This is a genomic window from Pantoea sp. RG18 (assembly GCF_025910075.1).
Lineage (GTDB): Bacteria > Pseudomonadota > Gammaproteobacteria > Enterobacterales > Enterobacteriaceae > Pantoea > Pantoea agglomerans.
Genome location: NZ_JAPCIL010000009.1, coordinates 1 through 57,671 on the forward strand (window position 1 = coordinate 1; position 57,671 = coordinate 57,671).

At 56.1% G+C, this 57,671-nt stretch carries 46 protein-coding genes, 1 riboswitch and 1 other annotated feature (1 of these 48 running past the window's edge); of the genes, 18 read left to right on the forward strand and 28 right to left on the reverse strand.

Annotated features, from left to right (window positions below; genetic code table 11):
* Positions 1 to 426: 426 nt before the first annotated feature.
* Complete coding sequence (locus OK409_RS11190; RefSeq protein ID WP_010253833.1) at positions 427 to 1,605, reverse strand: MFS transporter; 1,179 nt, start codon at positions 1,603 to 1,605, stop codon at positions 427 to 429.
* Positions 1,606 to 1,859: 254 nt separating this feature from the next.
* Between OK409_RS11190 and sgrR the strand changes: the two genes are divergently transcribed.
* The 4 genes from sgrR (at position 1,860) to thiQ (ending at position 6,963) form a co-directional block, all read left to right on the forward strand.
* Entirely contained in the window at positions 1,860 to 3,521 is a 1,662-nt protein-coding gene (gene sgrR / locus OK409_RS11195; protein WP_033770955.1) for an HTH-type transcriptional regulator SgrR, read from the forward strand.
* Between the two features lie 35 nt (positions 3,522 to 3,556).
* Positions 3,557 to 3,659: riboswitch (TPP riboswitch) on the forward strand.
* A gap of 46 nt (positions 3,660 to 3,705) precedes the next feature.
* Entirely contained in the window at positions 3,706 to 4,692 is a 987-nt protein-coding gene (gene thiB / locus OK409_RS11200; protein ID WP_033767901.1) for a thiamine ABC transporter substrate binding subunit, read from the forward strand.
* Positions 4,668 to 6,278, forward strand: a complete 1,611-nt coding sequence (thiP, locus tag OK409_RS11205) for a thiamine/thiamine pyrophosphate ABC transporter permease ThiP (RefSeq protein ID WP_163763219.1) — start codon at positions 4,668 to 4,670, stop codon at positions 6,276 to 6,278. Before thiB ends, thiP begins: the two co-directional genes overlap by 25 nt.
* On the forward strand, positions 6,262 to 6,963 hold the full coding sequence (thiQ, locus tag OK409_RS11210; protein WP_167433543.1) for a thiamine ABC transporter ATP-binding protein ThiQ: 702 nt from the start codon (positions 6,262 to 6,264) through the stop codon (positions 6,961 to 6,963). The genes thiP and thiQ overlap by 17 nt, the downstream gene beginning before the upstream one ends.
* 5 nt (positions 6,964 to 6,968) lie before the next feature.
* Here the strand turns inward: thiQ and OK409_RS11215 are convergent, their stop codons facing one another.
* Positions 6,969 to 7,733 carry a DedA family protein gene (locus tag OK409_RS11215; RefSeq protein WP_010253821.1) on the reverse strand — a complete coding sequence of 255 codons (765 nt, stop codon included), beginning with the start codon at positions 7,731 to 7,733 and terminating at the stop codon, positions 6,969 to 6,971.
* A gap of 168 nt (positions 7,734 to 7,901) precedes the next feature.
* Here OK409_RS11215 and polB point away from each other — a divergent pair, with 168 nt between their 5' ends.
* From polB to rluA, 3 genes are all read left to right on the forward strand, one after another.
* Positions 7,902 to 10,262 carry a DNA polymerase II gene (gene polB / locus OK409_RS11220; protein WP_111534787.1) on the forward strand — a complete coding sequence of 787 codons (2,361 nt, stop codon included), beginning with the start codon at positions 7,902 to 7,904 and terminating at the stop codon, positions 10,260 to 10,262.
* A 152-nt stretch (positions 10,263 to 10,414) separates the two neighbouring features.
* A complete protein-coding gene (rapA, locus tag OK409_RS11225; RefSeq protein WP_010253817.1) occupies positions 10,415 to 13,321 on the forward strand; it encodes an RNA polymerase-associated protein RapA in 2,907 nt (968 codons plus the stop codon).
* Between the two features lie 39 nt (positions 13,322 to 13,360).
* Entirely contained in the window at positions 13,361 to 14,014 is a 654-nt protein-coding gene (rluA, locus tag OK409_RS11230) for a bifunctional tRNA pseudouridine(32) synthase/23S rRNA pseudouridine(746) synthase RluA (protein ID WP_010253813.1), read from the forward strand.
* 63 nt (positions 14,015 to 14,077) lie between these two features.
* Here the strand turns inward: rluA and djlA are convergent, their stop codons facing one another.
* On the reverse strand, positions 14,078 to 14,887 hold the full coding sequence (djlA, locus tag OK409_RS11235) for a co-chaperone DjlA (protein WP_010253811.1): 810 nt from the start codon (positions 14,885 to 14,887) through the stop codon (positions 14,078 to 14,080).
* 182 nt (positions 14,888 to 15,069) lie between these two features.
* Here djlA and lptD point away from each other — a divergent pair, with 182 nt between their 5' ends.
* From lptD to apaH, 6 genes are read left to right on the forward strand one after another with little or no spacing between them, the layout of a single operon-like run.
* The gene (gene lptD / locus OK409_RS11240) at positions 15,070 to 17,445 is read left to right on the forward strand and encodes an LPS assembly protein LptD (protein ID WP_264367062.1); all 2,376 of its coding nucleotides are present in this window, start codon (positions 15,070 to 15,072) and stop codon (positions 17,443 to 17,445) included.
* A 54-nt stretch (positions 17,446 to 17,499) separates the two neighbouring features.
* Complete coding sequence (gene surA / locus OK409_RS11245; RefSeq protein ID WP_010253800.1) at positions 17,500 to 18,795, forward strand: peptidylprolyl isomerase SurA; 1,296 nt, start codon at positions 17,500 to 17,502, stop codon at positions 18,793 to 18,795.
* Complete coding sequence (gene pdxA, locus OK409_RS11250) at positions 18,785 to 19,777, forward strand: 4-hydroxythreonine-4-phosphate dehydrogenase PdxA (RefSeq protein WP_264367063.1); 993 nt, start codon at positions 18,785 to 18,787, stop codon at positions 19,775 to 19,777. Before surA ends, pdxA begins: the two co-directional genes overlap by 11 nt.
* Positions 19,770 to 20,591, forward strand: coding sequence for a 16S rRNA (adenine(1518)-N(6)/adenine(1519)-N(6))-dimethyltransferase RsmA (gene rsmA / locus OK409_RS11255; protein WP_182500741.1), 822 nt, complete (start codon positions 19,770 to 19,772; stop codon positions 20,589 to 20,591). The genes pdxA and rsmA overlap by 8 nt, the downstream gene beginning before the upstream one ends.
* Before the next feature lie 3 nt (positions 20,592 to 20,594).
* Positions 20,595 to 20,972, forward strand: coding sequence for a Co2+/Mg2+ efflux protein ApaG (gene apaG, locus OK409_RS11260; protein ID WP_003854807.1), 378 nt, complete (start codon positions 20,595 to 20,597; stop codon positions 20,970 to 20,972).
* Positions 20,973 to 21,025: 53 nt separating this feature from the next.
* Positions 21,026 to 21,883 (forward strand): bis(5'-nucleosyl)-tetraphosphatase (symmetrical) ApaH, encoded by an 858-nt coding sequence (gene apaH / locus OK409_RS11265; protein ID WP_264367064.1) that lies wholly within the window; start codon positions 21,026 to 21,028, stop codon positions 21,881 to 21,883.
* Between the two features lie 33 nt (positions 21,884 to 21,916).
* On the opposite strand, the gene OK409_RS11270 is transcribed toward apaH, so the two are convergent.
* The 12 genes from OK409_RS11270 to ribF all read right to left on the reverse strand — a co-directional run bounded on the left by OK409_RS11270 (position 21,917) and on the right by ribF (position 37,896).
* Entirely contained in the window at positions 21,917 to 23,800 is a 1,884-nt protein-coding gene (locus OK409_RS11270; RefSeq protein ID WP_264367065.1) for a PhoX family protein, read from the reverse strand.
* Positions 23,801 to 23,890: 90 nt separating this feature from the next.
* The gene (gene folA / locus OK409_RS11275) at positions 23,891 to 24,373 is read right to left on the reverse strand and encodes a type 3 dihydrofolate reductase (protein ID WP_010253752.1); all 483 of its coding nucleotides are present in this window, start codon (positions 24,371 to 24,373) and stop codon (positions 23,891 to 23,893) included.
* Between the two features lie 234 nt (positions 24,374 to 24,607).
* Complete coding sequence (locus tag OK409_RS11280; protein WP_010253747.1) at positions 24,608 to 25,747, reverse strand: porin; 1,140 nt, start codon at positions 25,745 to 25,747, stop codon at positions 24,608 to 24,610.
* Between the two features lie 561 nt (positions 25,748 to 26,308).
* Entirely contained in the window at positions 26,309 to 29,536 is a 3,228-nt protein-coding gene (gene carB, locus OK409_RS11285) for a carbamoyl-phosphate synthase large subunit (RefSeq protein ID WP_264367066.1), read from the reverse strand.
* A 14-nt stretch (positions 29,537 to 29,550) separates the two neighbouring features.
* The gene (carA, locus tag OK409_RS11290; RefSeq protein WP_010253731.1) at positions 29,551 to 30,699 is read right to left on the reverse strand and encodes a glutamine-hydrolyzing carbamoyl-phosphate synthase small subunit; all 1,149 of its coding nucleotides are present in this window, start codon (positions 30,697 to 30,699) and stop codon (positions 29,551 to 29,553) included.
* A gap of 62 nt (positions 30,700 to 30,761) precedes the next feature.
* Positions 30,762 to 31,106 (reverse strand): hypothetical protein, encoded by a 345-nt coding sequence (locus tag OK409_RS11295; RefSeq protein ID WP_156311583.1) that lies wholly within the window; start codon positions 31,104 to 31,106, stop codon positions 30,762 to 30,764.
* A gap of 61 nt (positions 31,107 to 31,167) precedes the next feature.
* Positions 31,168 to 31,983: a 4-hydroxy-tetrahydrodipicolinate reductase gene (gene dapB, locus OK409_RS11300; RefSeq protein WP_010253726.1), complete on the reverse strand. Its 816-nt coding sequence runs from the start codon at positions 31,981 to 31,983 to the stop codon at positions 31,168 to 31,170.
* A gap of 223 nt (positions 31,984 to 32,206) precedes the next feature.
* Positions 32,207 to 33,160, reverse strand: a complete 954-nt coding sequence (gene ispH, locus OK409_RS11305) for a 4-hydroxy-3-methylbut-2-enyl diphosphate reductase (protein ID WP_010253724.1) — start codon at positions 33,158 to 33,160, stop codon at positions 32,207 to 32,209.
* Positions 33,141 to 33,611, reverse strand: a complete 471-nt coding sequence (gene fkpB, locus OK409_RS11310) for an FKBP-type peptidyl-prolyl cis-trans isomerase (RefSeq protein WP_010253720.1) — start codon at positions 33,609 to 33,611, stop codon at positions 33,141 to 33,143. Before fkpB ends, ispH begins: the two co-directional genes overlap by 20 nt.
* A gap of 3 nt (positions 33,612 to 33,614) precedes the next feature.
* Complete coding sequence (gene lspA / locus OK409_RS11315) at positions 33,615 to 34,121, reverse strand: signal peptidase II (protein ID WP_010253719.1); 507 nt, start codon at positions 34,119 to 34,121, stop codon at positions 33,615 to 33,617.
* On the reverse strand, positions 34,121 to 36,937 hold the full coding sequence (gene ileS, locus OK409_RS11320) for an isoleucine--tRNA ligase (RefSeq protein WP_033770948.1): 2,817 nt from the start codon (positions 36,935 to 36,937) through the stop codon (positions 34,121 to 34,123). The genes lspA and ileS overlap by 1 nt, the downstream gene beginning before the upstream one ends.
* Before the next feature lie 29 nt (positions 36,938 to 36,966).
* Entirely contained in the window at positions 36,967 to 37,896 is a 930-nt protein-coding gene (gene ribF / locus OK409_RS11325; protein WP_010253714.1) for a bifunctional riboflavin kinase/FAD synthetase, read from the reverse strand.
* A gap of 306 nt (positions 37,897 to 38,202) precedes the next feature.
* On the opposite strand from ribF, the gene rpsT reads away from it, so the two are divergent.
* A complete protein-coding gene (gene rpsT / locus OK409_RS11330) occupies positions 38,203 to 38,466 on the forward strand; it encodes a 30S ribosomal protein S20 (protein ID WP_008925553.1) in 264 nt (87 codons plus the stop codon).
* Positions 38,467 to 38,504: 38 nt separating this feature from the next.
* Here the strand turns inward: rpsT and nhaR are convergent, their stop codons facing one another.
* The 4 genes from nhaR to dnaK form a co-directional block, all read right to left on the reverse strand.
* Positions 38,505 to 39,413 (reverse strand): transcriptional activator NhaR, encoded by a 909-nt coding sequence (gene nhaR / locus OK409_RS11335; RefSeq protein WP_033756520.1) that lies wholly within the window; start codon positions 39,411 to 39,413, stop codon positions 38,505 to 38,507.
* Between the two features lie 30 nt (positions 39,414 to 39,443).
* Entirely contained in the window at positions 39,444 to 40,622 is a 1,179-nt protein-coding gene (nhaA, locus tag OK409_RS11340) for a Na+/H+ antiporter NhaA (RefSeq protein WP_010253702.1), read from the reverse strand.
* 807 nt (positions 40,623 to 41,429) lie between these two features.
* Positions 41,430 to 42,575 (reverse strand): molecular chaperone DnaJ, encoded by a 1,146-nt coding sequence (gene dnaJ / locus OK409_RS11345; protein WP_010253699.1) that lies wholly within the window; start codon positions 42,573 to 42,575, stop codon positions 41,430 to 41,432.
* A gap of 104 nt (positions 42,576 to 42,679) precedes the next feature.
* The gene (gene dnaK / locus OK409_RS11350; protein ID WP_010253698.1) at positions 42,680 to 44,590 is read right to left on the reverse strand and encodes a molecular chaperone DnaK; all 1,911 of its coding nucleotides are present in this window, start codon (positions 44,588 to 44,590) and stop codon (positions 42,680 to 42,682) included.
* A gap of 302 nt (positions 44,591 to 44,892) precedes the next feature.
* Here dnaK and satP point away from each other — a divergent pair, with 302 nt between their 5' ends.
* Entirely contained in the window at positions 44,893 to 45,462 is a 570-nt protein-coding gene (gene satP / locus OK409_RS11355) for an acetate uptake transporter (protein ID WP_264367067.1), read from the forward strand.
* A 51-nt stretch (positions 45,463 to 45,513) separates the two neighbouring features.
* Here satP and OK409_RS11360 read toward each other — a convergent pair whose 3' ends face one another.
* From OK409_RS11360 to tal, 3 genes are all read right to left on the reverse strand, one after another.
* Complete coding sequence (locus tag OK409_RS11360) at positions 45,514 to 46,821, reverse strand: MFS transporter (RefSeq protein ID WP_010671691.1); 1,308 nt, start codon at positions 46,819 to 46,821, stop codon at positions 45,514 to 45,516.
* Positions 46,822 to 46,927: 106 nt separating this feature from the next.
* Entirely contained in the window at positions 46,928 to 47,515 is a 588-nt protein-coding gene (gene mog / locus OK409_RS11365; RefSeq protein ID WP_010253692.1) for a molybdopterin adenylyltransferase, read from the reverse strand.
* 126 nt (positions 47,516 to 47,641) lie between these two features.
* Positions 47,642 to 48,595, reverse strand: coding sequence for a transaldolase (gene tal / locus OK409_RS11370; protein ID WP_010253690.1), 954 nt, complete (start codon positions 48,593 to 48,595; stop codon positions 47,642 to 47,644).
* A 209-nt stretch (positions 48,596 to 48,804) separates the two neighbouring features.
* Between tal and yaaA the strand changes: the two genes are divergently transcribed.
* Positions 48,805 to 49,578, forward strand: coding sequence for a peroxide stress protein YaaA (gene yaaA / locus OK409_RS11375; RefSeq protein WP_264367068.1), 774 nt, complete (start codon positions 48,805 to 48,807; stop codon positions 49,576 to 49,578).
* Positions 49,579 to 49,639: 61 nt separating this feature from the next.
* Here the strand turns inward: yaaA and thrC are convergent, their stop codons facing one another.
* From thrC to OK409_RS11400, 5 genes are all read right to left on the reverse strand, one after another.
* Positions 49,640 to 50,923, reverse strand: a complete 1,284-nt coding sequence (gene thrC / locus OK409_RS11380; protein ID WP_064690530.1) for a threonine synthase — start codon at positions 50,921 to 50,923, stop codon at positions 49,640 to 49,642.
* Between the two features lie 3 nt (positions 50,924 to 50,926).
* A complete protein-coding gene (thrB, locus tag OK409_RS11385; protein ID WP_010671694.1) occupies positions 50,927 to 51,856 on the reverse strand; it encodes a homoserine kinase in 930 nt (309 codons plus the stop codon).
* A 2-nt stretch (positions 51,857 to 51,858) separates the two neighbouring features.
* Positions 51,859 to 54,321 (reverse strand): bifunctional aspartate kinase/homoserine dehydrogenase I, encoded by a 2,463-nt coding sequence (thrA, locus tag OK409_RS11390; RefSeq protein ID WP_061703622.1) that lies wholly within the window; start codon positions 54,319 to 54,321, stop codon positions 51,859 to 51,861.
* A 26-nt stretch (positions 54,322 to 54,347) separates the two neighbouring features.
* Positions 54,348 to 54,466: a sequence feature (Thr leader region), on the reverse strand.
* A complete protein-coding gene (thrL, locus tag OK409_RS11395; protein WP_071591720.1) occupies positions 54,405 to 54,473 on the reverse strand; it encodes a thr operon leader peptide in 69 nt (22 codons plus the stop codon). Its footprint overlaps the feature before it by 62 nt.
* A gap of 188 nt (positions 54,474 to 54,661) precedes the next feature.
* Positions 54,662 to 55,366, reverse strand: coding sequence for a tRNA/rRNA methyltransferase (locus tag OK409_RS11400; protein ID WP_010253680.1), 705 nt, complete (start codon positions 55,364 to 55,366; stop codon positions 54,662 to 54,664).
* Between the two features lie 609 nt (positions 55,367 to 55,975).
* Between OK409_RS11400 and arcA the strand changes: the two genes are divergently transcribed.
* The gene (gene arcA / locus OK409_RS11405; protein ID WP_010253677.1) at positions 55,976 to 56,692 is read left to right on the forward strand and encodes a two-component system response regulator ArcA; all 717 of its coding nucleotides are present in this window, start codon (positions 55,976 to 55,978) and stop codon (positions 56,690 to 56,692) included.
* A gap of 71 nt (positions 56,693 to 56,763) precedes the next feature.
* Here arcA and creA read toward each other — a convergent pair whose 3' ends face one another.
* Positions 56,764 to 57,237, reverse strand: a complete 474-nt coding sequence (gene creA, locus OK409_RS11410; RefSeq protein WP_010253671.1) for a protein CreA — start codon at positions 57,235 to 57,237, stop codon at positions 56,764 to 56,766.
* Between the two features lie 194 nt (positions 57,238 to 57,431).
* On the opposite strand from creA, the gene robA reads away from it, so the two are divergent.
* Positions 57,432 to 57,671, forward strand: the start of a protein-coding gene (robA, locus tag OK409_RS11415; RefSeq protein WP_033756504.1) for an MDR efflux pump AcrAB transcriptional activator RobA. Its footprint extends 642 nt past the window's final position; only the first 240 of its 882 coding nucleotides appear in the window; the start codon lies at positions 57,432 to 57,434; the stop codon falls past the right edge of the window.

Sequence of the window (57,671 nt, forward strand, 5' to 3'; positions counted from 1 at the left end):
ACGAACCGTTCGGGGATCGGCCCTCCCTGGCCGGCCCCGAACTGTCCACGCTTCCCGGCGTGGACTTCTGGCCCGCCGTCACGCCTCAGCGCTGCGGATAGCCCTTTCAGCAGCAGAGGCGCTCAGGCCTCGACTCTCGTGCCCTTTTTAACAGCACGCACCAGAAGCTTAAGAGCAGACTGGTGGCGATCAGGAGCAGGCAATCCGCAGCGCTGAACAGAATGAGTCTGCCAGGAGATCCCGCAGGACGCGGGCGAAAGGCGGGGCGGCACAGGATGTGCCATCCCCGACGGTCCGTCAGGCAGGCGAATGAAGTGAAGGAACCGCGCAGCGGCGCGAGGACCGCCAGCCCCTGAGCGGCACCAGACTGCGTTATCACCTGTCGCTTAACTGACTGGCATTACGACATCGGGTCGCCCTTCTTCTTTATACGTCGCGCACCCGTGCCGACATCACCAGCGCCACAATAGCCAGCCCGAATGCCAGCCAGTAAACCGCCTCATGTCCCAGCCGCTCACTGAGCGTGCCCTGAATAACGCCAGCCAGAATCATGCCGGTCGAGATCGAGTTGGTGAACATGGTGGTCGCTGCACCAGGCCGCCCTGGCATCAGATCCTGAAACCACAGCATCCCTATGCCAGCAATAATCCCGACAAACACCGCGTTAAATAGCTGCAACACCATCAGCGACGTGCGGGAATTGAACAGCACCAGCCCCAGATAAAACAGTACGCCAGCCGCCACCGCGATCAGCATTAACCGGCGCTTGCCGATACGCCGTGCGTAATGTCCAGCCAGCAGCATCACCGGGATCTCCAGCCCCGCAGCCGTTCCCATCAGCAGACCGGCCAGCTTCTCAGGCAGCCCCAGCGTGGTGCTGATATAGAGCGGCATATCGATGATATACATAGTGTTGCAGGTCCACATCGCGACTGAGGCCAGGAACAGTAAACGCACATCCCGATCGCGCCAGCCACTTAGCGGCAGCCCGCCGCTTTGCATAAGGGGCTGCGAACGTGGCACCGACGGCACGGTGAACCAGACCAGCAGGATACAGATCAGAAACAGCGCGGCGGCCACCATAAATAGCGTCACAAAGCCGTAGTTCAGCGCCAGCGCGAAGGAGAGCGGCGGCCCAATCACCCACGCCAGCGACAGCTGTGCACGCATCACTGAACTGAACATCACCGCTTCACGCGCCGACTGATCGGCATATTCCCGCGCCAGCGCAAACAGCTGAGGCATTGAGACGCTGGCCAGCGCCGACAGCAGCACGCCCAGCGTCAGCAAGGTCAGATAGTGGCGGGTAAAGGCAAACAGCAGCGCATTGACCAGCGCCATCAGGCAGCAGAAGAGAATGATATGACGACGATCGCCGACGCTGTCAGAGCGCTTTGCCACCAGCATGCTCACCACGATACCGGCCACCGCATTGATGGTGAAAAACAGTCCGACCCAGAAGGGCCGCGCCTGCACCTCGCGCGTCAGAAACAGGCTGAGCGTCGGCGCCTGCAGTGCGCCCGCGATGCCCAGCATGAACGAGGCGACCATAAAAGCGAGGTAAACCGGATTGATGCGGCGCTGCCGCGTTAACAGCGATTTCATACCGAAATCCCTTACAGAACAAACAGAGGGGAGAAAAGAAGGGTAGACGATACCGCGCAACATGAAAAAAGCCAGCAGAGATCATCTGCTGACGGTGTAAATGCACCCTACTCAGAAAAGCACTCCGCTGAACAGCGAAGTCAGGGTCGAACGCCATTCAGTGCTGAATGCCTCCCGCTCTTCCCATAACGTAAAGTTTGCTCTTAAAATAGGGCAAGAAAAACAGAGCGCTTTTCATCGGGAGTTCCTCTTTTATGTCCTCATCACGTCTGAAGCAGCAGTTCATTCGCCTGTGGCAGAGCTGTCAGGGGCAAACGCAGGAGATTACCCTTAGCGAACTGGCTGACCTGCTGCACTGCTCGCGCCGCCATATGCGCAATCTGCTCAACCGGATGCAGGCCGCGGGCTGGCTAATCTGGCAGGCGGAAGCCGGACGCGGCAAGCGTTCACAGCTTACCTTCTGCTATACCGGACTGGCTTTGCAGCAGCAACGTGCCGAGGATTTGCTGGAGCAGGATCGCATCGATCAACTGGTCCAGCTGGTGGGCGATAAAAATCAGGTACGGCAGATGATCGCCGCGCATCTGGGCCGCAGTTTCCGTCAGGGCAAGCATATCCTGCGGGTGCTCTACTATCGTCCGCTGCTCAATCTGCTGCCCGGTTCGCCGCTGCGGCGCTCCGAAACCCACATTGCGCGACAGATTTTCAACGGCCTGACGCGGATAAATGAGGAAAACGGGGAAATCGAGCCCGATATTGCGCACCACTGGCAGCAGACTTCCCCGCTTCACTGGCGCTTCTTTCTGCGTCCGGCGATTCGCTTTCATCACGGCAGAGAACTGGAGATGGAGGATGTGCTGGCCACGCTTGAGCGTCAGCGCCCTCATCCGCTCTTTTCCCATATCGAGCAGATCGACTCGCCCGCGCCCTGGACGCTGGATATCCGCTTAAGCCAGCCCGACGAGGGATTACCCTGGCTGCTGGGCAGCGTCAGTGCGATGATCCTGCCGCGCGAATGGCCGACGCTGCACGATTTTGCCCGCCAGCCCGTTGGCACCGGTCCTTACCGGGTGATCCGCAATCAGGAGAGTCAGCTGAAGATCGAAGCGTTTGATGACTATTTTGGTTTTCGCGCCCTGATTGATGATGTCTCTATCTGGGTACTGCCCGACATCAGCGATGAGCTGGTTTATGCCGGTGTCCGCCTGCAGGGCGACGGAGCCGATGAGATTCAGGAGGAGAGCCGTCTTGAAGAGGGCTGCTACTATCTGCTGTTCGACCAGCGTTCAGAGCAGGGACGCAACGAGGCGGTCCGGCGATGGGTCAGCTACCTGTTTAATCCTATCGCCCTGCTCAATCACGCCGGTGTCGGCTACCAGCGCTACTGGTTTCCGGCGTATGGCCTGCTGCCGCGCTGGCATCACCGGCGCGACCTGACGCCAGTGGAAAAACCGCCCGGCTTAACCCACCTGACGCTGACCTGGTACAGCCAGCACGTGGAGCATGAAGGCATCGCTAACGCGCTGCGTCCGCTATTGGCAGAACATGGCGTCACGCTGGAGACCCGCGAGATCAGCTACGAAAGCTGGTATCAGGGCGAAGCGGAAAGTGATATCTGGCTTGGCAGCGTGAACTTTACCCTGCCGCTGAATTATTCTCTGTTTGCGCAGCTTTATGAGATCCCGTTGCTGCATCACTGTCTGCCGATCGACTGGCACAGCGATGCGGCCCGCTGGCGCGAGAAAACGCTGCCGCTGGCCGAATGGAGTAAACAGTTAGTCGAAGAAGCGGGTCTTCATCCGCTGTTTCACCACTGGCTGTTGCTTGAAGGTCAGCGCAGCATGCGCGGCGTTCGGATGAATACGCTGGGCTGGTTTGATTTTAAATCCGCCTGGTTCGCGCCACCCGCGCTGTGAGGCTTTCGCCCCGGCGCTGAAATGACTAGAATGTGACGTTCTCAACGGGGTGCCGCCTGCCAACAGCAAGCAGCTGAGAGATACCCGTCGAACCTGATTCGGTTAATACCGACGTAGGGATTTGGGAGGCCTTTGTGCTCAGATCCTTTGCGACTCATCCCCTATTCTCCTGAAGGAGCGCAAAGTGTTAAACAAAGTTCTGCCGGTGCTGCTGTTACTCTCCGCCCCCGTTCTGGCGGCTAAGCCGGTTCTCACGGTCTACACCTACGACTCCTTCTCCGCTGACTGGGGCCCTGGACCGGCGGTTAAAAAAGCCTTCGAGGCGCAGTGCAACTGCGAGCTGAAATTCGTCACGCTGGAAGATGGCGTGTCGCTGCTGAACCGCGTGCGCATGGAAGGAAAAAACAGCAAAGCCGATCTGGTACTGGGGCTGGATAACAATCTGGTACAGGCGGCGCAGAAAACCGGTCTGTTTGCCGAAAGTCAGGTCGATGCCTCGACATTAAAACTGCCCGGCGGCTGGCACAACACCACCTTCGTGCCGTTTGATTATGGCTACTTCGCGTTTGTCTATGACAAAACCCGGCTGAAGAATCCGCCAAAAAGCCTGAAAGAGCTGGTCGACAGCCCGGAAAAGTGGCGGGTGATCTACGAAGATCCCCGTACCAGCACCCCCGGCTTAGGCCTGCTGTTGTGGATGCAGAAAGTTTATGGCGATCAGGCACCGCAGGCGTGGCTAAAGCTGGCGCAGAAAACCGTGACGGTGACCAAAGGCTGGAGTGAAGCCTATGGCCTGTTCCTCAAGGGCGAAGGCGATCTGGTGCTGAGCTACACCACCTCACCGGCTTACCACATCATCGAAGAGAAAAAAGAGAACTATGCCGCCGCGCCGTTTGCAGAGGGCCACTATCTGCAGGTTGAAGTTGCCGCGCAGTTAGCCAGCAGCAAGCAGCCGGCGCTGGCACAGCAGTTTATGAAGTTTATGGTGTCACCCGACTTCCAGCGCACGATTCCCACCGGTAACTGGATGTACCCGGTAATCGACACGCCACTGCCTGCCGGTTTTAGCGCACTCACTGTGCCCGCCACCGCTCTGCAGTTCTCGCCGGAAGAGGTTGCCAGCCAGCGTTCAGGCTGGATCAGCCAGTGGCAACGCGCCGTCAGCCGCTGATGCCGCGCTGGCTTATCCCCGGTTCGCTCGCCACGCTGCTGTTAATCAGCGTCGCGCTGCTGGCCTTCGGTGCACTCTGGAGCGCCGCGCCAGAGAATGACTGGCGCAGCGTGCTGCAGGATGATTACCTGCATCACGTTATCGCCTTCTCTTTTGGTCAGGCGCTGCTCTCCGCGCTGTTGTCGCTGCTGCCAGCGGTGCCGCTGGCGCGCGCGCTCTATCGACGCCGTTTCCCTGGCCGTCAGCTGCTGCTGCGTCTGTGCGCCATGACCCTGGTGCTGCCGGTGCTGGTGGCGGTATTTGGTCTGCTCACCGTCTATGGTCGTGTCGGCTGGCTGGCGCAGCTGTGCCAGCTGGCAGGGATTGATTACCACTTCTCTCCCTACGGTCTGTCGGGCATTTTGCTGGCGCACGTCTTCTTTAACCTGCCGCTGGCGACCCGCCTGATGCTGCAGGCGCTGGAGAGCATTCCGGCGGAACAGCGTCAGCTGGCGGCACAGCTCGACCTGCGCGGCTGGCACCATTTTCGTCTGCTGGAGTGGCCATGGCTGCGGCGTCAGCTGCTGCCGACCGGCGCGCTGATCTTCATGCTCTGTTTCGCCAGCTTTGCTACCGTGCTCTCACTGGGCGGCGGCCCGCAGGCGACGACCATCGAGCTGGCGATTTTCCAGGCGCTGAGTTATGACTACGATCCGGGACGCGCTGCACTTCTGGCGCTGATCCAGCTTGGCTGCTGCATGACGCTGGTGCTGCTCAGCCAGCGCTTCAGTAAGGCCATTCCCGCCGGAACCAGCCAGCTGAACGGCTGGCGCGATCCGCAGGATTCGCGCGGGGCGCAGCTGGTTGATGCGCTGCTGATCCTGCTGGCGCTGATCCTGCTGCTGCCCCCGCTGGCGGCGGTCATCATCGATGGTCTGCACGGCGGACTGCGCGGCGCGCTGGCGCAGCCTGCACTCTGGCAGGCGACGTTTACCTCACTGCGCATCGCCACCGGCGCCGGTCTGCTCTGTGTGGTGCTGACCATGATGCTGCTGTGGAGCAGTCGCGAGCTGCGCCTGCGTCAGCGCCCGGCGGCGGCAACCCTTATCGACACCAGCGGCATGCTGATTCTGGCGATGCCAGGTATCGTGCTCGCCACCGGCTTTTTCCTGTTGTTTAACGCCACCATTGGTCTGCCGGCGTCGGCGGACGGGCTGGTGATCTTCACCAATGCGCTGATCGCCATTCCCTATGCGCTGAAAGTGCTGGAGAACCCGATGCGTGACGTCGCGGAGCGTTACGGCAGACTCTGTGATTCGCTGGATATCCACGGCTGGAACCGGCTGCGGCTGATTGAACTGCGGGCGCTGAAACGTCCGCTGGCTCAGGCGCTGGCCTTTGCCTGCGTACTGTCGATCGGTGATTTTGGCGTGGTGGCGCTGTTTGGCACTGCCGATTTCCGTACCCTGCCGTTCTACCTTTATCAACAGATCGGTGCCTATCGCGGTGCTGACGGTGCAGTGACCGCGCTGCTGCTGCTGCTGCTCTGTTTGTTGCTGTTCACCCTGATGGAAAAATTACCAGGCCGCCATGCTGACACTGAATAACCTCACGTACCTTTATCAGCATCTGCCGATGCGCTTTAGTCTCAAAGCCACCCGCGGCGAGCGCATCGCGATCCTCGGCCCCAGCGGGGCCGGTAAAAGCACCCTGCTGAGCCTGATTGCCGGTTTCCTGCCGGTGAAACAGGGCACCCTGATGATTGACGGCCAGGAGCACACCCACAGCGTGCCGGCCAGACGGCCGGTTTCGATGCTGTTTCAGGAGAACAACCTGTTTCCGCACCTCAGCGTGCAGCAGAACATGGCGCTGGGATTGCACCCCGGACTGAAGCTGAGCGCCGGGCAGCGCCAGCAGCTTGCAGCGCTGGCCGATCAGGTGGGATTAGGCGATCTGCTGACGCGCCTGCCGGGCGAGCTGTCAGGCGGACAGCGACAGCGCGTGGCGCTGGCACGCTGTCTGCTGCGTGACCGTCCGGTGCTGCTGCTGGATGAGCCTTTTTCTGCGCTGGATCCCGCGCTGCGCGGAGAGATGCTGCAACTGGTGCGTTCGGTGTGTGAAGCGCGCAGCATCACGCTGCTGATGGTGTCGCACAGTCTGGAAGATGCCCAGCAGATTGCGCCGCGCAGCGTGGTGATTGTGGATGGCCGGGTTTACTGGGATGGCGAGACCCGACAGTTACTGTCGGGCGACACGCGGGAGGCCGACGTGCTTGGCATCCCGCGTCGTTAAGCGATTCAGGCGAAGAAAACCTGCCACAGCAGATGACGGAAAATGGGCATCATCGGATGGAACTGAATACCGACGAAAGCCGCGACGGCAATCACCAGCCCCAGCGGCCCTGCCCAGCGCAGGCGCTCAGGCGGCAGCCAGGCCGATGCCCAGTCGCGACTCTTGCCGCTGCGCCACCAGCGCCAGCATAACCAGACACCCAGCCAGATCAGCAGTGCTGCGCCGAGTAACAGCCATTTAAAGCTGCCGCCCTGCGCGGCTTTGGGCACATCGATCGCCACACCCGCCAGAATACCGGGCAGCAGATAGAGCGGCGGCCAGAGAATGCAGCCGATAATGTTCGGCGGCAGGAATTTACGCACCGGCAGCTCCAGCATACCGGCCGCCAGCGGGATCAGCGGACGCGTGGGGCCAACAAAGCGTCCGACCAGAATCGTAAACATGCTGTGCTGATGCAGGGCGTGCTCAGTTTTATCCAGCAGGCCTTTATACTTTTGCAGATACTTCCAGCGATGCAGCGGCCCCTGAAATTTCCAGCCGATGCCGTAGGAAACCCAGTCACCAATCAGGCAGCCCGCAAAGCCCGCCGCCCAGGCCGGATAAAGGCCAAGTTCGCCACTGCCGACCAGCGCGCCCAGACTGGCCATCATCACCGTACCTGGCAGCAACAGCCCGACCAGCGCCAGCGACTCCAGAAACGTCACCAGCGCAACGGCAAACAGCGCCCACTCCAGGGACTGCGTAATCAGTTGTTGAATCCAGGCTTCCATAATCATCCTAAGTAAAAGCAGAAGGCTGGATTGTCCTGAGCCAGCCACACAGCGTCAAGGCAAGAATTGTAGGACAATGTTGACAAAAGCGGGTGGCGGGAACTGTATAAATATCCATGTTATACTGAAGCGGTTTTCTCATCCTGAAATGCTGAGTCCGGAGAACATCTGAATATGCCCCGCGCAGGTTTTCTGCTCACCCGCCACTGGCGCGACAGCCCGCATGGCACCGAAATTATCCTCTGGCTCGCGACCGATGCGGGCGCGCAGCGCGTGGTGCTGCCGGTGCAGGAGTCCGTCGCGTTTATTCCTGAGGAATTTCAGGCGCAGGTCAGCGAATTACTGAAAGATGAACGTCAGTTTCGGATTCAGTCGCTGGCGCTGAAAGATTTTCGGCGTCGCCCGGTTTTCGGCCTCTACTGCCAGCAGAACCGCCAGCTACAGCGCATTGAAAAACGGCTGCGCGAAGAGGGTATTCCGGTCTATGAAGCCGATATCCGTCCGCCGGAGCGCTACCTGATGGAGCGTTTTATTACCGCGCCGGTCTGGTTTGACGGCGAGCAGCGCGGTGACAGCGTGGTCAATGCACGGCTCAAACCCCATCCCGACTATCGCCCGCCGCTGAAATGGGTCTCGCTGGACATTGAAACCACACAGCATGGCGAGCTTTACTGCATCGGGCTGGAGGGATGCGGTCAGCGCCAGGTCTTTATGCTCGGCCCGGCCAACGGTGATGCCAGCACGCTGGATTTCGAGCTGATCTATCTCGACAGCCGGCCGCAGTTACTTGAAGCCCTGAACCAGTGGTTTGCAGAGCATGATCCGGATGTCTTAATTGGCTGGAACGTCGTGCAGTTTGACCTGCGGGTATTACAAAAGCATGCCGATCGTTACGGCATTCCGCTGCGTCTGGGACGCCAGCAGGCCGCGCTGGAGTGGCGTGAACATGGCTTCAAACCCGGCGTATTTTTCGCTCAGGCCAGTGGCCGGTTGATTATTGATGGTATTGACGCGCTGAAATCGGCGTTCTGGGATTTTCCCTCATTCAGCCTGGAGTCAGTGTCGCAGCAACTGCTGGGAGAAGGGAAAGCGATTGATAATCCCTGGCAGCGTATGGAGGAGATCAACTGGCGCTTTGCCAACGATAAACCGGCGCTGGCGCGCTACAACCTGAAAGACTGCGAACTGGTGACGCGCATTTTTCACAAAACGGCGATTATGCCGTTTCTGCTGGAACGCGCGGCGGTCAATGGACTGGCGGTGGATCGCCACGGCGGTTCGGTAGCGGCCTTTGGTCATCTCTATATTCCGCGGATGCATCGCGCCGGGTTTGTCGCCCCGAACATGGGTGATGTGGCCCCGGAAGCCAGTCCTGGCGGTTATGTGATGGATTCGCGCCCCGGCCTGTATGACTCAGTGCTGGTGCTGGATTACAAAAGCCTCTACCCGTCGATTATCCGCACCTTCCTGATTGACCCGGTGGGTCTGGTGGAAGGGCTGGCCCATCCTGATGATGCCGATTCGATTGAGGGTTTCCGTGAAGCCCGTTTTTCGCGGCATACCCACTGCCTGCCTGCAATAGTTGAACAGATCTGGCTGGGTCGCGAAGCGGCGAAAAAGCAGAATAATCAGCCGCTGTCTCAGGCGCTGAAAATCATCATGAACGCCTTTTATGGCGTGCTGGGCACCAGCGCCTGCCGCTTCTTTGATCCGCGGCTCGCCTCCTCTATTACGCTGCGCGGTCACGCCATCATGCAGCAGACCCGAACGCTGATTGAGGCGGAAGGCTACGACGTCATCTATGGCGACACCGACTCCACCTTTGTCTGGCTGAAGTCGGCGCACAATGAAGAAGATGCCGCCGCGATTGGTCAGCAGCTGGTGCAGAAAGTGAACGCCTGGTGGCGCGACCATCTGCAGCAGACGCAGGGGCTGACCAGCACACTGGAACTGGAGTATGAAAATCACTTCTGCCGTTTTCTGATGCCCACCATTCGCGGCGCGGAACAGGGCAGCAAGAAACGTTACGCCGGACTGATTCGTGACGCCGCCGGTGAGCGCATGGTCTTTAAGGGGCTGGAGTCGGTGCGAACAGACTGGACGCCGCTGGCAAAAGCGTTCCAGCAGCAGCTCTACCACCGTATCTTCCACCGTCAGCCGTGGCAGGATTATATCCGTACAACCGTGGCGCAGTTGCTGGCGGGTGAACTCGACGATCAGCTGATCTACAAAAAGCGGCTGCGGCGTCCGCTGAAAGAATATGAACGAAACGTGCCCCCGCACGTGCGCGCCGCCAGGCTGGCCGATGAGCACAATCGTAAATTAAACCGGCCCTTGCAGTACCAGAATGGTGGCCGGATCCGTTATGTCATCGCCACCGCAGGCCCCGAGCCACTGGAGGCGCGCAGCACGCCGCTGGACTATGACCACTACGTGACGAAGCAACTTCAGCCGGTTGCAGAGGGGATTCTGCCCTTTGTCGAGGGGGACTTTGCTACACTTATTACCGGACAGCTGGGGCTTTTTTGACAGGTGACGAACGTCCTGCCATCCAGTACCATAGCGCCCTTCCTGAAACTCACCGCTCTTAAGTACGCTCCAGGCCTTGTTGTCTGGCGGTAACGCTATTGCCTGAGCTTTGGGAACACCTCTAAAAACGTTAAAATTCGAGCAAAAAATATATGGTTTTTACATTAGGTCAGCGCTGGATTAGTGATACGGAAAGTGAACTGGGACTGGGCACCGTGGTGGCGATCGATACCCGCATGATCACCCTGCTGTTTCCGGCCACGGGGGAAAACCGCCTCTACGCCCGCAACGATTCGCCAGTTACCCGCGTCATCTTTAATCCGGGTGATACCATCACCAGCCACGAAGGCTGGCAGATGCGCGTCGATGAAGTACGCAACGAAAATGACCTGATGACCTATATCGGTACCCGTCTGGATACCGAAGAGAGCGAAGTGATGCTGCGCGAAGTCATGCTCGACAGCAAGCTGGTGTTCAGTAAGCCGCAGGATCGCCTGTTTGCCGGCCAGCTCGACCGGATGGATCGTTTTGCTCTGCGCTTTCGCGCCCGTAAATACCAGAGTGAGCAATATCGTCTGCCAATCAGCGGCTTACGCGGCATGCGCACCAACCTGATCCCTCACCAGCTGCATATCGCCCACGATGTCGGCCGTCGCCATGCGCCGCGCGTCCTGCTGGCCGATGAAGTTGGCCTGGGTAAAACCATTGAAGCCGGGATGATCATCCAGCAGCAGCTGCTGGCTGGCCGCGCCGATCGCGTCCTGATCGTGGTGCCTGAAACTTTACAGCATCAGTGGCTGGTCGAGATGCTGCGCCGCTTCAACCTGCGCTTTGCGCTGTTTGATGACGATCGCTATACCGAAGCGCAGCACGACAGCGATAACCCATTTGAGACGGAGCAGCTGATTATCTGCTCACTGGACTTCGTGCGCCGTAACAAGCAGCGTCTTGAGATGCTGGCCGATGCCGAATGGGATCTGCTGGTGGTCGATGAAGCGCACCATCTGGCCTGGTCAGAAGGTGAGCCCAGCCGTGAATATCAGGTTATCGAACAGCTGGCTGAGAAAACCGCCGGGGTTTTGCTGCTGACCGCAACGCCGGAGCAGTTGGGCATGGAGAGTCACTTCGCCCGTCTGCGTCTGCTCGACCCTAATCGTTTCCATGACTTTGCCGCCTTTGTTGAAGAGCAGCAGCATTTCCGTCCGATTGCCGATGCCGTCACCGCGCTGCTGGCCGATAAAGCGATCTCCCAGGAGGAGATGAACCGGATCAACGATCTGGTCGGCGAGCAGGATATTGAGCCACTGCTGCAGGTCGCCAACAGCGACCGTGACGGCAAGCTGGAGGCGCGTCAGGAGCTGATCTCCATGCTGATGGACCGCCACGGCACCAGCCGCGTGCTGTTCCGTAACACCCGTAACGGGGTTAAAGGCTTCCCGAAACGCGAACTGCACCAGATCCGCCTGCCGCTGCCTGCCCAGTATCAGACGGCGATTAAAGTCTCCGGCATTATGGGCGCGCGCAAAAGTGCAGAAGAGCGGGCGCGTGACCTGCTCTATCCGGAACAGATTTATCAGGAATTTGAAGGCGACAGCGGCACCTGGTGGAACTTCGATCCGCGCGTGGAATGGCTGATGGGCTATCTCACCACCAACCGCAAAGAGAAAGTGCTGGTGATCTGCGCCAAAGCGGCCACCGCGCTGCAGCTGGAGCAGGTACTGCGTGAACGCGAAGGTATCCGCGCAGCGGTGTTCCACGAAGGTCTGTCGATCATTGAACGTGACCGTGCTGCCGCCTGGTTCGCCTCAGAAGAGAATGGCGCGCAGGTGCTGTTGTGCTCCGAGATCGGTTCTGAAGGCCGTAACTTCCAGTTTGCCAGCCGTCTGGTGATGTTCGACCTGCCGTTTAACCCGGACCTGCTGGAGCAGCGTATCGGTCGTCTGGATCGTATTGGCCAGGCGCACGACATTCAGATTCTGGTGCCGTGGCTGGAGCAGACCGCACAGGCGGTGCTGCTGCGCTGGTATCACGAAGGGCTGGACGCGTTTGAACACACCTGCCCGACCGGCCGGACAATCTATGACAGCGTCCATTCGCAACTGATCGGCTATCTGGCCGCGCCGGAAAACAGCGAAGGTTTTGATGCGTTTATCACCGACTGCCGTAAACAGCATGACGCGCTGAAACTGCAGCTGGAACAGGGTCGCGATCGCCTGCTGGAGCTGAACTCCAACGGCGGCGAATCGGCTCAGCTACTTGCCAATGCCATCAGCGAGCAGGATAACGACACAGGCCTGGTGAACTTCGCGCTCAACCTGTTTGATATCGTTGGTATCAATCAGGAAGATCGCAGCGATAACCTGATTGTGCTGACCCCTTCCGACCACATGCTGGTGCCCGATTTCCCTGGCCTGCCGGAAGATGGCTGCACCATCACCTTCAACCGCGATCAGGCGCTGTCGCGCGAAGATACCCAGTTCATTACCTGGGAACATCCGCTGATCCGCAACGGTCTGGATCTGATTCTGTCGGGCGATACCGGCAGCAGCGCACTGTCACTGCTGAAGAACAAGGCGCTGCCGGTGGGGACGCTGCTGGTCGAGCTGATCTATGTGGTTGAAGCGCAGGCACCGAAGCATCTGCAACTGACCCGCTTCCTGCCGCCAACGCCAATCCGTCTGCTGATGGATACTAAAGGCACTAACCTGGCGGACAAAGTGGAGTTCGAAAGCTTTAACCGTCAGCTGAATGCGGTTAACCGTCATACCGCCAGTAAACTGGTGAATGCGGTGCAGCAGGATGTGCATGCGATTCTGACCCAGGGCGAAGAGAGTGTGGTCAGCGAAGCGCGTGCGGTGATTGATGCAGCGCGTGCCGAAGCGAACGAGAAGCTGGGCGCAGAACTCTCCCGTCTCAACGCGCTGAAAGCGGTGAATCCGAACATCCGTGACGATGAAGTCGAGGCGCTGGAAAGCAACCGTGAACAGGTGCTGGAAAGTCTCGATCAGGCCAACTGGCGTCTCGACGCACTGCGCCTGATTGTGGTGACACACCAGTAAGCTCAGGGGCCGCATGGCCCCTTATTTTTGGAAAGCCCCATGGAACCTTACAATCCACCGCGTGAACCCTGGCTGCACATCCTTTATCAGGATGCGCACATCATGGTGGTGAACAAACCCAGCGGTCTGCTCTCGGTACCCGGTCGGCTGGACGAACATAAAGATAGCGTGATGACGCGGGTTCAGCGTGATTTCCCGCAGGCCGAATCTGTCCACCGACTGGATATGGCGACCAGCGGCGTAATGGTCGTGGCGCTGACTAAGGCTGCTGAGCGCGAGCTGAAACGACAGTTCCGTGAGCGGGAGCCTTCCAAGACTTACGTGGCCTGCATCTGGGGTCATCCGGCGAAGGAAGAGGGATTGGTTGACCTGCCGCTGATTTGCGACTGGCCAAATCGTCCGAAGCAGATGGTCTGCTTCGAGACCGGCAAAGCCGCGCAGACGGAATATCAGGTGCTGGAATATCGTGCGGATAACAGTGCGCGTGTTTCGCTGAAACCGATTACCGGCCGCTCACACCAGCTGCGGGTGCATATGCTGGCGCTGGGCCATCCGATTCTGGGGGATAACTTCTATGCGCATCCGGAGGCCAAAGCGATGGCGCCCCGTTTACTGCTGCATGCGGAGTCACTGACCATTACCCATCCGGCATTTGGTAACGCCATGACGTTTCGTCAGCCCGCCGATTTTTAAGGTTTACTGCTCGCCTGTCACCGTGGCCTCCTCTGTTGCAGAAGCGGCCACGGAACATGGTGTTTACTTAAAGCCTTTCTCTTTGCGAATCAGATCGTACGCCGCCTGAATTTCCTGCGCTTTCTGCTTCGCCATCTCCATCATCTCTGGCGGTAACCCTTTCGCTACCAGCTTGTCAGGATGATGTTCGCTCATGAGTTTGCGGTAGGCGCGTTTGATGGTGGTGGCGTCATCGCTACTCTTCACACCCAGCACGCTACAGGCATCTTCCAGCGTTGGCCCGCGTTGCGCCTGCTGAAAACCGCCTGAACTGCGCTGACCACCGCCAAACTGCTGGCCACCTTCCATCATGCGCAGGAACTGATCGAACTGACCGCGTGAAATGCCCAGCTCTTCGGCAATCACATAGAGCACCTGTCGCTCATTGGGATGCAGTGAACCGTCGGCAAAGGCGGCCTGAATCTGGATCTCCAGGAACATCCGAATCAGATCAAACCGGCCAAAACAGGCGCTGCGCAGTTCACGCAGTTTGCTGCGTAACGGATAATCCGCCTGCTTGCCTTCGCGGAACGCGCGCTGGGCAGCCGTGCGAGAGTCACCGTGCAGCTGCATCCGCTCCATTAACAGCGAAGCAATCTGAATATCCGCTTCCGTGACGCGCCCTTTTGACTTGGTCAGATGGCCCATCACCTGAAAGGTGGTGCTGAAAAACAGCGTCTGTCGGGTCTGATTATTTGAGAAGTAAGCCTTGCCTTGCGCGCCGCGTACTTTGTCAATCATATGGCCAATGATCAAACCGATCACAATACCCCAAAAGCCTGCGCCGGAAAGTAATCCCACCGCCAGACCCACAACTTTTCCCCAGTAGCGCATAAACTCCTCAATTCGCCATGCTTGCGGCTGAAAATTGCATTATCATACCTGTCATTTATCTCAGCGCCTAACGGCAACGCTGACTGACCAGGATTAACACTGGCGCAACGCCGGGCAGTAAGTTAGTCTCTGACCCGATTGTCGGCATGATGCCAGTTTTCATGGAATTCTCGATACCGCGTATGAAAAAACATATACCTACCCTGCTGGCCACACTGATCGGCGCAGCCATTAGCCAGCAAGCCTTTGCCGACGATTTGATGTCGCAGTGTATGTTAGGCGTGCCGAGTTATAACCGCCCGCTGGTGAATGGCGATACGAATCAGATGCCCGTCACCATTCACTCCGACGCCGCCAAAGGGAACTATCCCAACGATGCGGTATTCACCGGTAATGTGAATGTTGAGCAGGGCAACAGCCGTATGCAGGCGGATGAAGTCCAGCTTCATCAGCGTCAGCAGGAAGGCCAGACCGCGCCCGTACGTACCGTCGATGCGCTGGGTAATGTGCACTACGATGACAATCAGGTCATCCTGAAAGGTCCGAAAGCCTGGTCAAACCTCAACAGCAAAGATACCAACGTCTGGAATGGTCAGTACCAGATGGTAGATCGTCAGGGACGCGGCGTCGCAGATCAGATGAAGCTGCGCGGCGATAACCGCTACACCATTCTGGAAAACGGTACCTTTACCTCCTGTCTGCCCGGCTCCAACAGCTGGAGCGTGGTGGGTTCAGAGGTCATCCAGGATCGCGAAGAGGAAGTGGCGGAGATCTGGAACGCCCGCTTCAAAATCGGATCTGTTCCGGTGTTCTACAGCCCCTATCTGCAGTTACCGATTGGCGATCGTCGCCGCTCCGGTTTCCTGATCCCGAATGCAAAATATGGCAGCAACAACGGCTTTGAGTTCACACTGCCCTATTACTGGAACATCGCGCCGCAGGCCGATGCGACCATCACGCCGCACTACATGAGTAAGCGCGGCATGCAGTTTGAAAACGAATTCCGTTATCTGACCACGCTGGGTGCAGGTCTGGTTGAATTCGACTACCTCGGCTCGGACAAACAGTACGATAACGACAAAGCGGTGCGTGGCATCGCCGAAAATGACAGCTCCGATCGCTGGCTGTTCTACTGGCGTCATGCCGGTGTCTATGACCAGAACTGGCGTTTCAACGCGGACTACACCAAGGTCAGCGATAAGTACTACTTCAACGATCTCGACTCGAAGTACTACAGCTCGACCGACAACTACGCCACGCAGAAATTCAGCATCGGCTATGCGGACACCAACTGGGATGCCACGCTCTCCACCAAAGATTTCCAGGTGTTCGGCGATACCACCAGCAATAACGTCTACCGCGCCATGCCGCAGCTGGACGTCAATCTCTATCAGAACGATATCGGCCCGTTTGATGGCCGGGTTTATGCCCAGGCGGTGAAGTTCACCAACGTCAGCAGCCGCTATCCCGAAGCGACCCGTTTACATGTTGAGCCAACGCTGAACCTGCCGCTGTCAAACGGCTGGGCCAGCCTGGATACCGAAGCGAAGTTCCTGGCGACCCACTATCAGCAGACTGACGTTGATTTCTATAACAACGCAGCCAATGGTCTCAGGGGTGATAAGAGCGGCGAACTGGATGAGTCAGTCAACCGCACCCTGCCGCAATTTAAAGTTGATGGTCGTCTGGTGTTTGACCGCGATATGAACTCGGCGGTGGGTTATACCCAGACGCTGGAACCGCGCGTGCAGTACCTTTATATCCCGTATCGTAATCAGAGCAATATCTATCCGTACGACTCAACGTTGCTGCAAACCGACTACACCGGTCTGTTCCGCGATCGTACTTATAGCGGCCTGGATCGCATCGCTTCCGCCAATGAAGTGGCTACCGGCGTCACCTCGCGTATTTATGATAACGATCTGGTTGAACGTTTTAACGTTTCTGTAGGTCAAATCTACTCGTTTACCCCTTCTCGTACTGGTGTGAATCAAACCAGTAAAGAAGATGATACCGGCAGCCTGATCTGGGCTGGCGATACATACTGGAAAATCAGCGATCGCTGGGGCGTCCGTGGTGGGCTGCAATATGACACCAAACTCGACAACGTTTCACAGGGCAATACCGTACTGGAATACCGTCGTGATGCCGACCGCATGGTGCAGCTGAGCTACCGTTACAGCAGCCCGGAGTATGTTGCGACCGCGCTGAACGATAGCAGCCTGGTCACAAATCCTATCTACAAAAATGGGATTTCACAGGTAGGTACCACGGCCAGCTGGCCGATTGCCGATGCATGGTCTGTGGTAGGCGCTTACTACTACGATACCCGCAACACGCGTCCGGCTTCACAACTGGTTGGCCTGCAATACAGCTCATGCTGTTACGCTATCCGGGTCGGTTATGAACGCAAAATTAACGGTTGGGAAAACAACGACAGTAAGTATGACAACCAAATCTCATTCAACATTGAGCTGCGTGGTCTGAGTCCGAACTATGGCTTAGGCACCAACGATATGCTGCGTCAGGGCATTATCCCTTACCAGCCTGCTTTCTGATGTTGTGATGTTTGACAGGCAATCCCGCAGTGCGGAACCAACAATGGATAAAGTATGAAGAACTGGAGAATGCTGATTCTTGGTGTGGCAATCAGTGCCAACACCGCGTTCGCAGCACCACAAGTCGTTGATAAAGTTGCAGCCGTGGTCAATAACGGCGTGGTTCTTGAGAGTGACGTGGATGGCATGATGAGCACCGTTAAATCTCAGGCCCAGCAGGCTGGTCAGCAGTTGCCGGATGATAAAACGTTGCGCCATCAGATTCTGGAACGTCAGATCATGGACAACATCATTCTGCAGATGGGTGATAAAGCGGGAATTCAGATCAGCGACGAGCAGCTGGACCAGGCTATTCAGAACATCGCTGCGCAGAACAAGATGAGCCTTGATCAGCTGCGTAGCCGTCTGGCTTATGACGGCATGAACTACAGCGTGTATCGTTCTCAGATCCGCAAAGAGATGACTATCGCCGAAGTGCGCAACAACGAAGTGCGTCGTCGTGTCACGATTCTGCCGCAGGAAGTGGATACGCTTGCTACCCAGATCGGCTCTCAGAACAGCCAGGGTACTGAACTGAACGTCAGTCATATTCTGCTGCCGCTGCCGGAAAACCCGACGCAACAACAGGTTGATGAGCAGGAAACGCTGGCGAAACAGCTGGTTGGCGAACTGAAAAATGGCGCTGACTTTGGCAAGATGGCCGTGACCTACTCTGCCGACTCCCAGGCGCTGAAAGGCGGCAACATGGGCTGGGGTAAAATCGAAGAGTTACCGACCCTGTTTGCTCAGGCACTCTCAAGCGCCAAAAAAGGCGATATCGTCGGGCCGGTGCGCTCTGGTGTGGGCTTCCACATCCTGAAAGTGAACGACCTGCGTGGCGAGAGCAAAAATGTCTCGGTCACCGAAGTCCATTCGCGTCACATTCTGCTGAAGCCATCGCCGATCCTGACAGACGATCAGGCACGCGCGCAGCTGGAGCAGATTGCTAACGATATCCGCAGTGGCAAAACCACCTTTGCGGCGGCGGCTAAACAGTACTCTGACGATCCGGGTTCGGCGAACCAGGGCGGCGACCTCGGCTGGACCTCTCCAGAAGTCTTTGATCCGGCGTTCCGTGACGCGCTGCTGCGCCTGCAGAAAGGCCAGACCAGCCAGCCGGTTCACTCCTCTTTCGGCTGGCATCTGATTCAGTTGCTGGATACCCGTCAGGTGGATAAAACCGATGCGGCCCAGAAAGAGCGTGCTTACCGTATGCTGTTTAACCGTAAGTTCGCGGAAGAAGCGCAGACCTGGATGCAGGAACAACGTGCCAGTGCCTACGTGAAGATTCTGGATGGCAATGCGCAGTAATGCCCGTGTGGTGATCACGCCCGGCGAACCTGCCGGGATTGGTCCCGATCTTACCGTTCAGCTGGCCCAGCAGTCGTGGCCGGTTGAACTGGTGGTCTGCGCCTCGCCTGCCCTGTTGCAGCAGCGTGCGGCGCAACTCGGTCTGCCGCTGACCCTGCGGCCCTACCAGCCTGCTGTGGCAGCCGAGCCACAGCAGGCGGGTACACTGACTATCCTGCCAATTGAAACGGCAGCGCCGGTCACACCCGGCGAGCTTTGCGTCGCCAACAGCGACTATGTGCTGGCCACGCTGACGCGCGCCTGCGACGGTTGTCTCGACGGTGAATTCGCTGCCCTGATTACCGGCCCGGTGCATAAAGGCGTGATTAACGATGCCGGCATCGCATTTACCGGCCATACCGAATTCTTCGCCGATCGCGCAGGCGGCCATCGGGTGGTCATGATGCTGGCGACAGAAGAGCTACGAGTCGCACTGGCCACCACCCATCTGCCGCTGAAAGATGTGCCCGCTGCGGTAACCCGTGAATGTCTGCATGAAGTGATTACAATTCTGCATCGTGATCTGCAGCAGAAGTTTGCGATTGCCGAGCCGCATATTTATGTCTGTGGTCTTAACCCTCATGCCGGCGAAAGCGGTCACATGGGTCGGGAAGAGATCGAGACCATCACGCCGGCACTCAATGAACTGCGTCAGCAGGGCATTAATCTGACCGGCCCGCTGCCTGCGGATACCCTTTTCCAGCCCAAATATCTGCAATACGCCGATGCGGTGCTGGCGATGTATCACGACCAGGGCCTGCCGGTACTCAAATTTCAGGGGTTTGGCCGGGCGGTAAATATCACCCTGGGCCTGCCCTTTATCCGGACTTCAGTTGACCACGGCACCGCGCTTGAACTCGCTGGCCTGGGTCAGGCTGAACCGGGCAGCTTCATCACGGCGCTTAACCTCGCCATCACTATGATCAAGAGCAGTAATGAATAATCGCGTCCATCAGGGGCACTACGCCCGTAAACGTTTCGGGCAGAACTTCCTGAACGATCAGTACATTATCGACAGCATTGTCTCCGCCATCCATCCTCAGCGCGACGAAGCGCTGGTGGAGATTGGCCCAGGCCTGGGTGCCTTAACCGAGCCGGTAGGCGAACGCCTCGATAAATTAACGGTGATAGAGCTGGACCGCGATCTCGCTGCGCGTCTGGAAACGCATCCGTTCCTTGGCCCGAAACTGACTATCTTCCAGCAGGATGCCATGACCTTCGACTTCGCCGCGCTGGCGCAGGAGAGAGGCCAGCCGCTGCGGGTATTCGGTAACCTGCCGTACAATATTTCGACCCCGCTGATGTTCCACCTTTTCAGCTATACTGGTTCGATCAAAGATATGCACTTCATGCTGCAGAAAGAGGTGGTTAATCGTCTGGTTGCCGGTCCGGGTAACAAGACCTATGGTCGCCTGACGGTGATGGCGCAGTACTACTGCCAGATCATTCCGGTGCTGGAAGTGCCTCCGCACTCTTTCACGCCACCACCGAAAGTGGACTCTGCCGTGGTGCGTCTGGTGCCGTATGCCGAGCCGCCGTATCCGGTCAGCGATGTGCGTATCCTGAGCCGTATTACCACTGAAGCGTTCGGCCAGCGTCGTAAAACGCTGCGCAACAGCCTGAGCCACATGGTGGTCGCCGGTGCGCTGGAAGAGTTATCCATAGATCCAACCCTGCGTGCCGAGAACGTCTCGGTGGCGCAATATTGTCAGCTGGCGAACTGGCTGGCGAATCATCAGGGAAAATCGCAGGAGTAAGTCATGAGTGAAACGGCCCGCGTCTCCGTCCATGTGCAAAGCCAGTACGTCGCCTCACAATCCTCACCGGATGATGATCGCTACGTCTTCGCCTATACCATTACGATACGCAATCTGGGCCGTTCCTCAGTGCAACTGCTGGGACGCTACTGGCTGATTACCAACGGTAACGGCCGCGAAACGGAAGTTCAGGGTGAAGGCGTGGTCGGTGAACAGCCGCTTATCGCGCCAGGCAATGAATTTCAGTACACCAGCGGTGCCGTGATCGAAACACCGATGGGCACCATGCAGGGGCACTATGTGATGGTCGACGAACAGGGCGACACCTTTCACGTAGAGATCCCGGTGTTCCGCCTCGCCATTCAGACCCACATTCATTGATTCACACGCTTTTTGCCCGTTAAGTCGGGCACCTTCCTGATGGATAAAACGTTATGAGCACATACCTGATTGGCGACGTTCACGGTTGCTACGATGAATTACGTGCATTGCTGCAACAGGTCGACTTCAATCCTGAACAGGATACCCTGTGGCTGACCGGCGACTTAGTGGCGCGCGGTCCTGGCTCACTGGAAGTCTTACGCTACGTAAAATCGCTGGGCGACGCGGTGCGTCTGGTGCTGGGCAATCACGACTTGCATCTGCTGGCGGTCTACGCCGGCATCAGCCGTAACAAGCCTAAAGATCGCCTGACCTCGTTGCTGGAAGCGGATGATGCGGATGAGCTGATCAACTGGCTGCGTCGTCAGCCGCTGTTACAGGTTGATGAAGAGAAAAAGCTAGTGATGGGACACGCCGGTATCACGCCGCAATGGGATATTGAGACCGCGAAAAAGTGCGCGCGTGAAGTCGAAGCGGTTCTCGCCAGCGACAGTTATCCGCTGTTCCTGGATGCCATGTATGGCGACATGCCGAACAACTGGAGTGAAGATCTGACCGGCCTGGCGCGTCTGCGCTTCAGCACCAACGCCCTCACCCGCATGCGCTACTGCTTCCCTAACGGCCAGCTGGACATGATCTGCAAAGATGCCCCGGAATCGGCGCTTCCGCCGCTGAAACCCTGGTTTAACATTGAGGGGCCGGTCGCACGTGACTACACCATCGTCTTTGGTCACTGGGCCTCGCTGGAAGGCAAAGGCACGCCAGAGGGCATTATCGGGCTGGATACCGGCTGCTGCTGGGGCGGAACGCTGACCCTGTTGCACTGGGAGACGCAGCGCTATGTGGTGCAGCCCTCTAATCGCGAAAAAGCACTGGCCTCCAGCGACAGTCTGGCACCGCCCACGCTATAACGGCGATGCTGGCCATCAGGCCAGCATCCTGTTTTATGCGCCGATAATGCCGCCATCTTCACGGGTGATCATAATCACCGACGACCGCGGACGCGGACTGTTGTCCGGGAAGTGCGAGTCACCCTCTTCGCCGGGATGCTGCACATTCACGAACAGCGTTTTGTAATCGGGCGTGAAGGTAATACCGGTCAGCTCGCACGATTTTGGACCGACCATAAACCGGCGGATCTCGCCACTATCAGGATCACCCACCAGCATCTGATTATTCCCCTGCCCCTGATAATCCTCTTTGTTGCTGTATTTGCCATCGGTCAGGATCCATAACCGCCCCTGCGCATCAAACCCCAGCCCATCCGGACTGTTAAAGGTATTCTCAGCGGTGATGTTCGGTGTGCCACGATAGATCCCCTCAGGATGTGCTATCGGGTTGCCACACAGCGCATAGATATCCCACTCAAACGTCTGCGCGGTAGCATCGCCCTTCTCATCCCAGCGAATAATCTGACCGTAGATATTTTTTGGCCGCGGATTCGCTGCATTGACCGGCATGCCTTCATTTCCGCGCTTATTGTTGTTGGTCAGGGTGCAGTAGGCACGGCCGTCATGCGGGTTAACCGCAATCCACTCCGGCCGGTCCATTCGCGTTGCGTTGACCACATCTGCCGCGGCACGCGCATTGATCAAAACATCTGCCTCGCTATTGAATCCCTTTTCAGCGGTGAGTCCATTTTCGCCCCACTTCAGCGCCAGCCAGCGCCCGGTGCCTTTAAGCGGCGTGCCCTGCGCATCGCCGTTGAACTGCGCCACATAGAGCGTGCCCTTATCAAGCAGTCCGTGATTGGCTTTAGCATCATCCGGAGTGACTTTGTCATCTGAGACAAATTTATAGATATACTCGCCGCGCTCGTCGTCGCCCATATAAACCACCAGCTGGCCGGTTTTCGCGACCGTCACGGCGGCATTCTCGTGCTTGAAGCGGCCCAGCGCGGTCCGCTTTACCGGCACGGAGTGAGGATCGAAAGGATCGATTTCGACAATCCAGCCGTGGCGGTTAAATTCGTTGGGATTCTTAGCGATATCGAAGCGGGGATCAAAATCGGCCCAGTTGCGCTCCGGCTCAGCGGCATTCAGGGTATAGCGCTTCTGCTGTGGGGTCGGCGTAAAGTCCGCCTGATGGGTGCCAAAGTAGGTGTCGTAGTTCTCTTCACAGGTGAGATAGGTGCCCCACGGCGTTTTGCCGTTGGCGCAGTTACCAAAGGTGCCCAGGACATGCATTCCCTGCGGATCGGCGGCAGTCTGCAGCGCTTTATCCCCCGCTGCCGGACCGGAGAAGCGCATCGGGGTATTGGCGGTAATGCGGCGGTTATAGTCAGAAGGACGTACCACCTGCCAGCGATTGTCCTCACCCCGTTTGACTTCAACGATGGAGATACCGTGCGCCGCCTGCGACTTTTTGACATCTTCCAGGCTGGTCGCTTTACTGCCGCCGTGGGCGAACAGCGTCGGCTCATTCACATATTCATTGTTAATCGCCATCACGCCGCGATGGTCATTAATCGCGAAGAAGCTCATACCGTCGTTGTTGTCACCGAACTGCTTTTCCTGGTCTTCGGCGCTGTTGTTGCCCTGCGGATCAAACGCGGCTGCGCCATTCACCAGCGGATCACCCCAGGAGATCAACACGTCGGCGCGATAGCCAGGGGCTACCACAATCTCATCGGCCGTGGACGCGGCAATCGCCTGAAAGCCCAGCAGTGGGCTGCCCGCAGGCTTCTCCTGCGCCAGTCCACTGCCCGAGAGCGTCAGGCCGCCGCTGAGAAAGCCGGTCAGGCCGATAGCACCGGAACCGGCAAGGAATTTACGACGCAGTGGATCAGGCAGGCGGTCAGTGCTTAATGCGGAGAGTTCGATTTTCATTAGTGATTGCTTCCTTTGTGTCGATCCCAGAAAAGAAGCAATGCTAATGAATAAAGATGACAGCCAGGTTACAGCCCGGCAGGGGTGGGATTAGCGACGACGGTCAAGGATCTCAAAGCAGTAGCTGTGGGAATTTTGCTCGTCAGCGTCGTGGAATTCGCTGAACGTTGACTGCCACTCATCCGGCTCGTAATCCGGGAACTGCGTATCACCTTCGACTTCCGCATCAATGTGCGTCAGATAGAGACGATCGGCACGCTTCAGCATCTGCTCATAGACGCGGCCACCGCCAATCACCATGATCTCTTCAGCGTCACCGGCTGCCTGTAACGCCTCATCCAGCGAAGTGACCCAGGTAACGCCTTCGGTGGTGCCCGGCTGGCTGCTGACCACGATATTCAGTCGGCCAGGTAACGGACGGCCAATAGATTCAAAGGTCAGTCGGCCCATAATCACCGGTTTCTTCAGCGTATGGCGCTTGAACCACGCCAGATCTGCAGGCAGGTCCCACGGCATGGCGTTCTCCATTCCAATAATGCGATCTGCTGCTAATGCCGCGATAAGACTAATCATGTTAACCACTCACTGAAAAAAATTGGCGCCATGATACGTAAAGGTGAAACTTTCGTCGATAGGGGGAAAGGTCTAATTGCGTAAAGCTTTTCATGACGTCGTTTTTCACGGCCTGTGCAGCGTTTTTCACCGCCTAATCGCGTCAGTTTGCCGCAGCTCGCCAGCGATCGGCCTTATGCTGGCACAAAAGTCGTGCGCAAAAGAAAACGGCTCCCGGAGGAGCCGTCAGGGTTATCAGAAGTCGTAGCGCAGACGCACCAGATTCATATCACCCAGGTTATCGGTGCTGGAGGTAAACACATGTTCGTAATCGACACGGAAACCGTAGTCGAGGAACAGCACCACACCCAGACCGTTGTCGATGCGCTGATAATCACGGCCTGTCGCATACTCAATGCGATCGCCCATGACATATGGCTGTACCGCTTTCAGACCATACTGCCCCACCGGAATCTTGTAACCGGCGAAATATTCAATGCCCCACGCGTCGCCGGCAAAGTAGTCATGCACATCTTTGCGTTTGGTGGTCATGAAGTTCTCATACCAGCCACCGCCGGCTGACAACGTCCAGTTACCTGGGGTCCAGCTCAGCGCGGTGCCGTAAATGTTCTGATCGTAATCGCGGCTGTCGCCGTTGTTCGGGTTACGCATCGCCGCGCGCGTGTAGTTCCACGCCGTGCCCCAGCTCAGATCGTCCGTGATGTGGTAGTCCACACCCAGCGAGCCGCCGCCTTTGCGCTTATAGCGCAGGCCGTTGCCTGGCAGATACTCGTTATCTTCGAACAGATAAGAGGCGTAAAGATCCGCATCGCCGAAGCTGTTTTTATACTTCAGCTGTTTGCGTGAGCGGTAAGATCCGTCGTAGTCGCCGTTGATCCCGTTACCCGGAGCCTGGCCGACCATGTCGTAATCCCAGATATCGGTCTTGGCGCCCACGGTATCGTAATAGACGCTGTTCTGCTGACCAAAGGTAAGCTGACCCCAGGTTTTGCTTTTCAGACCGGTGTAGAGCTGACGACGCGTGGTGTTATTGGCACCGTCCGCATAGTGACGATCCCAGCTGAAGACCGCCGGGACGTTAACGCCCAGCTCGTAGTAGCTGATCCAGCTGACGTCATCAAACAGGTAGTAGTCAGCGCCGAAACGGAAACGGGTGCCGCCGTCAAAACCGTCGCGCTTGTAGGATTTGTCATCCACGCCGGTCTGATGATTGAACTGAGCACGAATGCTGCCGCCAAAAGTAAAGTTAAGACGGCTAAGCGGATCGCCTGCCTGCGGATCCTGTTTTAACAGGGTAATTTCCGCCTGGCTGGCGAAAGGAAGAATTGCCATCAGTGCAGCCACTGCACTCAGAGAAAAAGTACGCATTTTCATTTTTTATTTATGTCCTGATACGCTCCAGTGATGAGCGGCAGGCATAGTACTGACGAAAAATCCGCACAGGAAGTGTTTATATTATAAATTTGTGCGAACCGGCCTTATTCGCACCTATAGCTAAAAAATTAAGCCAAATCAGTCACTTTAACGCAAACTCTTTGCTTTCCCTGGACCCTGTTTTCGGATTATCGCCAATAAGATGGTCAAAAAAAACGGCTCCCGCAGGAGCCGTTCAGACAGCTGACAAATTCAATTCAGGTTTTTTTTCCACAATGCATAGGCTCAACGCGCAGGGAACACGGGCAGAAGAGGAAAGCGTCCCGCGCCATGGACAAAAACGTCAGGAGCGTTTTTGAACAACGCAAAGCGTTGGCCCGGCTACGGGCGCACCTCAGGGATGAGGTGCGTAATCGCGCGGGCCGAGCGGCCAGGGATTGGCTTAAGCGACTTTCCGATCTGACCGTGTTCCCTTCGCAGGCTCGATCTCACAGCTGACCGGGCCAGATTTTGGTCAAAAAAAACGGCTCCCGCAGGAGCCGTTTTTCACATTACATCGCCTTACATCGCCTTGATCTGGGCATGCATCTCCTGAACGGAGATAACCTGTTCCGTCGGGTCAGCATTCAGCGCCATCGCGGTGGCGAAGCCGCCGTTCAGCGTGGTGTCGTAGTGCACTTTATACTGCAGAGCACTGCGGCGAATCAGTTTCGAATCTTCAATCGCCTGACGACCCGCCGTGGTATTAACGATGTAGCTATACTCGCCGTTCTTCAGACGGTCCTGAATGTGCGGACGCCCTTCGTGCACCTTGTTCACCAGGCGCGGATTGATGCCCGCTTCGCCCAGCACAACCGCCGTGCCGTGAGTCGCATCCAGTTCGAAACCAAACTTCTGCAGCTTAGCGGCCAGGTCGACAATACGTTTCTTGTCGCCTTCACGCACCGACAGCAGCGCACGGCCCGACTTCTTCATGTTGCTCTGTGCGCCCAGCATCGCTTTAGAAAACGCCTCAGCGAAGGTGCGGCCCACGCCCATGACTTCACCGGTAGAGCGCATTTCTGGCCCCAGAATCGGGTCAACGCCCTGGAACTTGTTAAACGGCAGCACCACTTCTTTGACAGAGTAGTAAGGCGGAATCACCTCTTCAGTGACGCCCTGCTCTGCCAGCGTTTTGCCTGCCATCACGCGCGCGGCAACTTTCGCCAGCGGGACACCGGTCGCTTTAGAGACGAACGGCACGGTACGCGCCGCGCGAGGGTTAACTTCGATCAGGTAGACTTCGTTGTCTTTCACCGCGAACTGGACGTTCATCAGGCCACGAACGTTCAGCTCAAACGCCAGCTTCTCAACCTGCTGGCGCATCACATTCTGAATCTCCTGACTCAGGGTGTAGGCCGGCAGTGAACAGGCGGAGTCACCGGAGTGGACGCCAGCCTGCTCGATGTGTTCCATGATGCCGCCAATCAGCACCCGCTCACCGTCGCAAATCGCATCAACATCCACTTCGACCGCATCATCCAGGAAGCGATCCAGCAGCACCGGTGCATCGTTGGAAACCGAGACCGCCGTCTGGAAGTAGCGCTTGAGGTCGATCTCGTCGTAGACGATCTCCATGGCGCGGCCGCCCAGCACATAAGAAGGACGCACCACCAGCGGATAACCCAGGCCCGCGGCTTTCTCAACCGCCTGCTCCAGTGTGGCCACCGTGGCGTTGGCGGGTTGCTTCAGGTTCAGGCGATCAACCGCCTGCTGGAAACGTTCACGGTCTTCAGCACGGTCGATAGAATCCGGGCTGGTGCCGATAACCGGTACGCCTGCGGCTTCCAGTGCACGCGCCAGTTTCAGCGGAGTCTGACCGCCATACTGCACAATCACACCTTTTGGCTGCTCAATGCGCACAATCTCCAGCACATCTTCCAGCGTGACCGGCTCGAAGTAGAGGCGATCAGAGGTGTCGTAATCGGTCGAGACTGTTTCCGGGTTACAGTTGACCATAATGGTCTGGTAACCATCTTCACGCAGCGCCAGGGCGGCGTGAACGCAGCAATAGTCGAATTCGATACCCTGACCGATACGGTTTGGCCCACCGCCCAGAATCATGATTTTTTCGCGATCCGGACTTGGATTGGCTTCGCACTCCTCCTCATAGGTGGAGTACATATAGGCGGTGTCTGTCGCGAACTCTGCGGCGCAGGTATCCACGCGCTTATAAACCGGGTGCAGGTTAAACTGCTGACGCAGCTTGCGGATTTCGCTCTCTGCCACGCCCGCCAGTGTCGCCAGCCGTGCATCAGCAAAGCCTTTACGCTTCAGGGCGCGCAGGAACGTCTCATCCAGGCTATTAACCCCTTCACGGGCAACCTGCTCTTCCAGCCGCACCAGCTCTTCGATCTGCACCAGGAACCAGCGGTCAATATTGGTCAGGTTGAACACGCCATCCACTGACATGCCGGCACGGAAGGCGTCCGCGATGTACCAGATGCGGTCTGAACCGGCATCTTTCAGCTCACGGCGGATGCGGGTTAATGCTTCCGGGTCGTCGAGGTGGACTTTCGGGTCGAAGCCGTTAGCGCCCACTTCCAGGCCGCGCAGCGCTTTCTGCATGGATTCCTGGAAAGTACGACCAATTGCCATCACTTCCCCGACCGACTTCATCTGCGTGGTCAGGCGATCGTTGGCACCGGCAAATTTTTCGAAGTTGAAACGCGGGATCTTGGTGACAACGTAGTCGATGGAAGGCTCGAACGAGGCTGGCGTTAAACCGCCGGTGATATCATTCATCAGCTCGTCGAGGGTATAGCCGACCGCCAGTTTGGCCGCCACTTTAGCAATCGGGAAACCGGTCGCTTTGGAGGCCAGCGCCGAGGAGCGAGACACGCGCGGGTTCATCTCAATGACAATCAGGCGGCCATCTTTCGGGTTAACCGAGAACTGCACGTTGGAGCCACCGGTTTCAACACCGATCTCACGCAGTACCGCCAGCGAGGCGTTACGCATGATCTGATACTCTTTGTCGGTCAGCGTCTGGGCAGGTGCCACCGTGATGGAGTCACCGGTGTGGATCCCCATCGCATCGAAGTTTTCAATTGAGCAGACGATGATGCAGTTGTCGTTTTTATCGCGCACCACTTCCATCTCATACTCTTTCCAGCCAATCAGCGACTCATCAATCAGCAGCTCATTGGTCGGTGAGAGGTCCAGACCGCGTTCGCAAATCTCTTCAAACTCTTCGCGGTTGTAGGCGATGCCGCCACCGGTTCCGCCCATAGTAAATGAGGGACGGATAATGCAGGGGAAACCGACATCTTCAGCCACGGCCAGCGCTTCTTCCATGGTGTGCGCAATGCCGGAGCGCGCGGTATCCAGACCGATGCTTTTCATCGCCACGTCGAAACGACGACGATCTTCTGCTTTGTCGATCGCATCAGCCGTTGCGCCGATCATGGTGACGCCAAACTCTCCCAGCACGCCATGACGTTCCAGCTCCAGCGCACAGTTCAGCGCTGTCTGACCGCCCATGGTCGGCAGTACCGCGTCCGGGCGCTCTTTTTCGATGATTTTGCGCACCACTTCCCAGTGAATCGGCTCAATGTAAGTCGCATCAGCCATTTCCGGGTCGGTCATGATCGTCGCCGGGTTGGAGTTCACCAGAATGACGCGGTAACCCTCTTCACGCAGCGCTTTACACGCCTGCGCACCGGAATAGTCAAATTCGCAGGCCTGGCCGATCACAATCGGACCGGCACCAAGAATCAGGATGGATTTTAGGTCTGTACGTTTTGGCATGAATTAGCTCCTGATTACTTCGCTTGCAGACGGAATGCGTCAATCAATTCAATAAAGTGGTCAAACAGCGGCGCAGCATCGCCTGGGCCCGGGCTGGCTTCCGGGTGTCCCTGGAAGCTGAATGCGGGCTTGTCAGTGCGGTGAATGCCCTGCACGGTTTTATCGAACAACGAAATGTGAGTTACACGCAGGTTAGCGGGAAGATTGTTCTCATCGACCGCAAAACCGTGGTTCTGCGCGGTGATCATCACGCGATTGTTATCGAGATCTTTCACCGGATGGTTGCCGCCGTGGTGGCCCAGCTTCATCTTCACGGTCTTAGCCCCGCTGGCCAGCGCCAGCAGCTGATGACCCAGACAGATTCCGAACACCGGGATCTCTGTTTTCAGGAAGGCCTGAATCGCGCTGATGGCGTAGTCGCACGGCTCCGGGTCGCCAGGACCGTTAGAGAGGAAGATGCCATCCGGATTAAGCTTCAGTACTTCTTCGGCAGGCGTCTGTGCCGGAACGACGGTCAGACGACAGCCGCGATCGACCAGCATCCGCAGAATGTTGCGCTTGGCACCGTAATCGTAAGCCACCACATGGTAAGGCAGTGATTCAGCGTCGGCCTGCTCTGGCAGCCCTCCCTCCAGCGTCCAGCTGCCCTGCTGCCAGCTGTAGGTCTCAGTGGTGCAGACCTCTTTCGCCAAATCCATCCCTTTCAGTCCCGGGAACGCCTGAGCTTTTTGCAGCGCCAGCGCGGCATCCGGATTATCGCCCGCAATGATGCAGCCGTTTTGTGCACCTTTCTCACGCAGCAAGCGCGTCAGCTTGCGGGTATCGATATCGGCAATCGCCACGATGTTGTTGCGCTGCAGGTAGGCGGATAAGCCCTCTTCACTACGGAAGTTGCTGGCAATCAGCGGCAGGTCACGGATAACCAGGCCTTGCGCATGAATCTGGCTGGATTCTTCGTCGGCGGCATTGGTTCCGACATTACCGATATGGGGATAAGTGAGAGTAACGATTTGGCGGGAATAGGAAGGATCAGTGAGGATTTCTTGATAACCGGTCATTGAGGTATTGAAAACGACTTCTCCCACTGCCGACCCTGTTGCCCCGATGGCCCGACCGTGGAATTGGGTTCCGTCTTCCAGAACCAAGAGCGCTGACTTAATCAAAACATCCTCCAGGGAATAAACAGTCACATTATCTGCATATTAATTCAAAATAGCCGCCTGAATCAATGCAAAAACCGCCTGAATTGTCGATTTTTGGCAAATTGCGCGCATTCTAATGATCGCCCTGGCCATTGTCTACCCTGCGGCGGGATTTTTTCACCCTTATCTGCCTTCTGAGGAAAATAACGGGCATAAGCAGCAAAAAGAGAGGAAAACTCGGCGGAATAATCGTTTGCCAGGCAGCGTAAAAGCAAAACAGAAGCAGCGCGGCCTTTATTTTTGACCAAATGGTCAAAAATAGCATCCGGCAGAGCAAATAAATGAAGAAAACAGGAAAAAACAGAAGTCAGAGGTAAATTTATATCTGGAAGGCATATTTCAGATAAAATTAAGGGCAATGAAAACATTGCCCCTTTTCAATCAAGCGATTATCGATTGAAACAACCACATCACGATGGTTAACAACACTCACAACATCGACAAATCCAGCACATCACGCATGTCAAACAGGCCAGATTTCTTATCTTTCAACCATAAAGCGGACTTAACCGCGCCATTTGCAAAGGTCATACGGCTTGAAGCCTTGTGGGTTATCTCTACGCGCTCGCCAATATCTGCAAACATCGCAGTATGCTCACCGACGATGTCACCCGCGCGTACTGTCGCAAAACCGATGCTCTGCGGCTGGCGTTCGCCGGTGTGGCCCTCACGCGTATAGACCGCATGCTCATCCAGTTTCCACTGCATCGCATCGGCAATCGCCTCACCCATCGCCAGCGCGGTTCCGGAGGGCGCATCCACTTTATGGCGGTGGTGCGCTTCAACGATCTCAATATCCGCGTACTCTCCCATCACTTTGGCAGCCTTCTCCAGCAGCTTCAGCACCAGGTTAACCCCCACGCTGAAGTTAGCGGCGAACACAATAGGGATATCTTCTGCCGCGGCCCGAATGGCCGCTTTGCCTGCTTCATCAAAACCGGTGGTGCCGATCACCATCGCTTTGCCCTGCTCACGGCAGATCGCCATATACTCCAGCGTGCCTTCCGGGCGGGTGAAGTCGACCAGCACATCAAAATCGTTAATCACCGCGCGTAAATCGTCAGCGATGATGATGCCATTTTTTCCGATGCCCGCTAATTCACCAGCGTCGCTGCCGGTCAGCGATGAGCCCGGGCGAGCCAGTGCCGCACCCAGTTCTGCGCCTTCTGCCTGCTGCGTCGCCTGAATCAGATTACGGCCCATACGGCCCGGCGCGCCCACAATAGCAATGCGGATTGTGTTCATATTTATTCATTCCTAAAACAAAACTATGCATCCAAAGCGTCATCAGGTTAACGATGAGTTAACAGTCACGCCACTATTAATCCGTGATAATAAGAATTTTATGCCAGCCGCCCGTGATTATCAGTAAAAGCAATCACCGCAGCAAATAACGGCTTTTTTTGTCAGATTCAAAAAACAAAAAAGGCCGAACAGAGTCGGCCTTTTTATCAGTAATATCGATGAGTTACTGCACGTTACGCACTTCGACACGCAGCTCTTTGGGCACTTCGAAGACAATATTCTCTTCACGGCCAATCAGCTCAATTGCCGCTTCGCCGCCCAGTTCACGCAGCCGCTGGATCACCTGCTGCACCAGAATATCGGGCGCTGACGCGCCTGCGGTGACGCCGATGCAGGCCACGCCTTTTACCCACTCTTCCTGAATATCATCCGCAGAGTCGATCAGCTTCGCCAGCTTACCGGCACGCTGAGCCAGCTCAGCCAGACGGTTAGAGTTAGAGGAGTTCTTCGACCCCACCACCAGCACCACTTCCGCATCTTTAGCCAGAGTACGAACCGCTTCCTGACGGTTGGTGGTGGCGTAGCAGATATCATCTTTACGCGGCCCGATAATCGCCGGGAAGCGCTGGCGCAGAGCATCAATGATGTCAGAGGTGTCGTCCACAGAGAGCGTGGTCTGCGTCATGAAGCTCAGATTGTTTTCGTCTTTCACTGTCAGTCTGAAGACATCTTCCGGTGACTCCACCAGATACATGCCGCCATTAGGGTTGTTGTACTGCCCCATGGTGCCTTCAACTTCCGGATGACCCGCATGACCAATCAGTATTGCCTCAACGCCTTTACGGCTGGCGCGAGCCACTTCCATATGCACCTTGGTCACCAGCGGACAGGTAGCGTCAAACAGCATAGTCAGATTGCGCGCTTTGGCTTCGGCACGCACTGCCTGAGAAACACCGTGCGCAGAGAAGATCAGAATCGCGTTATCCGGCACTTCACTGATCTCTTCAATGAAGATGGCACCGCGCTCACGCAGGCTGTTTACCACGTAACGGTTATGCACCACTTCGTGACGGACATAGATTGGCGCGCCATACATCTCCAGCGCGCGCTCAACAATACTGATGGCACGATCAACGCCAGCGCAGAAGCCGCGCGGATTAGCTAACAGGATTTGCATCGTTGGCCTCCAGTGCGGGATCGATTTCCAGCACCTCTACATCAAACTGAATACGACGACCTGCCAGCGGATGGTTGAAATCCACAGTGATAGAGTCACCAGAGATTTCACGGATCACGCCAGGCATTTCACTGCCGCCCATGCCGCTGAACAGCATGATGGCTCCCACTTCCGGCTCACCCGCATCGATAAAGTCCCGACGCGAGAAATACTGGATCAGGTCAGGGCTGACGCCGCCAAAGGCGTCGTCCGGTTCCAGGGTAAACTGTTTAGTTTCACCCGCTTTCAGCCCCAGCAGTGCCTGCTCAAGTGCCGCAGAGAGGCTGCCATCACCAAGACGGAACAGCGCGGGCTTGCCGTTTGCACGGGTCGATTCCGCCGTCGAGCCATCTTCCAGCTTCAGCGTAAAATGCACCAACACCGCGCTTTCGCGCTGTACGGACTCAGTCATCACTTACCCTTTCTGTTTAGCCTGTTTGCCGTTCGGGCTGAAAAAGCCCTCCAGCACCACCAATGCAGCACCGATACAGATGCCGCAGTCAGCGATATTAAATGTAGCGAAGTGCCAGTTACCGACATAGAAATCGATAAAATCGACCACAAAGCCATGGTATGAGCGATCAAACAGATTGCCTATCGCGCCGCCGATGATCAGGGCATACGCGATGTTAGCGATCTTCTGACTGGCATGATTACGATACATCATCACGACCAGTGAGATCACGATAGCCAGCGCAATACCGGCAAAGAACCAGCGCTGCCAGCCGCCTTTGTCCGCCAGGAAACTGAACGCCGCGCCGTAGTTGTGCGCGTAGAACAGGTTCAGGTAGGGCATCAGTGGCTGGGTTTCATGCAGCATCATGTTGTTCATCACCCACTGCTTACTGGCGAAGTCGACAACAATCACCACCAGCACCAGCCACAGCCAGCGCAATCCGGTTGATAAAATAGGTTTACGCATCAGGCAAATTCACGCTGTTCGCCGTCACCGGCTACGTTAGTGTAACAACGACCACAGACCTCAGCATGCTCAGGATTCTGTCCGACGTCGGTAGTGTAATGCCAGCAGCGCTGACATTTCTCGCCTTCCGCCTTGTGCAGCGCGATTTTCAGACCTTTCAGCAGCTCACTCTGCTGCGCTTCGTCGTTCGCCAGGGCGTAATCAGCCACCTGTGCGCCAGAGGTCAGCAGCACAAAGCGCAGCTCATTACCCAGCGCCTGCAGTTTAGCCGCCAGCTCCGGATCGGCATAGAGCGTGACCGTTGCTTCCAGTGCGCCACCGATACGTTTATCCGCACGCGCCTGCTCGATCACCTTGTTCACTTCGCCACGCACTTTCAGCAGCTCAGCCCAGTAGGCGTCATTCAGCGCTTCATCTTCAGCCAGGCCAAACAGCCCCTGATACCACTCTTCGGTGAAGACATACTGCGCACGTTCGCCCGGCAGGTAGCCCCAGATCTCATCCGCCGTAAAGGACATGATCGGTGCCATCCAGCGTACCAGCGCTTCGACGATATGCCACAGCGCGGTCTGGCAGCTGCGACGCGCCAGGCCATCGCCTTTCGCGGTGTACTGACGATCCTTGATGATGTCGAGATAGAAGCTGCCCATCTCAATTGAGCAGAACTGCATCAGTCGCTGGATCACTTCGTGGAAATCGTAGTTCTCGTAAGAGGCAACGATATCGGCCTGTGCCGCCTGAGCGCGACCGACGGCCCAGCGATCCACCACCACCATCTCTTCCGGTTTCACCAGATCGGTCGCCGGATTAAAGCCGCTGAGGTTAGCCAGCAGGAAACGCGCGGTGTTACGGATGCGACGATAGGCATCGGCAGAACGTTTAAGGATCTCATCGGAGACCGCCATTTCGCCCGAGTAGTCGGTTGATGCCACCCACAGGCGCAGAATATCGGCGCCCAGTTTGTTCATCACATCCTGCGGCGCAACCGTGTTACCGATCGATTTCGACATCTTGCGGCCCTGACCATCCACGGTGAAACCGTGTGTCAGTACCTGACGATAAGGCGCTTTGCCCTTCATCGCCGTGGAGATCATCAGCGAGGACATAAACCAGCCGCGATGCTGATCGGACCCTTCCAGATAAAGGTCAGGCGCATGTCCGTCAAATTCCGGACGCGCATCAACCACGGAATAGCTGGTTGAACCGGAGTCAAACCAGACATCCAGCGTATCCGGCACTTTTACGTAATGATCGGCATCGTCGCCCATCAGCTCGCGCGGATCGAGATCCCACCAGGCCTGAATCCCCTCCTGCTCAACGCGCTGCGCCACTTTTTCCATCAGCGCCAGCGTGTCCGGGTGCAGCTCTTCGCTCTCTTTATGAACGAACAGCGCCATCGGTACGCCCCAGGTACGCTGACGAGAGATACACCAGTCAGGACGGTTCGCCACCATCGATTCGATACGCGCCTGGCCCCAGTCCGGGATCCACTGCACGCCTTTGATCTCCTTCAGCGACTGCGCACGCAATCCTTTCTGATCCATGCTGATGAACCATTGCGGTGTGGCGCGGAAGATGATCGGCGTTTTATGGCGCCAGCAGTGCGGGTAGCTGTGCAGCAGTTTCTCAACGTGCAGCAGCGCGCCCTTCTCTTTCAGCAGCTCAACGATCATGTCGTTGGCTTTAAAGACGTTGACCCCATCCAGCGTCGGATAGGTGCCTGGCAGATAGCGGCCATCCGGTCCGACCGGATTGGCGGTTTCGATGCCATATTTCTGACCGATAACATAGTCATCCGGACCGTGGCCAGGTGCCGTGTGGACTGCACCGGTACCCGCTTCCAGGGTGACGTGATCGCCCAGTACCACCAGCGACTCAAGCGCCAGGAACGGATGCTGGAATTTCTGCAGCTCCAGCGCCGCGCCTTTACATTCGCCCAGTACCTGCCATTCGCTGACGCCCGCGCGCTTCATCACGCTCTCGACCAGATCTTTTGCCAGGATCAGCGCGCGACCGTCGATCTGCAGCAGCTGATACTCAAATTCCGCGTTTAACGAGATGGCGCGGTTAGCCGGCAGCGTCCACGGTGTCGTCGTCCAGATCACCAGTGAAATAGGACCATTAACCTGTGCCACACCAAACGCCTGACGCACCGCGTCGGCATCAATGGCGTTGAACATCACATCAATCGACGGTGACGTTTTGTCGTAATACTCCACTTCCGCTTCTGCTAAGGCAGAACGGCAATCCAGACACCAGTGCACGGGCTTCGCGCCTTTGTGCAGGTGGCCGTTGCCGATGATTTTACTCAGCGCACGAATGATGTTGGCTTCGGTACCGAAATCCATGGTCAGGTAAGGGCGATCCCAGTCGCCCAGCACACCCAGACGGATAAAGTCCGCCTTCTGGCCTTCAACCTGTTCCGCGGCGTATTTGCGGCACGCTTCGCGGAATTCAGCAGCGGTGACTTTCTCGCCTGGCTTGCCGATCATCTGCTCAACTTTGTGTTCGATTGGCAGACCGTGACAGTCCCAGCCCGGCACATACGGCGAGTCATAACCCGCCATGCCTTTCGACTTAACGATAATGTCTTTCAGAATCTTGTTAACGGAGTGACCAATATGAATGCTGCCGTTCGCATACGGAGGGCCATCATGCAGGATAAAGGTTTTTTTCCCTTTTTTGGCTTCGCGGATGATGCCGTACAGATTGTCGGCATACCAGCGTTGCAACATTCCCGGTTCGCGTTTGGCCAGATCGCCACGCATCGGGAATCCCGTTTCCGGCAAATTCAGGGTAGATTTATAGTCACTCATCAGATTCTCGATTCCGTTTTTCGCTCAGGTTAAAGCAGCCCAAAGAACTGCCGGGCCGTTACCACATCGTTCGCAATTTGTTCTTTCAACGCCTCCAGTGAGGCAAAGCGCTGCTCGTTTCGTATTTTCTGTTTCAGCACCACATCAATGTGACGACCATAGAGATCCATATTGATGTCGAGCAGGTGAACTTCAAGCTGCTGGCGTAAACCTTTTACGGTCGGACGGGTGCCGATATTGGCGACACCTGGCAGTGGCTCGGGCGTCAGACCCCGTACCTCTACCGCATAAACCCCTTTCACCGGCGAGACGCTGCGGCGTAAAGGGAGGTTCGCCGTGGGGAAACCCAGCGTGCGTCCCAGTGCATCACCGTGCACAACGCGGCCGGAAATAGTGAAAGGGTGACCAAGCAGCGACTGCGCCAGCGCTAAATCATCCACGGCCAGCGCCTGACGCACGGCAGTACTGCTGATTCGCTTACCGCCATCACAGAAGGTTTCGGTGCTGACGACCTCAAAGCCGTACTCCGCACCGGCTTTCTGTAATAACAGGAAATCACCCTGGCGACCAGCGCCGAAGCGGAAATCATCGCCTACCGCAAGGTACTTTACGTCCAGCTTTTCGACTAACAGGTCACTGATAAAACGCTGGGCGGACAAGGCCGCAAAGCGACGGTCGAACCGCACGCACAACACTTTATCGACGCCGGCTTCCGCCATGTATCGCAGTTTTTCACGCAGACGCGTCAGACGAGCCGGCGCTTTGTCACCGGCAAACAGCTCCAGCGGCTGTGGCTCAAAAACCATGACCACCACCGGCAGATTACGCTTACGTCCCTCTTCACACAGCCGCGACATCAGCGCCTGATGCCCACGGTGCACGCCATCGAAATTACCAATGGTCAGAACGCAGCCGCGATGCTGCTCGTTAAGATTATGAATACCGCGGATAAACTTCATGGCTGGCCCAAACCGGTGGAAATCGGCGGATTATACCCTTGAAAGCGACTCAGGTTAACCCGTCAGCACGCCTTTCATGCTTTAGGCGCTGCATTTCCTGTTGCAGAAGCGCATGTTAAGAATTTTGTCGCGAAATACTGTATTCAGCGAGGGGAAGCTGGTAGAATCCTGCGCCATCAAATACGTAACCGAGTGCCGCTCTCAGGGCGACGCTTATTTGCACAAATCCATTGACAAAATCAGGTTAGAAGGGCATAGTCCTCGGCCTTTGATTTGTCTCTATAGAACACATTTGGGAGTTGTACCTTGGCTAATATCAAATCAGCTAAGAAACGCGCCGTAACATCTGAGAAACGCCGTAAGCATAACGCTAGCCGCCGCTCTATGATGCGTACCTTCGTTAAGAAAGTATACGCGGCGATCGCTTCAGGCGACAAAGCTGCTGCGCAGAACGCATTCAATGAAATGCAACCACTCGTGGACCGTCAGGCTGCTAAAGGTCTGATCCACAAGAACAAAGCTGCACGTTATAAGTCTAACCTGACTGCACAGATCAACAAACTGGCTTAATTGCCTGTTGTTAATCGCTTTGTTAAAAAAGCCGGCGCTTACGCCGGTTTTTTTTCGTCTGTACCCTGGCGGGGAAAGAGTTCGCTGAAGTCTGCGTGACAGAGTCGCTGCACCGCCGGATGCTGAATCATCCGCTCCGCGAAGAGTATGTGATACTCCTCTGACACCGCGTCGAGCCGCCCGACTTCATATATCCCCTCACGTTGACCCATCTCCAGCAAAGGCGCGACAAAAATCGCATTCTGTCGCGCACCAAACGCCGTCATCAATGCCGCATCATCAAACTCACCCAGAATCTCCACCTGCAGCCCCTGGGTGCTGATCCAGTTGAGGATTTTGCGCCCCAGCATGGAGCGGCGCCCCGGAATCAGCAGGGGACGCGTCTCCAGGCAGGCCGGAAAAGAGAGATCGCTGAGCGGCTGGGTTGACCAGAAACTGATCGCACATTCCCCCAGCTTCACCGAAAACAGCCCTTCCTGTTGGGTGGGGTCGATGGAGCAGTCAGAGATAATCATATCCAGCTTATGCTGACTGAGCTGCTCCAGCAGCATTTCGTGGGTCGATTCAAAACAGCGCAGATGAATTTTCTCCTCTGCGACCACTGCCGTCTCCAGCACCTTGCTGACCAGCTGCTTTGAGAGCGCATCTGCCACGCCAACATCCAGCAGCAGATGGGACTCTTTGCGGTAATTCACAATATCCAGCATCTCCTGACTCAGCATAAACATGCGGTCAGCATAGCGAAAAACCAGCTGCCCCAGCTCCGTCGGTACCAGACCCCGTCCCTGACGCCGGAACAGTTTGCCCTGCAGGCGCTCCTCCAGTGCCTTAATCTGCCCGGTAATGGTCTGTGGCGTCAGGGAGAGTGCCTCTGCTGCTGCCGTAATTGATCCCGCACGGCAGGCGTGCCAGAAGTAGTAGAGATGATTGAAATTGAGCTGATTCATAGAAAAAAGGAGGCTTGCGCCTCCTCTCCATTAACGCAGTTTAATTCGCAGCAGCGTATAGCCGATGACGGCTGAAAGCAGAGAGCCGGTCAGAATGCCCAGTTTAGAAAAGGTCACCAGCTGTTCATGCGCGGCATCAAAGGCCAGCGAACTGATAAAAATTGACATAGTGAAGCCAATTCCGCACAGCACACCAATCGCCATAATATCGCGTATGGTTGTGCCGTTGGGTAATACTGCCAGCCGCAGTTTTACCGCCAGCCAGCAGAAGAGCGTAATGCCTAATGGCTTACCGATTAACAGGCCGAAGATGATGCCTGACGGTTCAGGCGAGAGGACATCACTCAGCGTAATGCCAGCAAGTGAGATACCGGCATTAGCAAAGGCAAACAGCGGCAGAATCATCCAGTTCACCCACGGCATCAGACCATGCGCCAGATGTTCCGCTGGAGAGTGCCCCTCTTTCTTCTCCAGAGGCACGAAGAAGCCCACAATGACGCCAGCCAGGGTTGCGTGGACGCCCGACTTCAGCACGGCGGTCCAGAGTACGATACCCACCAGTATGTAGACTGAGATTCTACGGACGTTAAAGCGGTTCAGGAGTGCCAGCACGACAATTGCGCCTGCAGCCACGCACAGGGAGAGCACTGAGAGGTCACTGGTATAGAACAGAGCGATAATCACAATGGCACCCAGGTCATCAATAATCGCCAGTGCCATCAGAAAGACTTTCAGCGCAACAGGAACACGGCTGCCCAGAAGGGCCAGCACACCCAGCGCAAAAGCAATATCGGTTGCGGTGGGAATGGCCCAGCCGTTACGTGCAATCTCATCACCATGGTTGAAAAGCAGGAAGATCAGAGCGGGTAACGCCATGCCGCCTATTGCCGCGATGACCGGGAAGATAGCCTTGTCACGGCTGGCAAGTTCGCCGACCATCAACTCACGCTTTACTTCCAGGCCAATAACCAGAAAGAAAAGCGCCATCAGCGCATCGTTGATCCACAACAGCAAGTTTTTGCTGATATCCAGCGCTCCGAAGCGGATTTGTACCGGTTCATTCAGCAACGCCTGGTAACCCTGGGCGGTAGCGGCCGTATTGGCGAGGATCATCGCCGCGACCGCCGCCACGATCAACATCACGCCATTGCTGGCATCACTTTCAATAAAACTTTTTAGCAGATTTTTTAATTTGCGCGGCTTGTTCAATGTTCATCTTCCTGAGCAGAGACAGAATGTTAAACAGTGTAACGATTCATATAGTTCGTTAAAAGCAGCTTATACCGCGCTATATGCTCGGTTTCGCCGAGCAGTAATAGCAGTAAACGTCGACATTTTTATGAGTGCTGCGGTGAGGGAGAGATAATGCAGCCATCACAGGCAGGGGATTTAAAGTAAAAAAAGCGGAGCCGGGGCTATAATGCTGGTCAGTTAAGCGACAGGTGATAACGCAGTCTGGTGCCGGGCAGGGGCTGGCGGTCCTCGCGCCGCTTCGCGGTTCCTTCACTTCATTCCTCTGCCTGACGGACCGCCGGGGATGGCACATCCTGTGCCGCCCCGCCTTTCGCCCGCGTCCTGCGGGCTCTCCTGGCAGACTCATTCTGTTCAGCGCTGCGGATTGCCTGCCCCTGCCCGGAATCAGCCTGCTCTGAAACTTCAGTGTGTATTGTTAAAAAGGGCACGAGAATGGAGGCCTGAGCGCCTCTGCTGCTGAAAGGGCTATCCACAGCGCTGAGGCGTGACGGTGGGCCAGAAGTCCACGCCGGGAAGCGTGGACAGTTCGGGGCCGGCCAGGGAGGGCCGATCCCCGAACGGTTCGTCGGCACAACGTCAAAGCCGAAGGTACCGCGTGAGCGGCGCGAGGACGGCCCGGCAGCAGCAGAAGAGGTGCGCTGGCTCGCACTGCGGCTCGCTCGCCCACAAAAAAAGCTGCCACGTTTAACCGTGACAGCCTTTACAAATCTAATCTTAACTGAGCAGCATCAGAGCCGGGGCTCCGCTTTTTATCAGGCAGACTTAACGAGTCAGATCATCAAAGAATTTTTTCACGCCGTCGAAAAAGCTCTTGGAGCGTGGGCTGTTATGCTCGCCGCTCGGGCCGCCAAAACTCTCTTCCAGTTCACGCAACAGCGCTTTCTGTTTCTCATTCAGGCTGACCGGTGTTTCCACCACGACACGACACAGCAGATCGCCGACCGCGCCGCCACGCACAGATTTCACGCCACGTCCGCGCATGCGGAACAGCTTGCCGGTCTGAGTTTCTGACGGCACTTTCAGCTTCACGCGACCATCCAGGGTCGGTACTTCAATCTCACCTCCCAGCGCTGCCATCGCAAAGTTGATCGGCACTTCACAGTAGAGATTGTTCTCTTCACGCTCGAAGATCGGGTGTTTCTTCACCGAGACCTGAACGTAGAGATCGCCTGCTGGTGCGCCCTGCTCGCCCGCTTCGCCTTCGCCGCTCAGACGAATGCGATCGCCGGTGTCGACCCCTGCCGGGATTTTCACTGACAGCGTTTTCGACTTCTCAACACGGCCATGACCATGACAGGCGTTGCACGGATCTTTAATCACCGAGCCGCGACCATGACAGGTCGGACAGGCCTGCTGAACGGTGAAGAAGCCCTGGCGCATCTGCACCTGGCCTGCACCGTGACAGGTTGAACAGGTTTGTGGCTGCGTTCCCGCTTTCGCGCCGCTGCCGTGGCAGACGTCACACTCTTCCAGCGTTGGAATGCGGATCTCTTTGGTCACGCCGCGTACCGCTTCTTCCAGCGACAGCTCCATGTTGTAGCGTAAATCGGCGCCACGGGATGCGCGCTGACGGCGTCCACCACCAAAGATGTCACCGAACACGTCGCCAAAGATATCGCTGAAGTCTGCGCCGCCGCCACCAAAGCCGCCGCCGCCGTATCCACCGCCACCCATACCGCCCTGTTCAAAGGCTGCATGACCATATTGATCGTAGGCCGCACGCTTCTGCGCATCGGTCAGGATTTCGTACGCTTCCTTGACCTCTTTGAATTTGGCTTCGGCTTCTTTGTCACCGGGATTACGGTCCGGGTGAAATTTCATTGCCAGGCGTTTGTAAGCCTTTTTGATTTCACGCTCGTCCGCGGATTTGGCGACGCCTAAAATCTCGTAGTAATCACTCTTCGCCATGTTTATTTAGCCCTTAACATGATCGCACGGGCGTGGAGAGATCTCCTACGCCCGTGCTGGTTTCAACGGCTGTCAGGCCAACCGTCGCGCCCGGTCAGGGGCAATTATTTCTTGTTGTCTTTCACTTCTTCGAATTCAGCATCGACAACGTCGTCATCTTTCTTCGCTGACGCGTCACCGGCATCCGCTGCACCCGCCTGAGACTGCTGTGCCGCTTCCATCAGTTTGCCGGACACTTCCATCAGCGCCTGCATTTTGGCGTCGATTTCAGCTTTGTCTTCGCCTCTCAGCGCAGTTTCCAGCGCGGCCAGAGCGGCTTCGATTGGCGCTTTGTCATCAGCTGACAGTTTGTCGCCCGCTTCTTCCAGCTGCTTACGCGTGCTGTGGGCAATCTGATCGCCCTGGTTACGCGTCTGTACCAGCTCTTCGAACTTGCGGTCAGATTCAGCGTTCGCTTCCGCATCACGCACCATTTTCTGGATCTCTTCATCGCTCAGACCTGAAGAGGCTTTGATGGTGATTTTCTGCTCTTTACCGCTGTTCTTATCTTTCGCCGACACGTGCAGGATACCATCCGCATCGATGTCGAAGGTCACTTCGATCTGCGGCAAACCGCGTGGCGCGTTCTGAATACCGTCAAGGTTGAACTGGCCCAGTGACTTGTTGTCATTGGCGCGCTTACGCTCACCCTGCAGCACGTGAATGGTCACGGCTGACTGGTTATCTTCAGCAGTCGAGAAGACCTGGCTGTGCTTGGTTGGGATAGTGGTGTTCTTGCTGATCAGCGAAGTCATCACACCACCCATGGTTTCGATACCCAGTGACAGCGGGGTAACGTCCAGCAGCAGCACGTCTTTCACGTCGCCACCCAGTACACCACCCTGAACTGCAGCACCGACCGCGACCGCTTCATCCGGGTTCACGTCTTTACGTGGCTCTTTACCGAAGAACTCAGTCACTTTGGCCTGAACCAGTGGCATACGAGTCTGACCACCCACCAGGATAACGTCGTTGATGTCTGAAACAGACAGTCCGGCGTCCTGCAGCGCAACTTTCAGTGGCGCGATTGAGCGAGCAACCAGATCTTCAACCAGTGACTCCAGTTTAGAGCGGGTCACTTTGATGTTCAGGTGTTTAGGACCGGTCGCATCTGCCGTGATGTATGGCAGGTTAACGTCGGTCTGCTGTGCAGAAGAAAGTTCGATTTTCGCTTTCTCTGCCGCTTCTTTCAGACGCTGCATCGCCAGTGGATCGTTGTGCAGATCGATGCCCTGGTCTTTCTTGAATTCAGCAACCAGATAGTTAATCAGGCGGCTATCGAAGTCTTCACCACCCAGGTGGGTATCACCGTTGGTCGCCAGAACTTCAAAGGTTTTTTCGCCGTCAACTTCGTCGATCTCAATGATTGAGATATCGAAGGTACCGCCACCCAGGTCATAAACCGCGATGGTGCGGTTACCCTGGCCTTTATCCAGACCATATGCCAGTGCAGCAGCAGTCGGTTCGTTAATGATACGTTTGACTTCCAGACCTGCGATACGGCCGGCGTCTTTGGTTGCCTGACGCTGCGCATCGTTGAAGTAAGCCGGTACGGTAATAACCGCTTCAGTCACTGGCTCACCGAGGTAATCTTCGGCGGTCTTTTTCATTTTCTTCAGCACTTCAGCAGAGATCTGCGGCGGTGCCATTCTCTGACCTTTCACTTCCAGCCATGCGTCGCCGTTGTCAGCGCCGGTGATTTTGTACGGCATGATTTTAATATCACGCTGTACTTCTTCGTCCTGGAAGCGACGACCGATCAGACGCTTAATTGCGAACAGGGTATTCTGCGGGTTGGTCACTGCCTGACGTTTAGCCGGTTGACCGACCAGAATTTCGCCATCCTGTGTATACGCAATAATTGAAGGCGTGGTGCGATCGCCCTCGGCATTTTCCAGCACGCGTGCTTTAGTGCCATCCATGATCGCAACACAAGAGTTGGTTGTACCCAGGTCAATACCAATAATCTTACCCATCTAAACATCTCCCACTTAAATTCGTTGCCAATTTGGGTTGTGAACCTTTTATGTGGGCGGGTTGTTTGCATTCAACTGCCAGCACATGCTTTTTTTCCAACGTTCACAACGCTCGATGACAAGTAAATGGGGCCGCTTCGATGCGCATCAAGGGCTAAACCAAAAAAAAATTTTTACCTTTGGCCCTGTCGGGATCAAAGAACGCTGCCACAACGCTGAATATGATGCGTCGCCTTGCTCCCCTCAGGGAGCAGGACGAAATCCGTTTATTACATCAACGATCATTTTACTGCCGAGGAACTATGGCAAATTCAACGCTGGCTAACCCTGCCCCGCTGGGATTAATGGGATTTGGCATGACGACCATTTTGCTGAACCTGCACAACACGGGCCTGTTTGCCATGGACGTGGCGATTTTAGCCATGGGCATTTTTTATGGTGGGATTGCGCAGGTGCTGGCCGGTCTGCTGGAGTTTAAAAAGAACAACACTTTCGGGCTGACCGCCTTTACCTCTTACGGCATGTTCTGGTTAAGCTTTGTGGCGATCCTGCTGTTACCTGAAATAGGACTGGCAAAAGTGCCAGACGAACGTTTCCTGGGGGCCTGGCTGGCACTGTGGGGCATTTTCACGCTGTTTATGTTCGTCGGTACGCTGAAAGGTGCGCGGATGCTGCAGTTTGTTTTCGGCTCGCTCACGCTGCTGTTTCTGCTGCTGGCCGTGGCTCATCTTATGCACCTGCCGGCGCTGGTGGTCTCCGCGGGCTGGGTCGGGATACTCTGTGGTGCCAGCGCCTGCTATCTGGCGATGGGTGAAGTGCTGAACGAAACCTTTGGCCGCACCATTCTGCCGATTGGCGCGAAACCACTCTAAGCCTGCCTTTACGCATAAAAAAGACGCGGAGCCTGGCTCCGCGTCCCCGCATTACAAAGAGTTAATCCCCTGCTGCAGGCCAGGCTCGTGGCTGACATCACGCCGCAGCCAGATCCCCGTCAGCAATCCCACCAGCGCCAGCGCCATCACATACCAGCAGGGTGCCATCTCTGAGACGTTCATCAGCAGCGACACAAAGATGGGTGTCAGCCCGCCGAAGATCGCATAGGAGAGGTTGTAGGAAAATGAGAGCCCGGTAAAACGCACTTCTGCCGGAAAGGCGCGCACCATCACAAAGGGCACTACGCCAACGATACCGACGCTGAGACCCGCCACGCCATAAAGCAGGAAGAGCTGCTGTGGATAGAGGGCGGTCAGGTGATAAAACTGCCAGCTACAGATCGCCAGCAGCAGGCTGCCGACACACAGCGTACGACTGGCACCAAAGCGATCGGCCGCGAGTCCGGCAATAATGCAGCCAATGCAGAGCATCACGGTGGCGATGCTGTTGGCCTGCAGGGTCAGCGCAGGCGCGATGCCCTGCTGTTTTTGCAGCCAGACCGGCGACATCAGGATCACCACCACGATGCAGGCGGAAAGCAGCCAGGTCAGCAGCATAGAGATGACAATCGACTTTTTATGCTCTGCCAGCACGGTCTTCAGCGGCAGGGTTTCCGCCAGCGCTTTACGCTGCTGCATCTCAATAAACACCGGCGTCTCATGCAACCAGCGACGCAGGTACATCGCGACCAGCCCGAACACGCCGCCGAGGAAGAATGGGATGCGCCAGCCGCCATCATGGATCGCCTGCTGCGACATTGAGGTATTGATCAGCGTGGCCACCAGCGAACCCAGTAAAATGCCGATAGTCAGCCCGGCCGTCAGCGTGCCGCAGGCGATGCCGATACGTTTATAGGGCACGTGTTCCGCGACAAACACCCAGGCGCCCGGCACTTCACCGCCAATCGCCGCGCCCTGTAACATCCGCATCAGCAGCATCAGCAGTGGCGCAGCAATGCCAATCGTCTGCCAGGTGGGTAAAGCGCCCATCATCAGGGTCGGCAGCGCCATCAGCAGAATGCTCAGGCTGAACATCTTTTTGCGCCCGAGCTTATCGCCAAAATGCGCCATCACGATGCCGCCCAGCGGACGAGCCAGATAGCCTGCGGCAAAAATGGCAAACGTCTGCAGCTGACGCAGCCATTCCGGGATATCCGAGGGGAAAAAGAGTTCGCCAATCACGGTGGCGAAGAAAACGAAGATGATGAAGTCGTAGAATTCCAGCGCGCCGCCCAGCGCGGCCAGCGCCAGGGTCTTGTAATCCTTACCGGTCAGACGCTGAGTGTGAGTCGGATTCATAATATTCCAGAGGCAAAAGAGATAAAGTTGTAAAGATCTTATTACTATACCGTCAATCTTTTGCCACACCAGCAAGGCTATAGCTTATGCCTGAAATGGGGAATATTTAGTTATTTATCTCACGTATAGCGCTTTTAGGCCGAAATGCTGCTACAACGCTGGAATGCGTTTCGACGTAAGGCCCTTCCAGCAACTGTAAACAATAAGGTACAGATGCAAAGATGCCGTGAACTTTTACGTTGCCCTGCTCATCCTTCAGCCCTTCCAGCGTCTCTTTGATCGACTTCGGCTGACCAGGCAGATTGAGGATCAGCGACTGCTTGCGGATCACCCCGACCTGACGCGACAGAATCGCGGTCGGTACGAACTGCAGGCTGATCTGGCGCATCTGCTCACCAAAACCAGGCATTTCACGATCGGCAACGGCTAAGGTGGCATCGGGCGTGACATCGCGTCGGGCCGGACCGGTGCCGCCGGTGGTTAACACCAGATGGCAAAAACGTTCATCGACCAGTTCGCAAATCGCCTGCTCAATCATCGGCTGCTCGTCGGGCACCAGTCGGGACTCAATCTCAAACGGGCTGCTGATTGCGCTGCCGAGCCAGCTCTCCAGCGCGGGAATACCCTGATCCTGATAAATGCCGTTCGCGGCGCGATCGGAGACCGAGATCAGGCCAATGCGTAATGTATTCATGATTAGCTTCGCTGTGATTTACCGCGGTGCGGTTGGAGTAAAAGGGGAATAGCCGAGAGGATAATATAAAGTGAAAGGGTCGGAAAAGGGAAAACCGTGGCAGCCTGCGCCGCCACGGTCAACAGATTACAGCAGTTCTGCCAGCATCTTCTCAAGTTTGCCCTGATCAACGGCAAAATTGCGGATACCTTCTGCCAGCTTCGCAACCGCCATCGGATCCTGGTTGTGCTGCCACAGGAACTCAGACTCGGTCATGCGCGCCGGACGCGCTTTCACTTCGCCGCTGTAGCTCAGTTTACGCTCCAGGGTGCCTTCGCTCTCCGCCAGCTCTTTCAGCAGGGCAGGAGAAATGGTCAGACGGTCACAGCCAGCCAGCTCGATGATTTCGCCGACGTTACGGAAGCTGGCGCCCATCACCACGGTTTCATAGCCGTGCTGCTTGTAGTAGTTGTAGATTTCAGAAACTGAAACCACGCCTGGATCTTCGTGCGCGGCATACTCTTTCTTGTCAGTATTGGCTTTGTACCAGTCGAGGATACGGCCAACAAACGGAGAGATCAGGAACACGCCCGCTTCAGCACAGGCACGCGCCTGAGCAAAGGAGAACAGCAGCGTCAGGTTACAGTTGATACCCTCTTTTTCCAGCTGCTCTGCAGCACGGATGCCCTGCCAGGTAGAGGCCAGTTTGATCAGGATGCGGTCGTTGCTGATACCGGCATCATTGTAGAGTTTGATCAGGCTGCGGGCTTTGGCGATGCTGCCTTCAGTGTCGTAAGAGAGACGCGCATCCACTTCCGTCGAGATGCGGCCTGGGATCAGTTTGAGGATTTCCAGACCAATGTTCACGGCCAGCTTGTCAGAAACCAGCTGCAGTTGCTCTTCTTTGTTGCTGCTCTGATCACGCGCCCAGCCGATCGCTTCATCGATCAGTTTACGGTATTCAGGAATTTGCGCGGCGTTGAGAATCAGAGAAGGGTTGGTGGTGGCGTCTTGTGGCTGATACAGCTTCATGGCTGCAATATCACCGGTGTCGGCGACGACGGTGGTGAGCTGACGCAGGGAGGTAAGTTTGTCCGTCATGTTCTTTTCTCTTAGTTAACTGTCAGTGTGAAAAAAGGCTGTTGCGATAATATCACGCGGCAACGGTGGCGCAAGGTCAGGGAATGCCGTTTACGATAGCGCGAACAAATAGGTGTGATTCGTCATTCTTTGCGGCTTTTTTGGTACACTGCGAAGCCTGATAAGCAGCCAATGCCCTGTTAAACCAGGCATTAACCGAGGAAGCAACTATGTTGATGGTGATCTCTCCCGCCAAGACGCTGGATTATGAAAGCCCGCTGGCGACAACGCGTTTCACCCAGCCTGCGCTGTTAGAAAAGTCACAACAGCTGATTGAAATTGCGCGCGAGCTGTCACCCGCCAGCATCGCCTCGTTAATGGGCATCAGCGATAAACTGGCGCACCTCAATGCCGAGCGCTTCAACAGCTGGCAGCCCGATTTTTCCCCTAAGAATGCCCGTCAGGCGATCCTGGCGTTCAAAGGTGATGTCTACACCGGTTTACAGGCAGAGACCTTCAGCGATAAGGATTTCGATTTTGCTCAGCAGCACCTGCGTATGTTGTCAGGCCTGTATGGCGTGCTGCGTCCACTCGATTTAATGCAGCCTTACCGTCTGGAGATGGGCATTCGCCTGGCGAATCCGGCGGGCAAAGATCTCTACACCTTCTGGGGCGATCTCATCACTGAAACGCTGAATGCCGCACTGGCGGAACAGGGTGATGAGGTGCTGATCAACCTCGCCTCGGACGAATATTTCCGGGCCGTTAATCCTAAGACGCTGCAGGCAAAGATGATTAAGCCGGTGTTCCTCGATGAGAAGAATGGCAGTTACAAAGTGATTAGCTTCTATGCCAAAAAGGCGCGTGGATTAATGAGTCGCTATGTGATTCAGCAGCGCCTGACGAAGCCGGAACAGCTAAAGGCGTTTGATCTGGATGGCTATCGTTTTGATGCAGCCAGCAGCAGCGAGAGCGAGCTGGTCTTTAAGCGCGCAGAGCAGTAACACCCCGCGCCCTCTGCTTTCCACAAACAGGCTTCCCGCAACCGGGAAGCCTTTCACAGGTTTACTTCAGCAGAAACGCCCGCAGCGAGGCGAAATCACCCTTCATCTGATGCGACAGCAGCGGCAGGTCGGCGCGCTCCGCTAACTCCGGCGGCAGCGTCAGGGTCTGTTCAAGAATCGCTTCCACACTTTCGCGGAATTTCGCCGGATGCGCGGTTCCCAGGAACACACCATACTCCCCTTCCTGCAGCTGATCGCGCAACAGACGCCAGGCGATGGCGGCATGCGGCTCGGAAATGTAGCCCATCTCAGCCAGTTCACGCATGGCGGCGCGCGTGGTCTCATCCGAGACCGCACCACAGGCCAGATCGGTTAAGCGCCAGGTTTTACGGCGGAACAGCTCTTCCACACGCGGCCAGTTATTAGGCTGGCTGACATCCATGGCATTCGACAGCGTAGAGACCGTCTGGTTTGGCTGCCACTCGCCGTTGCCCAGGAAGCGCGGCACCGTGTCGTTGGCGTTGGTGGCGGCGATAAAGCGTTTGATCGGCAGGCCCAGCGATTTCGCCAGCAGACCGGCGGTCAAATCACCAAAGTTGCCGCTCGGCACTGACACCACCAGCTGATTACGTTTTTCCTGTGGCAGCTGTGCGACCGCTTCAAAGTAGTAGCAGATCTGTGCCAGCAGGCGGCTGATGTTGATGGAGTTAGCCGAGTTCAGGCCAATCGCGCGCTTCAGATCTTCATCATCAAACGCCTGTTTCACCAGCGACTGGCAGGCATCAAAATCGCCGTCGATAGAGATGGTTTCGATGTTGCCGCCCAGAGTACAGAAGAGTTTCTCCTGCAACGGACTGATTTTGCCCTGCGGATAGAGGATCACCACGCGCACGTTCTTCATGCCGTAAAAGGCGTGCGCCACGGCCGCGCCGGTATCACCGGAGGTGGCGGTGAGAATGGTGATCTGCTCATCTGAGCCTGAAAAATACGACAGCATCTGCGCCATAAAACGGCCGCCGAAATCTTTAAACGCCAGCGTCGGGCCGTGGAACAGCTCCAGACAGGCGATATCTTCGCTGACGGCTTTCACCGGGGCCGGAAAAGCAAAAGCGGCTTTAACACGCTCATGCAGCTGTTGGGCCGGAATCTCGTCACCAATGAAAGCCGAGAGAATTTTGCTGCTGCGGCTGACAAAATCCATCTCCAGCATCGCGTCGATGTCGGTCAGTTCAAACTCCGGCAGTTCCAGCGGAAAGAACAGACCCTGCTGCGAACCCAGACCCTGTTTCACCGCCTGGGCGAAGCTGACCTGCTCGTTGTGATCCTTAAGATTGTAGAGTTTCATGCGTTATCCCAATTGTCGTGCGCCAGCCGTGTCGAGACGGCAGATATGGACGAAGCCTTCATCATTCTGCAGATAGTGCTGGCTCAGCCAGTCAGCCATCCGCTGTGCCGTTTCCATCTGATTGCAAACGGCGAAAAGTGTCGGACCAGAGCCTGAGATACCGCACGCCAGTGCGCCAATATCTTTCGCGGCCTGCCGCGCCTCGGTGAAACCTGGCAGCAGCCGGGTCCGGTAAGGTTCGGCAATCACATCCTGCATAAGTTTAGCTGCCAGCTGCGGCTGACGCGTATGGCAGGCGTGAATGAAGCCAGCCAGCAAGCGGCCATGCCTGATGCAGTCCTCTTTGCGGTACTGCGCCGGTAAAATGGCGCGCGCTTCTGCGGTTGAGACTTTAATGCCCGGATAGGCCATTACCCACAGCCAGTCATCAAAGCCCGGCACCGCCTGGCTGATAATGTCATTCTCCTGCAGCATCAGCTGAATGCCGCCGAGGAAGCAGGGGGCGACATTATCATAGTGCACGCTGCCCGAGATTCGCCCTTCCAGCTCGCCCATCAGGGTCAGTAACGTGCTGTCGCTGAGAGGCTTGCCGCAAAACTCGTTCATCGCCATTAAACCGGCCACCACCGAGCAGGCGCTGGAACCCAGCCCGGAGCCGATGGGCATGTTCTTCTCCAGCGTCATCGCCACCGGGATCGCTTTGCCGATTTCCTGGCAGAAACGCTGCCAGCACTGGTAAACAATATTCTCTTTCGGATCGGCGGGCAGCTTACTGACAAAACGTCCGGCGTTGGTCAGTGAAAACTGCTCTGCCGCTTCCACGGAGACGCAGTCACCCAGCAGGGAGCCATCTACCGGCGAAACCGCCGCGCCCAGCACATCGAAGCCGACGCTGACGTTACCAATCGAGGCCGGTGCGTAAATTTTTACCATGATTAAACTCCCAACTTCCATGACAGTGTCCGCAGCAGGTCGGCAAAAACACCGGCCGCTGTGACATCATTTCCTGCACCGTATCCGCGCAGCACCAGCGGAATCGGTTGATAGTAGCGGCTGTAAAACGCCAGCGCATTCTCGCCGTTTTTCACCTTATAGAGTGGATCGTTGCCGTCAACGGCGTCGATCTTCACTTTGCAGATGCCGCCCTCTTCAATCACGCCAACATAGCGCAATACTTTGCCCTCATCCTGCGCCTGCGCAACCCGGGCGGCAAAAGCGTTATCCAGCTCAGGCAGACGCTGCATAAACTGCTCAATGTCCTGGATTTCGGTCAGGCTGGCGGGCAGCAGCGGCTCAATCTCAATGTCGCTCAGCTCCAGCTGATGACCCGCTTCACGGGCCAGGATCAGCAGCTTACGCGCCACATCGGTGCCGGAGAGGTCGTCACGCGGATCGGGCTCGGTAAAGCCCATCTCACGCGCCATCGTTGTCGCCTGCGACAGTGACATTCCGTCATCCAGCTGGCCGAAAATGTAGGACAGCGAGCCAGAGAGGATACCGGAGAAGCGCAGCAGCTCATCACCGGCGTTCATCAGGTTCTGCAGGTTTTCGATCACCGGCAGTCCGGCGCCGACGTTGGTATCATAAAGGAATTTACGCCGCGATTTGGCAGCGGCGGCGCGCATCTGCTGATAGTAATTCCAGGATGAGGTGTTGGCCTTTTTGTTTGGCGTCACCACATGGAAACCTTCGCTGAGAAAATCAGCATACTGATCGGCGACCGCCTGGCTGGAGGTACAGTCCACAATCACCGGATTGAGCAGATGATACTCTTTCACCAGACGGGTCAGACGACCGAGATTGAACGGCTCTTTCGCTTCACCTAATGCCGCCTGCCAGTTGCTTAAATCGATGCCGTGGACGTGGGTTAACAGCGCACGGGAGTTAGCGATGCCGCAGACGCGCAGGTCGATATGCTTTTTCTTCAGCCACGCCTGCTGGCGATGTAACTGATCCAGCAGCGCGCCGCCGACGCCGCCGACGCCGACCACAAACACTTCGATTACCTGATCGGTGGCGAACAGCATCTGATGCACCACGCGAACCCCGGTGATCACTTCATCATTGTTCACCACCACCGAGATTGAACGCTCGGAGGAACCCTGAGCAATCGCCACGATATTGATATTGGCGCGCGCCAGCGCCGAGAAGAATTTGGCTGAAATGCCGCGCAGCGTGCGCATGCCATCGCCCACCACCGAAATCACCGCCAGGTTTTCAATGATATCCAGCGGATCCAGCAGGCCATCTTTGAGCTCCAGATAGAACTCCTCCTCCAGCACCTGACGCGCCCGCGCCAGCTCGCTCTGCGGCACGCAGAAACTGATGCTGTATTCGGAAGAGGATTGGGTGATCAGCACTACAGAGATGCCGGTGCGCGACATCGCCGCAAAGACTCTGGCCGCCATCCCGACCATCCCTTTCATGCCAGGACCAGAGACGTTGACCATCGCCATATTATTCAGGTTGGTGATGCCTTTTACCGGGTTCTCATCCTGTTCGCCTTCTGCTCCAATCAGGGTGCCGGGTGCCTGCGGATTGGCCGTGTTTTTGATCAGGCAGGGGATCTGGAACTGGGCAATGGGCGCGATGGTGCGGGGATGCAGCACTTTGGCGCCGAAATAGGAGAGCTCCATCGCCTCCTGATAGGACATCGACTTCAGCAGGCGCGCATCCGGCACCTGACGCGGATCGCAGGTATAGACGCCATCCACATCAGTCCAGATTTCACAGCAGTCGGCGCGCAGACAGGCAGCCAGCACAGCGGCTGAATAGTCTGAACCGTTACGGCCCAGTACGACCAGTTCGCCTCGCTCGTTACCAGCCGTGAAGCCTGCCATCAGGATCATGTTCTGCGGCGGAATCTGACTCGCTTCAATGCGACGGGTTGATTCGGCGATATCAACAGTGGATTCAAGGTAGTGGCCGACCGCCAGCAATTTCTCCACCGGATCGATCACGCTGACCTCATGGCCGCGCGCCTGCAGCAGCGTTTCCATGATCGCAATCGAGAGTTTTTCACCGCGGCAGATAATCGCCGCGTTGACGCTGTCCGGGCACTGTCCCAGCAGGCTGATACCGTGCAGAACCTGCTTCAGCTGCGCAAACTCCAGGTCAACGCGGGTTTTCAGTCGATCGTACTCAAAGCCCGGCTGCGCGTCAGCCAGTCCCTGCAACAGCTCGCTGAAGATGCGTTCGGCGTCGCTGATATTCGGCAAAGCATCCTGACCACTGATGGTTTTTTCAATCATCGCCACCAGATGGTTAGTGATCTTTGCTGGCGCAGAGAGCACGGTTGCAACCTGTCCTTGTTGCGCATTACTTTCCAGAATGTCAGCGACGCGAAGAAACCGCTCCGCATTCGCTACCGAGGTCCCGCCGAATTTCAGCACTCGCATAATATAAACTCTCCTGAATTTAAGCCGAAAAAAAAGCCCGCACTGTTTAGGTGCGGGCTTATTTTCTGTTTTTCCTGTATGCGTCAGCCCGCACCGTTACCTGTGGTAATGGTGGTGGTAATAATTGTGGTGTTCAGGCTGATTTTACGCATTTAGATTTATTTTCTGTCTGTTTTTGTCTGTCCGTCTTGCTTCCAGAAGTAAAGCAAAGCGCACATTAAGTCAACCCGATTTGTCCGGCGGACAGATTTCCACCACTGCGCACAGCCACCGGTGAAAGCGTAAAACGCTGTTCGATCGGTTGCTATGCAGAAATTCCCTGCGATCTGTTGCTGTAAAATCAGCTTTTTGCCGAGGATTTATCTGTGAGTTTTTTTTCAATATCGTGCAGCAGACGATGCAGCATCGCACTGTCGCGCTGTTCCAGCAGCCCCACCCGCTGATCAATCCAGTCTGACAGCTTCTCATCATCACTGACCTCCAGTTGCGCCAGCAGCTGATGGAAACGCTGACGCAGCGCCTGCAACTGCTGCCCATCCGCCGCAGAGGCTTTTGATGCCTCAACCTGATTCAGCTTCGACAGCTGATAGCAGTAGACCATCACCGCCTGTCCGAGATTGAGTGAAGGATAGTCATTCGCCATCGGGATGCCGGTCAGCAGGTCTACAAGCTCCAGCTCCTCGTTGGTCAGCCCGCTATCTTCGCGGCCAAACACCAGCGCCATACTGTTTACCCACTGGCGTTTCTCCAGCAATTGCGTTTCAACCTGCTCCGGTGTGGCGTAATAACGAAACTTTGCCCGGCTGCGCGCGGTGGTCGCGACCGAAAAATCGATGTCCGCTAACGCGTCGGCCAGGGTTGCAAAGGTCTGAACGTTGTCGAGAATTTCGCCGGCACCATGTGCCACCCGGCGCGCGGCGGGATCCTGCCAGGCGTCACTGGCAACGATGCGCAGCTGGCTGAATCCCATGGTTTTCATGGCACGCGCCGCAGCGCCGATATTTTCTGGCCGCGCGGGCGAGACGAGAATCAGGGGAAAAAGCATATTTATTCCATTGGTCCATTAACATAACGCCATATTAACATGGCTGTTAATGATTCAGTCGCCAGAAGGTAATAAGAAAATCGTGTGTTAACCATGTTAAAACTGGTTAAAAGTGATGGCCTGAATCTTTTTATCCCTGAAACGAGCTTTATTAAAGAAATCATTATTAAACCATTTAACTTCAACGAGATAGAATGTGATTTCCGGCGGGTTTTATTTTGGCCCGACTGCGTAAAAAATGTAACGAAAATGATGCTTTTTGTGAGCTAAACAGGCAATCTGCGAGAAGTTTTTCACAAAAGTGTTAACGTGCTACAATTGCATTTGATATAAGTCAACGAAGCGTTGTTTTTATGCTTATCGGTTGTAGTTGGTGCTGTTAGGTTGCTGTTAATACAGTTAGGATATGCGCCATTATCATTAACGCCCGGGGCATGCAATTTTCATCCTGACTGGCTGAGCTAATACTGTTGTTGACGTTGATAGATGGCTTATCAAAATATGATTTCGTACAACGGTTCAGCGCGGCCCGCCGCTCTCGATGATGGAGAACGCCATACCGCTGTACGCCCTGTTTTCAATTTGTTGGCAAATTTTAGGTAGCTAAACATGCAGACCCCGCACATTCTTATCGTTGAAGACGAACTGGTCACGCGTAATACCCTCAAGAGTATTTTTGAGGCGGAAGGTTATGTGGTGTATGAGGCGACTGATGGTGCTGAAATGCATCAGGTGCTGACCGACAATGACGTTAACCTGGTCATCATGGACATCAACCTGCCCGGTAAAAACGGCCTGTTGCTGGCCCGTGAACTGCGTGAGCAGGCCAATGTCGCTCTGATGTTCCTGACCGGTCGTGACAACGAAGTCGATAAAATTCTTGGTCTGGAAATTGGCGCTGACGACTACATCACCAAACCGTTTAATCCGCGTGAGCTGACTATTCGTGCCCGCAACCTGCTGTCGCGCACCATGAATCTGGCCATGCCAGGCGAAGAGCGTCGTCAGGTAGAGAGCTACAAGTTCAACGGTTGGGAGCTGGATATCAACAGCCGCTCACTGATCAACCCGAACGGCGAGCACTACAAACTGCCACGCAGTGAGTTCCGCGCCATGCTGCACTTCTGCGAAAACCCGGGCAAAATTCAGACCCGTGCCGATCTGCTGAAAAAAATGACCGGCCGCGACCTCAAGCCACACGATCGCACCGTTGATGTCACCATCCGTCGTATTCGTAAGCATTTCGAATCAACGCCGGACACGCCAGAGATCATCGCCACCATTCATGGTGAAGGTTATCGCTTCTGCGGTGACCTGCAGGATTAAGCCCCTGTCAGACGCGGCAAATAAAAAACGCCCCTGCGGGCGTTTTTTTTGTCCTTAGCGTGACGGCATAATCAGTGCCACGGCATAATTGGCACAGCGCTAATCGCATTTTTCGGTGAGCCATCAACCACTTTATCGGAATAGGTCAGATAGACCAGGGCGTTGCGCTTTTTGTCGAAGAAGCGTACAACCTGCAGCTTCTTGAAGATCAATGAGGTGCGCTGGCGGAATACCACTTCACCCTCTGCTTTGCCCTGCGCGATTTTATCACTCAGTTCGACCGGACCCACCTGCTGACAGGAAATCGCGGCATCAGAGGTATCTTCTGCCAGACCCAGTCCGCCTTTAATACCCCCGGTTTTCGCCCGGCTGATATAACAGGTTACATTTTTAACGTCCGGGTCATCGAAAGCCTCAACGACAATCTTGTGGTCAGGCCCGAATATCTTGAATACCGTATCAACAGAGCCAATCTGTTCGGCAAACAGCGGGCTGGAAAAGGTCAGCGTGGTCAGCGCAGCGATCATAAGTCGGAATATTGTCATGGAGTTACCATTGCAAATGGAATAGATGAGAATGTAATGTACTGTTAATCGAGTTAATGACCAAACCAAAACGGGTTGAAGCCCGTACTGATTTAGCACAACCTTCCCCGGAAAACGGCCCACGTCTTTTGAGCAATGAGTGCTAATATTCTTCGAATGCGTTTAGCTGCACCACCAGAGTATGAGGATGTTTTATGGACCAAGCCGGTATCATTCGCGATTTGCTTGTCTGGCTGGAGAGCCATCTGGATCAACCCCTTTCACTGGACAATGTTGCCCAGAAAGCCGGTTACTCTAAATGGCATTTACAGAGGATGTTTAAAGACGTAACCGGACACGCAATAGGTGCCTATATTCGTGCGCGTCGTCTGTCTAAAGCCGCCGTGGCGCTGCGCCTGACCAGCCGCCCGATTCTGGACATCGCACTGCAGTAT

Bases quoted from the DNA above. Each gene is read 5' to 3' on its own strand.
- OK409_RS11190 (WP_010253833.1), bottom strand. From the start codon at position 1,605: ATGAAATCGCTGTTAACGCGGCAGCGCCGCATCAATCCGGTTTACCTC.
- sgrR (WP_033770955.1), top strand. From the start codon at position 1,860: ATGTCCTCATCACGTCTGAAGCAGCAGTTCATTCGCCTGTGGCAGAGC.
- thiQ (WP_167433543.1), top strand. From the start codon at position 6,262: ATGCTGACACTGAATAACCTCACGTACCTTTATCAGCATCTGCCGATG.
- OK409_RS11215 (WP_010253821.1), bottom strand. From the start codon at position 7,733: ATGGAAGCCTGGATTCAACAACTGATTACGCAGTCCCTGGAGTGGGCG.
- rapA (WP_010253817.1), top strand. From the start codon at position 10,415: ATGGTTTTTACATTAGGTCAGCGCTGGATTAGTGATACGGAAAGTGAA.
- rluA (WP_010253813.1), top strand. From the start codon at position 13,361: ATGGAACCTTACAATCCACCGCGTGAACCCTGGCTGCACATCCTTTAT.
- djlA (WP_010253811.1), bottom strand. From the start codon at position 14,887: ATGCGCTACTGGGGAAAAGTTGTGGGTCTGGCGGTGGGATTACTTTCC.
- lptD (WP_264367062.1), top strand. From the start codon at position 15,070: ATGAAAAAACATATACCTACCCTGCTGGCCACACTGATCGGCGCAGCC.
- surA (WP_010253800.1), top strand. From the start codon at position 17,500: ATGAAGAACTGGAGAATGCTGATTCTTGGTGTGGCAATCAGTGCCAAC.
- pdxA (WP_264367063.1), top strand. From the start codon at position 18,785: ATGCGCAGTAATGCCCGTGTGGTGATCACGCCCGGCGAACCTGCCGGG.
- rsmA (WP_182500741.1), top strand. From the start codon at position 19,770: ATGAATAATCGCGTCCATCAGGGGCACTACGCCCGTAAACGTTTCGGG.
- apaG (WP_003854807.1), top strand. From the start codon at position 20,595: ATGAGTGAAACGGCCCGCGTCTCCGTCCATGTGCAAAGCCAGTACGTC.
- apaH (WP_264367064.1), top strand. From the start codon at position 21,026: ATGAGCACATACCTGATTGGCGACGTTCACGGTTGCTACGATGAATTA.
- OK409_RS11270 (WP_264367065.1), bottom strand. From the start codon at position 23,800: ATGAAAATCGAACTCTCCGCATTAAGCACTGACCGCCTGCCTGATCCA.
- folA (WP_010253752.1), bottom strand. From the start codon at position 24,373: ATGATTAGTCTTATCGCGGCATTAGCAGCAGATCGCATTATTGGAATG.
- OK409_RS11280 (WP_010253747.1), bottom strand. From the start codon at position 25,747: ATGAAAATGCGTACTTTTTCTCTGAGTGCAGTGGCTGCACTGATGGCA.
- carB (WP_264367066.1), bottom strand. From the start codon at position 29,536: ATGCCAAAACGTACAGACCTAAAATCCATCCTGATTCTTGGTGCCGGT.
- OK409_RS11295 (WP_156311583.1), bottom strand. From the start codon at position 31,106: ATGTTTTCATTGCCCTTAATTTTATCTGAAATATGCCTTCCAGATATA.
- dapB (WP_010253726.1), bottom strand. From the start codon at position 31,983: ATGAACACAATCCGCATTGCTATTGTGGGCGCGCCGGGCCGTATGGGC.
- ispH (WP_010253724.1), bottom strand. From the start codon at position 33,160: ATGCAAATCCTGTTAGCTAATCCGCGCGGCTTCTGCGCTGGCGTTGAT.
- fkpB (WP_010253720.1), bottom strand. From the start codon at position 33,611: ATGACTGAGTCCGTACAGCGCGAAAGCGCGGTGTTGGTGCATTTTACG.
- lspA (WP_010253719.1), bottom strand. From the start codon at position 34,121: ATGCGTAAACCTATTTTATCAACCGGATTGCGCTGGCTGTGGCTGGTG.
- ileS (WP_033770948.1), bottom strand. From the start codon at position 36,937: ATGAGTGACTATAAATCTACCCTGAATTTGCCGGAAACGGGATTCCCG.
- ribF (WP_010253714.1), bottom strand. From the start codon at position 37,896: ATGAAGTTTATCCGCGGTATTCATAATCTTAACGAGCAGCATCGCGGC.
- nhaR (WP_033756520.1), bottom strand. From the start codon at position 39,413: ATGAATCAGCTCAATTTCAATCATCTCTACTACTTCTGGCACGCCTGC.
- dnaJ (WP_010253699.1), bottom strand. From the start codon at position 42,575: ATGGCGAAGAGTGATTACTACGAGATTTTAGGCGTCGCCAAATCCGCG.
- dnaK (WP_010253698.1), bottom strand. From the start codon at position 44,590: ATGGGTAAGATTATTGGTATTGACCTGGGTACAACCAACTCTTGTGTT.
- satP (WP_264367067.1), top strand. From the start codon at position 44,893: ATGGCAAATTCAACGCTGGCTAACCCTGCCCCGCTGGGATTAATGGGA.
- OK409_RS11360 (WP_010671691.1), bottom strand. From the start codon at position 46,821: ATGAATCCGACTCACACTCAGCGTCTGACCGGTAAGGATTACAAGACC.
- mog (WP_010253692.1), bottom strand. From the start codon at position 47,515: ATGAATACATTACGCATTGGCCTGATCTCGGTCTCCGATCGCGCCGCG.
- tal (WP_010253690.1), bottom strand. From the start codon at position 48,595: ATGACGGACAAACTTACCTCCCTGCGTCAGCTCACCACCGTCGTCGCC.
- yaaA (WP_264367068.1), top strand. From the start codon at position 48,805: ATGTTGATGGTGATCTCTCCCGCCAAGACGCTGGATTATGAAAGCCCG.
- thrC (WP_064690530.1), bottom strand. From the start codon at position 50,923: ATGAAACTCTACAATCTTAAGGATCACAACGAGCAGGTCAGCTTCGCC.
- thrB (WP_010671694.1), bottom strand. From the start codon at position 51,856: ATGGTAAAAATTTACGCACCGGCCTCGATTGGTAACGTCAGCGTCGGC.
- thrA (WP_061703622.1), bottom strand. From the start codon at position 54,321: ATGCGAGTGCTGAAATTCGGCGGGACCTCGGTAGCGAATGCGGAGCGG.
- OK409_RS11400 (WP_010253680.1), bottom strand. From the start codon at position 55,366: ATGCTTTTTCCCCTGATTCTCGTCTCGCCCGCGCGGCCAGAAAATATC.
- arcA (WP_010253677.1), top strand. From the start codon at position 55,976: ATGCAGACCCCGCACATTCTTATCGTTGAAGACGAACTGGTCACGCGT.
- creA (WP_010253671.1), bottom strand. From the start codon at position 57,237: ATGACAATATTCCGACTTATGATCGCTGCGCTGACCACGCTGACCTTT.